Source organism: Cognatishimia maritima (assembly GCF_900129685.1).
In the GTDB taxonomy this organism is placed as follows: domain Bacteria; phylum Pseudomonadota; class Alphaproteobacteria; order Rhodobacterales; family Rhodobacteraceae; genus Cognatishimia; species Cognatishimia maritima.
Genome location: NZ_FQWM01000006.1, coordinates 1 through 57,671, shown reverse-complemented (window position 1 = coordinate 57,671; position 57,671 = coordinate 1). Strand labels below are relative to the sequence as shown.

Sequence of the window (57,671 nt, the reverse complement as noted above, 5' to 3'; positions counted from 1 at the left end):
TTGGCTTCGGTCAGCGCCATGTCCTGCCTTGGCCGGCAATAAGGGGCCACGGTCAGAGAGAACCCTTCCGGTTTTGGCATCGGCAGAGTTTCGATACAGACGGAAAAGGCGGTGGAGTCCGGGTCGATATCAATGATGCCCGGCGTACTTTCGGTCGCCCACATCATGGGGCGGATATAAAGCTCTGCATCATCGGCGTATGTCGCCACGCCTTCGCGCACGATCTCGACAATGTCGTCCCCGGCGATTTTTGGCACCATGCCCATTGCTTCGGCAGAGCGCAGCAAGCGATGACAGTGACCCTCAAGATCAGGCATCACGCCCTGAAACTTGCGCGCGCCGTCAAAAACCTGAGAGCCAAGCCAAGCAACATGGTCCGCCGCGCGGATGACCGGCAGGTTGCCGTCGTGCCATGTGCCGTCAAAATAGGTCCGAATATTGTCACTCAGCGCCATGTTTCCCTCCGAATATGCCCAGTGTCGTTGCAAGCGTTTCCTCATGCTTATCGGCAGGATCAAAGGGGCCGCAAGGCAAGAATTTCTGATGTAACTTTCTTACGGAAAGGTCTGGCAATCTTTGTGAAACTTGCGGTTTTAAGGGCTTGCTCGCAATGAAGTCGGAGATTTGTGGGTGGCCAAAAAATTCTCTGCAGAAGCCCATGGAATTCCGGCGTGACCCGTTTAGGTTGGGACTCAGCAAACACCACCTTTTTGCGAATAGGATTTGGTATGGGGATTCTTGTGGTGATCAAACATGCCGAGATCGGCAGGCTGCACCGGCGCATGTCGGGGCTTTCTACGGTGCTTTCCGTGGCTCTTATATTGTGCGCCATGAGCGCGCGGGCGGAGGCCACGAAGGTTTATGTCTTTGGCAACAGTCTGATCCACCATGAGAGCGCAAGCGAGGGCACTTCGGTGCCGCACTGGCTTGGCTATCTTAGTCAAAGACAAAATACCCCGCTGGAATTGGATGGAGAGTGGGGGTTTCTCAGGAATTTTGCCGAAGATCGTCCACCCGCGCCAAATTGGGCTTTTGAAACGCTGTCCTCTGCGTGGAGCCGCCAATACCGGACGTTTCAGGATGTCGGCTATGACGCGGTGATCATCAATCCTGCGAATTTCATCCAATATCAGGGCCCAGACCGGCCCTATGACGGCGAAAACCCAGACCGTGCGACGCCGCTGTTAGCGGCTGTCAAAACACTCAGCAAGCCGGGCATGCCGCAGCGCGTGATCGTTTATGAAGGTTGGGCAGAGATGGCCCCCTTTGGCCGGTCGTTCCCGCCCAAAGCACGAGAGCTGCGCAAATATCACGCCTTCAACACCGAAGACTACCACGATTGGTACGTTGACTTTGCCGACGCCCTGCAGGCCGAACTGCCAGATCAAGAAATCCACTTGTTACCCGTGGCGCGCATCTTGTCGCGCGGCTTTTTAGAAACCGGACTGAGCGACATCCCGGTCGAGGCACTTTATTCCGATGATGCGCCCCATGGCACCGATACGCTTTACTTCCTAGCGGCAATCCCGGTCTATGCTGCGCTTTTTGACAGGTTACCGACTGCGGCTGACGTGCCTGAGGGACTGCATCCTTCGGTCAGAACGCATTTCGGCGATTTCCTTGATATCGTCCGCAGCGAAATGCCAATCAAAGAAACAGCGGTCCGACCCTCTCCCGATGCCCCCTTTCAGCAGGGGCGGCCCCCAGCCTTGGGCTATGGGCTGAACGGGATTGCAGATTGGTCGACGCAGGTGCCCTTTGTTGACCACATGAAGTCTGCACGCACTTGGATCGGGCACTTACCCGGTCAGTTTGGTGGCTGGGATGAGGCCGACCTGAACGCCGCTGGCGCGCTTGATCCATACGGATGGCCAACCCGCATCCCGGATGCGTTGGATAGGATCGAGACCTTCATGCTCACCGATTTTCCCCCCGAAGCCTCGCAACACGCGGGGCTTTATCGTTTGCGCTATGATGGCACTGGGCAAGTTGATCTGTCAGGGCCGCTGCGGGTGCGTCGCTACGGCGATGGTGAGGTCTGGTTTCATTTCACCCCCGGAGATGGCGGTATTGGGGTCAGTATCTCGGAAACTGATCCCGACCAATCTGGTGACTACATCCGCAACATCTCTGTCGTGCACGAGGATCAGATCCCGCTTTACGAGGCAGGGCTGCAGTTCAACCCGGAATGGACCCGCCTGATTGAACCTGTCCGGCTGGTGCGATTCATGGATTGGATGCAGACCAACGGCTCAGCGATCTCGGACTGGCAGGCTCGACCCGTTGTGACGGACTATAGCTACACCCGCCGTGGCGTGCCGCTTGAGGTCATGGTGGACCTTGCTAATCAGATCGGGGCGGACCCGTGGTTCACCCTCCCGCATCTGGCAAATGACGCCTATGTCGACGCATTCGCGCGCTATGTCCACGCGCAGCTTCGGCCAGACCTGACCGCGCATGTGGAATATTCAAACGAAGTCTGGAACTACCTTTTCCCGCAAGCCCCATGGGCAGGCGAACAGGCCCGTGCCCGGTGGGGCGAAACCGTTGGTGACGACGGTTGGATGCAGTTCTATGGCTATCGCGCCGCACAGGTCGCCGCGCATTGGAAGGCGATTTTTGCGGATCAACCGGACCGCCTGAAAACAATCATCACAACCCATACCGATTGGCCGGGGTTGGAGGGCGCGATTTTCGAAGGTGCAGCAAGGGCAGGGCAGACAGACCTGCACGCGCCTTCCGACCTCTTTGATGCCTACGCCGTGACGGGATATTTCGGTTATGAGTTGATGAATGAGGACACGGCACCAGCCCTTGTTCAGCGGCTTGGGGACATCGGCTGGCCGAATGCCACGGAGGCCGACAAAACTGCACTCATGGACCAATTGGCCGACGATCTTCGACGTGACAGCCTAAAGCCTCTGGTGACAGAGACCTGGCCTTACCACGCCGAGGTCGCCGCGCGGCACAATCTTGATCTGATCATGTACGAAGGTGGCACCCATGTCGTGGCACATGGCGACTGGAACACTACGGCAGAGCTGACCGACTTTCTGATTGCGTTGAATTACTCTGCGCAGATGGCCGAGCTTTACCAAGAGCTTCTAATTGGCTGGCAAAAGGCCGGCGGTACGGTCTTCAACGCTTTCGTCGACGTCGCCAAACCCTCGCAATGGGGGAGTTGGGGCACGCGGCGGCACATTGGAGATGAGACGCATCGGTTTGACATTCTGTCTGCTTACAATCTGGCTGGCTCTCACTGGGACGACCTGCGCGCGGCGGAGGATTTCGCGGCAGGCGTTTGGCACGCTGGAACGGAACAGGCAGAAGTCATCCTTGGGACCCAGTATCCTGATTTACTCCTCGGCGAAGAGGGTGATGATGAATTCCACCCCATGCATGGCAAAGACCACATTCATGGCGGGGAAGGAAACGATCATGTCGTGCTGGAGGGGATGCTCGAACACTACCGGTTTCATGGCAAAGACGGACGATTGATCGCAAAGTCTGCAACCTCTGAGGTGCATCTTTTTGCTGTCGAAACCCTGTCGTTTTCGGCGACACCGGGCTTGATTATTTCGACCTCAGATCTCTTTTGAGATGGTCAGATCAAGCCCTTCACGGGCTATCAATTCTGCACCGCGACGGCAGTCAAACTTCGCCAATACGCGTTGACGCCCTGCTTGACCCAGTCGCACGGCGTCCTCTGGCGACGTGGCCAGCAATTGGATCGCCGCGGCCAGAGCTTTTGGGGTTTGTGGGTCGGTCAATAGCCCGTCCAACCCATGCCGGATCAATTCCGGCACGCCGCCCGCATTGGTGCCAATGGTCGGCACCTCACACGCCATCGCTTCCATATAGGCAACGCCAAGCGGTTCATGCCACGAGGCCAGCACAAACAGATGGGCCTCTAGCAAATGCCGGCGGACCTCTTCAGCGCTGATCGCGCCCAATAGGGTGACCGCGTTTTCCAGTTTCAGTTCCGAAATTTTGTCATTCAGAACATGGTGATATCCGCTGCCACCGTCATCATCTTCGCCCGCAATTGTCAGATGCACATCAAGGCCACGGTCCCGCAGGAGTTTGACCGCATCAATCAGATCTTGATGGCCTTTGACGATATTCAATCGACCGCAGGAAAACAACTTGAGTTGTTGGGCTCCGGTGTAAGGCTGATAGGGTGCGTTTCGCTGCAGATCCTGCAAATCGACGCCCATGGGCTGTACAAACACGCGCTTTGGCATATCTGGCCCAAGCTGGCTGGGCAGTTCCGCCTTTAGCTTCTCGGTAATGACAGTGGCAAACTTTGCGTGCCGCCATTTCAAACGCTGTCCGCTGCCATAATCCGACATTGGCCCGTGCAGCGTCAGGCTGTAGCTTGGCCCGCCCATTTGTTGCGCCAAAACAGCCACCAGCGCGGCACGTCCGCAGGAATGCACATGCACATGCGAAATGCCCTGAACAGCGCAGCTTTCTTTTAGATATTTCGCTGCCGCTGTGATCATCGCGAGGTCGCGCCCCAGCGTCTTGCCCTCGCGCAGAACATCTTTTGCGTAAACCGTCGGGGACACGCTGAAAGCGGTCTGCGCGGCTGCCAAGGGATCGATATTGGCCAGATAGGTTGTCCGCGCCATCGCTTCGTCAGACCACTGATGGGAAATCAACCCCACCGCAGGGCGGCGCGTGCTGAACAGGGCGACCGAGATCCCCATACGTTCCAAGGCGCGGATTTCACGCCAAAAGAAGATATGTGTTTGGCCGGGAAACTCCGGGATCAAATACCCAATTTTAGGCAAAGCTGTCACGGTCGCCGCTCGATTGTCGTTTTTTACTGGTTACGCGATGGACGCATGGTATCGAGTTAGCATATCTGGCAAAATAAGCCGAGCATAAAGACGCCGACAAACGGCAGGGCACCGAATGAAAACGAGCATCATCATTCCGGCAAGCAATGAGGAATCCTGGATCAGCGCATGCCTAGAAGCCGTGCTGGCATCAGAGCGCGTGGACGAAGCGCAGGTCATAGTGGTCGCCAACGGCTGCCAAGATCGAACCGTGGCCATTGCAGAACGCTATGTGCGGCTTGCAGAGGCCAAACAGTGGGAGATGGTGGTTATTGACCTGACTATTGGCAACAAGCTGCATGCGTTGAACGTGGGGGATCATCAGGCGACGGGTGATGTTCGCGTCTATCTGGATGCAGATGTTCAGGTCTCTAAACGCCTCATCCATCAGCTGGAACGCGCATTAGATCGCGAAACGCCTGCTTGGGCCAGCGGCACATTGCAAATGGCCGCCGCTAGTCGGATCAGCCGCGCCTATGGGCGATTTTGGTCGCGTGTGCCTTTCATGGCGAAATCCGTGCCGGGAGCAGGTCTGTTTGCGGTCAATACCGCTGGCCGTGCGCGTTGGGGGGAGTTTCCGGACATCATCTCTGATGACACCTACGTGCGGCTGCACTTCAAGCCGCGTGAACGGTTTGGTGTGCCCGGCACCTATGTCTGGCCCATTGCCGAAGGTTGGCGCAACTTGATCAAAGTGCGCCGACGTCAAAACCGGGGCGTGACCGAAATCGCAGATCGGTTCCCACACTTGATCAAGAATGACGATAAACGGCCCTACGCGCGGTCGCAATTGATGATGACCGCGCTCAGCTATCCGTTCAGCTTTTTGGTCTATGCCTCAGTGGCTTTGATGGTGCGGCTAACGCAAGACAATGACCAAGCCGACTGGAGCCGCGGCCGATGATGATCTTCGGCGGCGTCGGTGCACGTTGGAACAACCTGCTGCGCGGAGAGGGGCTGGCCAGCAAAGCGATGCGCGGTGGCGCGCTGACGCTGATCAGCTTTGGCGGCAGTCAGGTCCTTAGGCTTGCGTCCAACCTGATCCTGACGCGATTGTTGTTCCCGGAAGCCTTTGGTCTGATGGCTTTGGTTTACGTGTTCATGCAGGGTCTGAACAACTTTTCAGATGTTGGGATCACACCCGCGATCATGCAAAGCAAACGCGGCGATGATCCAAAGTTTCTCGACACGGCTTGGACCATCCAGATTGCGCGCGGGTTTATCCTTTGGATGGTGACTTTCGTTCTCGCTGCGCCTGCTGCGCATTTTTTTGATGCGCCGCTGTTGACGCAGCTGCTTCCGGCGATTGGCATCACGCTGTTTATTGCAGCCTTCAATCCAACGCGTCTGGACACAGCGAACCGCCATCTCAATTTCGGGCGGCTAACGATCATCGAACTTGTTACACAGATCGGCGCGCTGATCGTCGCGATCATCGCGGCCTATATCCTACAGAGCGTCTGGGCCCTTGTGATCAGCGGAATTCTCGGCGCGGTTGTGCAACTTATTCTTTTGACACGGTTTTTGCCAGGTCATCGCAATCGCTTGGCATGGGACAAGACGGCCTCTGTTGAATTGATCAACTTTGGGAAATGGGTGTTCCTCAGTACGGCTGTAGGGTTTTTCCTAAGCCAGGGCGACAAGATCATCTTGGGCAAATATCTGCAGCTCGAGACGCTGGGTATTTACAATATCGGCTTCTTTTTGGCGAGTTTCCCTTTGCTGTTGGGCGGGACAGTCACACGCCGAATATTGATCCCGATTTATCGCGAACGCCCGCCAAAGGGATCCCGCAGCAATTTTCTAAAGCTTCGCAAGATGCGCATACTCCTGTCCTTTGTGCTTCTTTCAGCACTTTCCGTGGTGGCGCTGTGGTCAGGCCCGATCATCGAACTGCTCTATGACCCGCGCTATAGGCTCGCAGGCGGAATTCTGGTAATGATTGCCTGTGCCCAACTGCCTCAGGTGATTGTTCTGACCTACGATCAGGCGGCCTTGGCGACAGGCGACACAAGGCGCTTCTTTGTGCTGACGCTGGCGCGGACCGTGCTGTTGATTGCAGGACTTTGGTTGGGGGTAGAGATCGGCGGCCTTGCTGGGGCGCTGGTGGGGCATGGGCTGGCCATGGTGGCAGTCTATCCAGTGGTGGTTTGGCTTGCGCGCCACCAAGGAACCTGGGACCCGTTGCACGATTTTTTATTTGCAGCTTTGGGCTTTGCGTTGATGGGTTTGGCGCTGTGGCTCAACCAAGACCATGTGGCAGCGGTATTCGCCCTTAATTCGCCTTGATCTGACCAATTTGGCGCTCCGATTGCGCGATACTCACAGTCGCAATCACTGGCCCAAATCGAAGGTCAGACGGCACATCGATGATCGAGTGGACTATGATAAACAATCAAGGCTCAGGCGACTGGACAGATAACGACATTGCAATCGTAGGGATGGCAGCGCATTTGCCCGGCTCGGCGACGCTGGACGCCTATTGGCAGAACTTGCGCGACGGGGTGGAGTGCATCACCCCTTTGACCGACGCTGAACTGCTAGAAGCCGGTGAAAGCAAGGCCCGTCTGCAACGCAAAAACTACGTGAAATCAGCCTCGGTTCTGGAGGCTTTTGATCACTTTGATGCAGAATTCTTTGGCCTCAGCCCCAAAGAAGCGGCGATTATGGACCCGCAGCACCGGCAGTTCCTTGAAGTCAGCTGGGAAGCCTTGGAAAACGCGGGCCATATGCCAGAGCATTTTGATGGCCCCATTGGCGTCTTTGGCGGCTGCGGCATGGGCAGCTATTTCTATTTCAACCTTTGCTCCAACCGCGATCTGGTCGACAGCACAGGCATGTTCCTGCTGCGCCACACCGGCAATGACAAAGATTTCCTGTCCACGCGTCTCAGTCATATCCTTGACCTGAAAGGGCCAAGCCTTTCGGTGCAGACCGCCTGTTCCACGTCTTTGGTGGCGGCGCATTATGCCTGCCAGTCGCTGTTGAACGGTGAATGCGACATGGCATTGGCAGGTGGCGTGACCATCGAGATGCCGCACAAACGCGGATACCTTTATGAAGAAGGCGAAATCCTATCACCCGACGGGCATTGCCGCGCCTTTGATCATCGCTCTGAAGGCACAGTTTTTGGCAGCGGGGCCGGTGTGGTTGTCTTGCGCCGCATGGCGGATGCGCTGGCAGATGGGGATCATATCTGGGCCGTTATTCGTGGCTCTGCGGTCAACAACGATGGGTCTGACAAAGCGGGCTATCTCGCCCCCTCGGTTGGGGGGCAGGCAAATGCCGTGGCTGATGCATTGGCCATGGCGGATGTCACAGCGGATACAATCGACTACGTAGAATGCCACGGGACCGGCACCTATATCGGCGACCCGATCGAAATCGCAGCGCTGACCGAAGCCTTTCGAGAGACGACGGATGAAAGCGGTTATTGCCGGGTTGGGTCGGTCAAAACCAATATCGGCCACCTTGATACTGCGGCAGGCGCGGCCAGCCTGATCAAAACCGCACTGTCGCTGCATCATCATCAGATCCCGCCCAGCCTTGGGTTTGAAAAGCCAAACCCGGTTATTGATTTTGAAACCAGCCCCTTTCAGGTCAACGATACGCTCCGCGTCTGGCCCGCCCATCGCGGTCCGCGCCGGGCTGGCGTGAATTCATTAGGCGTTGGCGGGACCAACGCACATGTCGTGCTAGAGGAAGCGCCCGCGCGCGCGGCCTCTGAACCGTCGGACTGGCCATTTCAATTGCTGACGATTTCAGGCCGCACGACCAAAGCCCTGGATGCAAACACCGCAGCCCTTGCGGCCTACCTGCGTGCCAACCCAGAGGTGGATCTGGCGGATGTGGCATACACCTTGCAAAAGGGGCGGCGTGCTTTTGAAAAACGCCGCGTGGTGGTTGCGGAAACGCCACTTGAAGCGGCAGAATTGCTCGAAGCGAACGACCAACGCCGCGTCTTTACGCACAGCGCCGAAGCTGACACGCCTGATGTCGTTTTCATGTTCCCCGGCGGCGGCGCGCAATACGTGCAGATGGCGCAGGACCTTTATGAAACAGAGCCGGTGTTTCAGGATTGGATGGATGCCGGGCTGGCAATTTTGGATGGCCTTGCAGACTATGATGCCAAGGCGCTTTGGCTGGCAAATGACATGAGCCGTGAGGCCGCAGAGGCGGAACTGAAACGCCCCTCTGTTCAGCTGCCGCTGATTATGATTGTGGAATACGCGCTGGCGCAGCTTTGGCAAAGCTGGGGCGTAACGCCAAAGGCGCTGGTCGGGCATTCCATGGGCGAAAACACTGCGGCCTGTCTGGCTGGTGTGCTGTCGTTTGAGGATTGCATTGGTCTTGTGTATCTGCGCGGCCAACTGTTTGAGCGCGTGCCTGCAGGTGGCATGTTGTCTGTGCCATTGTCCCGCGCCGCCCTAGAGCCAATGCTGGGCGATGATTTGGACATTGCAGGGGAAAATGCGCCGGAACTGACTGTCGTGACCGGGCCAGATGCAGCGCTTGAGGTTCTTCAACAATCGCTTGCTGCGCAAGATATCGAAGCGCAGCGCATTCCCATCAACATCGCGGCGCATTCGCGGATGTTGGAGCCGATCCTGAAGGACTTCGGCGACTACCTCAGCAGCATCAAGTTGAGCCCGCCGCAAATCCCGATCATCTCAAACCGCAGCGGTCAGGCACTAAGCACCGAGGAGGCCACAAGCCCAGACTACTGGGTCCGCCATTTGCGGGGTACGGTGCGCTTTTCAGATTGTATCAGCGAACTCGCCCGCGTTCCTGGGCGCATCTTCCTTGAAGTCGGACCGGGCAAGGCGCTTAGTTCGCTGGCTGGAATGCACGCCGATGTCGGGCAGGGGCGTTCAATTTCAACGCTGCGCCACCCCGAGCAAGAGATCGCGGATGATCTATATTTCATGTCGGTCCTCGGGCGGCTTTGGGCCTGTGGTGGGCAGTTTGATTGGTCGCAAATCTGGGGCGACGCGCGCCGCAACAAGGCGTTGCTGCCCAGCTATCAATTCCAGCGCTCTCGCTACTTCATTGAACGGAAGGAGACAGGTGCGGCCGGAACACGCGATATCGCGCGGCAGGATGACATCGCTAACTGGGGCTACCGCCCGGTCTGGACGCCAAGACTGGCGGAATATGATGTTGACGCCCTTGAGAACCTCGCGCTGACGGAGCCGTGTTCTTGGCTGATTTTCGTGGATGAAGCCGGGCAGGGCGCAAAGATTGCCGCGACCCTGCGCGAAGCAGGTCATTCCGTGATCGAAGTCGTGACCGGCGATGCCTTTGGCCGCCTGTCTGATACGCGCTATGTGCTTTCCCCCGAACGGGGGCGCGAAGGCTACGACCAGTTGTTGCAAGAACTGATTGCACGCGGGCAGGCCCCGAACCGGATTCTACACATGTGGCTTTTGACCTCATCTGAAACCTTCCGCCCCGGCAGCAGTTTCTTCCATCGCAATCTGGAACAGGGCTTTCATTCGCTCTTTTTCCTTGGGCAAGCGATCATTGATGAAAACCTGCCGCAGCCCGTGCATGTGACCTGTGTGACCAATGGCGCGGCCTCTTTGGGTCGCGCGCCGCTCTCCTATCCTGAGAAGGCAACCATCCGCGGCCCGCTTGGGGTTTTGCCGCGCGAGGTTCAGGGCATGACCTGCGCCAGCATAGATGTTGCTGAAACCGACGGTTTGGATGACTGCTTGCTCGAAGACCTGATCGCACCGCCTCGGTCCTTCCAAGCGGCCTATCGTGACGGCAAACGGTTTGAATTGTCTCATAAAGCAGTTGCCTTGCCCGAAGGCCGGGAAACACACTGGGAGAAAGGCAAAACCTACCTGATCTCCGGCGGGTTCGGTGGCATCGGCGTCAGCGTGGCGCGTGAAATGCTTAGCGCCGGGGCCAATGTCGCACTTCTTGGGCGGCGTGCATTGCCAGACCGGTCAGACTGGTTGCGGATCACTTCCTTCAGCAATGAAACCGACAAAGACGCGCGTCTGATCCGTACCGTGCAAAGCTTGGAGCAATTGGGCGGCAAGCTGCGCGTGTTGACAGCGGATGTTTGCAACATCTCGGACATGCGCGCGGCGGCTGACACCCTGCGCGACGAATTCGGCGCGATCCATGGTGTGATCCATGCGGCGGGGGCAATTGACGATGCGCCTTTGCTCAGCAAAACGGCTGCACAGGTCGAAGACGTGCTGGCCCCAAAAATCCACGGCACAATGGTGCTTGATCAGGTTTTCGCGGATGGCGATCTGGAGTTTCTGACGCTGTTTTCTTCCACATCAACCGTCCTGACGCCCGCAGGGCAGGTCGATTATGTGGCGGCCAACACCTTCCTCAATGCCTATGCTGACAGCCGCAAGGGCGACAAAACCAAGGTCACGGCGGTGAACTGGGGCATTTGGTCCGATGTCGGCATGGCTGCTGATGCCATCGCGGGCGACGCGACCCAGAACAACAAAGGCACTGCGCGGGATATCACATCGCCGACATTGCAAAGCGTGCGCGTGGATGGCGACGGCACAATCGTCTTCCAAACCGAGGTTTCCACGGCAAATTGCTGGATGCTAGACCAGCACCGCACCCGCGAGGGTGCTGCTATTATGCCCGGCACAGGATATTTGGAACTGATCGCTGAGGCGATGCAGGCGCTGAATGAAAACGCCGCCTATGAGGTGCGCGACCTGACCTTCCTGCGTGCGCTGCACGTCGCTGATAGCGCCTCACGTCAAGTGCAAATCCACCTGCGTCCGGATGACCGTGGCTATGCGGTCGAGGTTTTGTCTGACCACGGCGACGCATTCCTGCGTCACGCCGAGGGCAGGGTTGCTATGGCCGCTTTGAAACCTGCGCAAGCGTTTGACTTTGATCAGATTTCAGCGCGCTGCAATACACAACGAGACCAAGCCGAAACCGGCCACCTCAAGACCCCGCAAGAGGCCCATTTGGCCTTTGGTAAACATTGGCATGTCCTGCGCCAATACGCGCTGGGCGCGGGTGAGGGCATTGCGGTGCTGTCGCTGAATGATGATTTGGCAAAGGCGTCACAGACGCTTCCGCTTCATCCGGGTCTCTTGGACATCGGGACCGGCTGGGCGATGTCGCTGATCGAAGGCTACACAGCCCGCCACCTTTGGGTGCCCGTTTCCTACGGGGCGTTGCGTCATTATGGCACTTTGCCCACAACCGTGCACAGCTGGGTTAAAGCCGTGCGCGGTGCGTCGTCTGATGGCAGCGTCAGCTTTGACATTGTGCTTGCCGACACCCAAGGTCGCGTCTGTGTCGAGGTCGATGGCCTGACCCTCCGACGTTTGGAAAGCGCGTTTTCACCCCAATCGCTGCCTGCACCGCGCGAAGCTGAATTGGTGCGGGATACGCCAGCACAACGTCACGCGCTGTCAGCGAATGAACAAAGGCTGCAAGACACGCTCGCTATGGGCATCACCGCTGATGAGGGGCCAGAGGCCCTGCGCCGTGCCATGGCCCTTGGCCAAAGCAGCGTTGTTGTCAGTTCCGTCGATGTTGATGACCTGCTCTGGCAGGTTAACGATGTGAGTGCCGCAGCCGATCAAGACAGTCAGGGATTTGAACGCCCTGATCTCGACGTTGATTTCGTTGCACCCCGCAATGATGTCGAGCGCACGCTGACCGGTTTTTGGCAGGACCTTCTGGGCATCGAACAGGTCGGAATTCAGGACAACTTCTTTGATCTTGGCGGCCATTCTCTGATTGCGGTGCGGCTGTTTGCGATGGTGAAAAAGGCCTATCGCACAGAGTTCCCGATCTCGGTCCTGTTTGAGGCCCCTACGGTTGAAGCCTGCGCAGCCCTGATCATTGATCGCATCGGCGAAGAGGCCGCAACGGCGACAGATGCCCCGGCCCAAGCCGCCACTGCCATCGCACCAGAACGGCGCTATACGCATATCGTGCCGATGCATCAGGCTGGCGACTCGGACAAAACACCGTTTTTCCTCGTGGCGGGGATGTATGGCAATGTGTTGAACCTGCGCCACCTTGCCCATCTTGTTGGGGCGGACCGGCCGTTTTACGGGCTGCAAGCGCGCGGGTTGTTTGGCGACGCTGCTCCGCATGACGATCTGGTGGAGGCGGCGCGCGATTACCTTGTGGAACTGCGGCAAGTCCAGCCCCATGGCCCCTACATGCTTGGTGGCTTCTCAGGCGGCGGCTTGACCGCCTATGAGTTGGCGCGGCAGCTTAAAGCCGAGGGCGAGGAGGTCTCGCTTTTGGTGATGCTTGATACGCCTTTGCCCGTGCGTCGCGCACTGACCCGAGAGGACCGCCTGCGCATCAAGTGGTTGGAACTTAAGAAAGAAGGCCCGGCGTTTCTGTGGAAATGGGTCAAGAACCGCGTTCTGTGGGAACTGTCCAAACGCCGCGCGCCAGAGGTGACCGCAGAGGACAGCACAGATTTCCACAATGCAGAGATCGAAGCTGCCTTCTACCGCGCCCTGCCGAAGTATGACGTGCAGCCTTGGACAGGCCGCGTTGCGCTTTATCGCCCGCCATTGGTCGGCACCTGGAAGGTCGGTGCAGACCGTTGGGTGAATTCAGAACGGACGTATGTCTTGCATGACAATGATTGGGGGCAGTTCTTGGATGACCTCCACGTGACCGAGGTGCCGGGCGACCACGACAGTATGGTGCTGGAACCCAACGTGCGTGTGCTGGCGGCCCATATTCGCAAAGAGATCGAAAAAGCCGAACGTGGCTCTGCCGTGATCCTGCCTTTCCGCAAGGGGGCGGCGTAGCCATGCCGCAGAAAACCGTTCTGGCCATCATTCTGAACTACCGCACCGCCGACATGACTTTGCAGGCCGCAGTGGCGACGGTGGCTGAAATGGATGGGATCGCGGGCAAGATCCTGATCGTGGACAACGACAGCCGCGATGGCTCTTTTGAAAATCTGTCGGCGGCGGTTGTTGCAAAAGGCTGGGCGTCCGACCGGGTTGAGGTCCTTCAATCCGGGCGCAATGGCGGGTTTGGTGCAGGCAATAATGTCGGGATCACGCATGGACTTGCCACTGGTATCGATGGGCACTTGCCAGACTATATCTATATCCAAAATTCTGACGCTTTCCCGCATGACGGGGCCATTCAGGCGCTAATGCATTATCTAGATCACAATTCAGATGTGGGCTTGGCTGGCAGTTACATCCACGGCCCCGACGGCGACCCGCATCTAACGGCCTTTCGCTTTCCAACCATGGCAGGCGAATTTGAAGGCGCCGCGCGCTTGGGGCCGGTTAGCAAGCTGTTGAAACACGCAATTGTCCCCATGCCGATTCCCGAAACCACCTGCACCGTTGACTGGTGCGCTGGGGCGTCGGTTCTGATCCGGCGCGAGGTGTTGGAACAGATCGGCCTCTTTGACGAAGCGTTCTTTCTGTATTTCGAAGAGACCGACCTTTGCCTACGGGCTGCGCGGGCGGGTTGGAAAACCGCCTATGTGCGTGAAAGCTGCGTTACCCACATCGGGTCTGTGTCGACAGGTATGAAAACATGGGATCGCATCCCCGGTTTCTGGCTGGAGTCCCGTTTGCATTACTTCACCGTCAACCACGGCAGGCTTTATGCGCTGGGCGCGACGCTTGCCCATTTGACCGGCGGCGCCATTGCGTCGGTGCGCGCCAAGCTGCGGGGGAAATCCACAGGTCAGCCCAAATATTTCCTCATTGATATGGCAAAACATGCCTTGAAAACGGGGACTCGTGGACAACTGCGAAAATCCCGCAAGATCGCATTTCCCAAGGCAAAAAAGGCCCTGGCAGGAGCAGAGTAATGAATTTGGACCGCGCAGACGCCTCAAGCAAACGCTCAGCCGTGCTGATCGGGAATGAGTCGTTGCTGGTGCAATGCGCAGAGCTTTGGCTGCAGGCGGGCCATGAAATTGCCATGATTGCCACGCGCAACCCGGACATATTGCGTTGGGCGAAGAATGCAGGGCACTCGGTTCAGGAAACAGCAGACCGTCTGGCTGATTTGGTTTTGCCCAAGGGCTTTGACTGGCTGCTCAGCATCGCAAATCTTGATCTTATCCCGGATGATCTCTTGGCGCGGGCCAATTTGGGCGCTGTGAATTTCCACGACGGACCATTGCCGCGTTATGCTGGTCTGAATGCGCCGGTCTGGGCACGACTGAATGGTGAAACCACGCATGGCGTCACGTGGCATCTGATCGAAAGTAAGGTCGATGCGGGCGATATTCTGGTGCAAAGGTCCTTTCCCGTCACAGAAAAGGACACGGCGCTCAGCCTGAATGCCAAATGCTTTGAAGCCGCGATTGACAGTTTCCCAGAGGTGATCACGGCGCTTTCTGGTGACGTGCTACCGCGTCAGGCGCAAGTATTTGAAGACCGCTCATACTTCGGGCGCACCGCACGTCCTGAAGCCGCAGGATTTCTGGATTTTACCAAGCCAAGCGACGCCTTGGTCGCACTTGTCCGCGCGCTGGATCACGGGGCGTATTTTAACCCGCTTTGTGTGCCGAAAATCAGGTTAAACGGCAAAGTTCTGCAAGTCCGTAAGATTGAGCCGCGCCCAGAAGGTGGCGACGCAGGTACAATCGTCAGCGCAGATGAAAACGCGCTTCAGGTCGCATGTGCAAATGGCTCTGTGACATTGAGTGGACTTTGTGACCTGTCTGGCGACCCGTTTGAAATTGCAGCTAGCGATGCCCTTATTGGTCAAAAACTGTCTTATCCTGTCGATGCCGCTGGCCTCACGAAACGAATGAAATCGGTCGCATCAGACGACGCCGCGTGGCGGAAAGACCTGTCTGGATTTGCGCCTTTGCGTTTGCCGTTGGTTGCCGCGGTTAAGAATCTAGATGGGGACACAACTGACTGGCAAAGCTTGGAAATTCACGGTCTCAAAGATCTGTCCATGGCGGATCGTGTGGCGGCTGTTCACCTCTTTGCGAAACTCAGCGGAGCCGAAGATGGTACGCAAATCGCGTATCGTCATGCTGGTCTCTCGATCGCCGATTGCGTCCTTTCGCCATGGGTGCCAATGCCTTTGCTTGCGACCACAGAAGATGATGTTGCGACGCTCCGACAAAATACTGAGGACGCCCTTTCGACTCTACATGGCAGAGACACCTTCGCGCTTGATCTGATTTCACGCGCACCAGAGTTGTCGGCCCTGCAAACGCCTGATCTGGAAGTTTTACCGTCCGCTGAGAAGGAACCTTCCAAAGGCGTCGCGGTGTCGGTGGTTTTTGATACAGACCGATCCTGTTTGCGCTATGACGCGGCGCGCGTCACCGCCGACCACGCAATTCTGTTGAAAACCCGGCTGGAACACATCCTTGCAGAACTTGCCAAGGGTCAAACATCGGTCCGGAAATTGCTGTCCGTTCCAGAAAGTGAGCGACTGGCCCTGCTGAAGGCCGCACAGGGACCAACAGCAGACATCGACCCACAGGCGACCGTTCACGCGGCCATTGCCATTCAAGCGCAAGCGTCGCCAGACGTCACCGCCTTGGTCTTTGAAGATCAGGCGCTGACCTATGCAGAGCTTGACGCGCGCGCAGGGGCTTGGGCCACGAAGTTGATCCGCGAAGGCGTCGAAAAAGGCGATATCATCGGTGTGCATTGCCGTCGCTCACTCGATCTCGTTGTGGCCTGCCTTGCGATTTGGAAAGCAGGGGCCGCCTATTTACCGTTGGACCCGAGTTTTCCGCAGGACCGCCTGTCGATCTATCTGGAAGACAGCGCCGCGAAACTGGTGGTTTCACAAAGTGAGATTGCGAAAGACCTACCGACGTCCGCAGCGCGCGTGTTGTTGATCGACGCAGAAGCGCCGCCAGATGAGGTCGCGACCCCTGCCGAACAGGTCACCGGCGCAGACTTAGCTTACCTTATGTTCACCTCCGGCTCGACCGGTCGGCCCAAGGGCGTGATGGTGGAGCACAGCAATGTCATCAATTTCTTTGCGGGTATGGATGACCGCGTACAGGCAGACGCCAGCGCGACTTGGATGGCGGTCACCAGCCTTTCGTTTGATATCTCGGTCTTGGAACTGTTCTACACGCTGTCGCGCGGTCATAAGGTCGTGCTGTCTGGCGATGAAAAGGCCACACAACTGTCTGATGGGCCGCTGCGTGGGCGCGCTTCGGGCATGGAGTTCAGCCTTTATTATTGGGGCAACGACGACGGTGCCGGTCGCGACAAATACCGCCTGCTGCTGGAAGGCGCGCAGTTTGCCGACGAAAACGGTTTCTGCGCGGTCTGGACGCCAGAGCGGCATTTCCACGCTTTTGGCGGACCATACCCGAACCCATCGGTGACGGGGGCAGCCGTGGCCGGGACCACGCGCAATATCGGTGTGCGCGCGGGCAGCTGCGTTGCGCCGTTGCACCATACGGCACGTATCGCCGAAGAATGGTCTGTCATTGACAACCTCACAAATGGCCGGGCCGGGCTGGCCATCGCCAGCGGCTGGCAGCCGGATGATTTTGTCCTGCGCCCAGAGAACACTCCGCCTGCCAACAAAGAGGTAATGTTCCAGCAAATCGCAGACCTGCGCAAACTCTGGCGCGGAGAAGCCGTGGAATTCCCGCGTGCCGATGGTCAAATGCACGCCGTTGTGACGCAGCCACGGCCCGTGTCCAAAGAACCCGATATCTGGGTGACCACCGCCGGAAACCCCGAAACATGGAAAGAGGCCGGGCGCAATGGGGCTCATATCCTAACCCACCTCTTGGGGCAGAGCATCTCTGAGGTTGCGGATAAGATTAAACTTTACCACGCAGCGCTGCGCGAGGCGGGGCATCGCCCCGAAGACTTCAAAGTCACGCTGATGCTGCACAGCTTTATTGCAGAAGATCGCGAAACCGCCCGCGACATCGCGCGCGAGCCGATGAAAGATTACCTGCGTTCCGCCGCCGGTTTGATCAAACAATACGCCTGGGCCTTCCCGGCGTTTAAGAAACCCGAAGGCGTCAACAACCCGTTTGAGCTCGACCTAGGGAGCCTGAGCGATGATGAGATGGACGGCATCCTTGATTTCGCCTTCCAGCGGTATTTCGAGGACTCGGGGCTATTTGGCACAGTCGATGATTGTATCGCCCGGGCGGATGAGTTGAAGCGCATTGGCGTGACTGAAATCGCTTGCTTGATCGATTATGGCATCGACACCGATGTGGTGCTTGAGGGGCTGCGCCCCTTGACCGAGGTCGTGGCTGCCTGTCAGGGCGAGGTCACGGTTGATCCGTCTGATATGTCCATCGCCGGTCAAATCATGCGCCATGGCGTAACCCATATGCAATGCACCCCGTCGATGGCGCGCATGTTCTGTATGAATGATGAGGCGTCAATGGCGCTGCGCCAACTCGATCACCTTTTCCTTGGCGGTGAGGCACTGCCCGCGGGACTGGTTGCGCAATTGGCAGAGCGCACGGATGCCAAGATTACAAATATGTACGGGCCAACTGAAACAACCATTTGGTCCACCACCGCGCCTGTCACGGGCGCAGATGCGATTGCCAATATCGGCACGCCTATCACCAATACAACGACCCATGTTGTGGACGATAACCTGCAGCCGGTGCCGTTTGGCGTGGCGGGTGAGTTGCTGATTGGTGGTGATGGCGTCACGCGCGGCTATCTCGGGCGCGAAGACCTGACGCAGGATCGGTTTGTCCCAGATGATTTGTCGGGTCAGCCAGCGGGGCAGGGGCGTCTTTATCGCACCGGCGACCTTGTGCGGCGGCGTTTGGACGGTGTTCTGGACTTTATTGGGCGTGTGGATCACCAGGTGAAGATCCGTGGCTACCGTATCGAACTCGGTGAAATCGAGCGCCGCATCGAAGACCTTGAGGGGATATCGCAAGCGGTTGTTATCGTCCGCGAAGACACCCCCGGCGATGTGCGACTGGTGGCCTATCACAAAGGCCCTGTTGCCGAAGACCTTATGCGGTCGCATCTTGCGGCGCATTTGCCAAGTTACATGGTGCCCAGCCGATTTGTCCGCGTGGCGGAATTCCCGCTGACGCCAAATAAAAAGATCGACCGCAAAGCATTGCCGGCACCAAAAGAGCGCCGCGCAGAATCTGCGCCGCAGCCAAGCGCCGCCCCAGTTGGTGCAGAAGGGGCCGCCGTGATGCCACAGATCGCAGCCCTTTGGTCACGTATCTTGGGGGTCAATAATATCTCTGCGGGCGACAATTTCTTTGACCTTGGCGGGCACAGCCTGCTGGCCGTTCAGGCGCACCGCGATATGCGCGATACGCTTGGTTTCAAACAGGTTTCGATCACCGATATCTTCCGGTTCCCGACACTCGGCGCATTGTCTGCGCGGATCGAGGCGATTTGCGGCCTTGAAGTGGGAACCGCAAAACAAACCAATACTCTGCAGGCAGAAGCTGCAGCCGGGCAAACGCCGACACAAGCGTCCCCCGATCAGGCAAAGTCCCGCCAATCCACCATGGCCAAACGACGGATGATGCGCGCACGCCGTCGGGAGAAAATCTCATGACCACACAACTTCGTCGCCTATCGATGCTTGAAATGAACGTTCGATCTCTAGTGCCAGCCGGTGTGGCCGTTGCTGTGACGTCTCCCCACGCAGCCCCAGAACCCCTTTGGCCGGCAGAGGCGTCTGCAATTTCAAACGCAGTGCCTGCACGCCAAATGGAATTCGCAGCCGGGCGTATGGCAGCGCGACGGGCCTTGCTGGCCTTGGGGCGCGCACCGTCCGCCATTCCGATGGATCGGGATCGTTCTCCGGTTTGGCCAAGTGCCGTGGTTGGCAGCATCACGCATGACGACAAATCCTGCATTGCGATTGTCGCCGAACGGGATCGCTTCCGCGCGCTTGGCGTGGATGTAGAACCGGCTTTGCCGCTTGAGGCAGACGTGTTTTCCGAAATCTGCCGCCCAGAAGAATTGGCCTGGCTGCGCCAACTGCCGTTTCAATCCCGGGGAATCGTGGCGCGGCGTTTCTTTAGCGCCAAAGAAGCCATCTACAAATGCCAATACACGGTCAGCCGGACTTTGATTGATTTCAAAGCCTTGTCCGTGGTTTTTGATAAACAGGGCCGTTTTGACGCGCGCCTGATGCGCGATGTCGAAGGGTTTGCACAGGGCAGTATCTTCCGTGGCCTCACCAGCAATTCAGGTGAACAGATCATCAGCCTGTGTCATATTGCCGAAGGTGTCGAATTTGGCAGCGAGTTTCCAAATTCGGTCATCGGATAAACACATTGCTTGGGCATAGCTGAACCAACGATAAGGGTTGCCCGGCAAGGGACGGCCAAAATGTGAGGCAATTGCGATGAACAGGCTGTCGACGCTTGATGAAATCTTTGGCGCATTTCTGCGCCACATCGTGCTTTTGGCGCTGATCGTTGCGGCGGGTGTTGCTGCGTCATTGTTCTACGCCGTCAGCCTGCCAAGAGAATACGAAGCCGTTGCCGTAATCCAGATTGAGCAAGCGCAGGTGCAGGCGCCCGAGTTTGGTGGGTCCTCTTCGGTCAACGCGCGGACCCTGCAGCAACTGCAAATCATTGAACAACGCGTAATGTCTCGTGACAATCTTTTGGCCATTATCGAAGCCGAAAACCTGTTCGCAGACGTTCCGGACATATCGGATTCCGACAAAGTGTTTGCGTTGCGTCTTGGGGCACGCGTGGTGCGGGTGACAGATCCTGCTTTGGCATGGCGTCCTGACATTATTCCGACAGCACTGAATATCACCGTACGCATGGGCGACCCTGAAGTTGCAGCGCGTGTTGCCAACACTTTGGTCAACAACGTGCTCGCCCAGAACAAAAACCGCCGCGAGGAACGCGCTGCCGAGGCGCTTGCGTTTTTTGAAAGCGAAGAGGCGCGGCTGGGCGCAGATATCGAAAAGCTTGAAACTGAAATTGCCGAATTCAAACAAAAGAACGGCGATAGCCTAAATGCAGGGTTGACGCTGAAACGTGAAGAACTTGCACGCACGCGACAAGAGCGGTTGGAGTTAGAACGGCAGATTATTGAACTGACCGCAGGCAATCGCGGTTCTCGTAATACATTGGTGGCAAACCGGTTGGCGCAGCTGCAGGAGCAAGCCGCACTTTTGGATGTTCAGATCCGTCAGACCACAGCCCTGATACAAGTAGCGCCGAATATTGAACGAGAACTCAGCGCTTTGGAGCGTGAGTTGCAACGGCTGACGGACCAGTATTTGGTCATTACCCGCAATCAGGCAGAGGCCGAAATGTCTTTGATGCTGCAAGCGAGCCAGCAGGGCGAAAGCTTTCAAATACTCGAAACCGCAGTTGCCCCGGAAACACCAATTGCCCCCAATCGAAAACGCATCGCGTTTCTGGGCTGCATCCTTTCAGGTCTCGCAGGCATCGTTGCGGTTGTGATCCTTGAAATGCGAAACCCAATCATTCGCACCGAAGCCCAACTCGAGCGTCAGCTGGGTCTGCGTGCAGTTGCTGTGATCCCGCTTGTTCATGTCGCACGCGAGCGCACGTGGCGTCGGATTTTCTGGACCATAGGATTGCTTGTATTCGCGCTCGCGACTTTGGCGGTTTTGGCCTTCGTTTCAGTCAGATAATCACCGTAGGTTGCGACACAATTTGGCGCCCTCTGGGCGCCATTTTTGTCTCTCAGTTCCAGGGCAATAGAATCAAATTGCAACTTTGAATTGAAAGCCTCGAATGTATTTTCTGTATCTGCGAACAAGTCGGGCAGAGCGCTGAATTTGGTTCCGTTTTGGAAACCGTATTTATTGAAGAAATCGAAACAGACAATCATAAATTGTAGAATTATTGCGATTTCGTTAACAGATAACCCGTCCACTTCCTGAAATGTGTCGCTTTTTTGGCCTCAAAATCAGAGATTTTCCATAAATCACATATAAAACAACATATTATACCTAAAGGAGAGTGGCGGAAATGTGGACGAATTCTGCCAAATTTGATATAAATATATGGCGAGTTGGGTCTAAAGATTATCCAAGCAACAAACTGACACGGATTTGCGTCGGCTGACAGGGTCAGCCATTCGGGGGCAACGAAGCGTAAATTCTCACTGGTCTGAGGCAGATCAGAACGCTGTGGTTTCAGCGCGTGTCTTCTTGTGTTTGGCCGATCTGTATGAGGAAGTGGTATGGCCTATTTAGATAAGCGCGATGTCGCGCTGAAGACACAGTTTGGGAACCTGGCCCCTGGGTTCTACCGCAACGTAGCCAAGCGCTGTTTTGACGTTGGCGTTGTTATGATTTTGGTTTTGCCCGTCGGTTTTGTGGTGATGGTTCTGGCCGTTGCACTGATGCTTGAGGGCGCATCGCCTTTCTACGTCCAAAAACGCATTGGGCAGAATGGTCGCCAGTTCAATATGCTGAAACTGCGCAGCATGGTGCGTGATGCAGACCGTATTCTGGCTAACTTTCTTGCCGATAATCCTGCGGCGAAAGCTGAGTGGGACGAAAAGCAAAAGCTGCGCGATGATCCGCGGATCACACCTTTGGGACGTTTGATCCGCAAAACTTCATTGGATGAACTTCCGCAGCTTTGGAACGTGCTGAAGGGCGATATGTCTCTCGTTGGCCCACGCCCAATGATGCCCTGCCAGAAAGATATCTATCCTGGCAAAGCCTACTACGACATGCGCCCCGGCATCACTGGCCTTTGGCAGGTCTCAGAACGGAATGAAAGCAGCTTTGCAGAGCGCGCATTTTACGACAACCGTTACCACGATGACCTGAGCCTTGCCTCTGATCTTTCCATTCTGGTCAAAACTGTTTCGGTCGTGGCGCGCGCGACGGGTCAATAAACAAGACGCTTAGAAAACACGCCACGAAATGGGCGTGTTTTTTTTGTTTATTTGACGTGATTTCTCGTCAGACTGAGCCACAGCCGCCCAATACGTTGCGTGGGGTGGACAGCAAGGTGCGCAAAAGCAAAATCAGGACAGATGCCCAATAGCATTGCCTATATCGTTTTGGCCGCATGGCCGCTTGTGATGTTTGTTTCCTTCAAACGGATGCCGGTTGGGCGTGCGCTGATCTGGTCGTTTTTGGGCGCCTATTTGCTGCTACCTCCGCTGCCGACGGCTTTTGATTTTCCCTTGATGCCGCCCTTGAACAAGCTGACGCTTCCGAACTTGGCGGCGCTGTTCATGGTCATCTTTGTTGCCCGTGAAAAAGTGGAATTCTTCCCGCAATCCAACTGGGTGAAGGCGGTGATGCTATGCTTTATTTTCAGTCCCGCACTCACGGTTCTGACCAACCCTGAACCTGTGCTCTTTGCCCAAGGTGGCCTGCGTGGACTCTATGCGATGGATATCGTGGCGCTTGTAATTAACCAGGCGATTATTCTGATTGGGTTTGTCTTGGCGCGCCAGTTCCTTTTCAAGCCAGAACATCTACGAGATCTCTTGATGGCCTTGATGATCGCAGGCGTGGTCTACAGCTTCCCGATGCTGCTCGAGGTGCGCCTGAGTCCGCAATTGAACATTTGGATCTATGGCTATTTTCAGCACGTCTTTGAACAGATGATCCGGGCGGGGGGCTATCGGGCAATCGTCTTTTTGTCGCACGGCATCTGGGCTGCGTTTTTTATTATGACGGCCCTCTCGGCAGCCGTGATACTCTGGCGCAACGCCGCAGGGAAACGTCGGTCAGCAAAGTTTATCGCTGGCGTTTTTCTGGCGGGGGTCCTTGTGTTGAACAAAACCCTAAGTCCTGTGCTTTATGCGATGGTGCTGATTGCATTGGTTGTGTTTGCGAACTGGAAAATTCAAGCACGTGTCGCGCTTCTATTGGCTGTTCTGACGCTCGCCTATCCGTTGGCCAAACTGGTCGACATCGTGCCTGAAGAGCAAATTCTTGCCGCAGCCACAAGCGTTAGCGCAGAACGCGCGAATTCATTGCAGTTCCGGTTCGATAATGAAAACCTGCTGTTTGAACGCGCTATGGAAAAGCCGCTCTTTGGCTGGGGGTCCTGGGGGCGCAATCACCTACACGACCCAATTGACGGTACCATTCGCACGGTCACCGACGGTCGGTGGATTATTGCCGTTGGTGTCTTTGGCTGGATCGGTTTCCTTGCAGAGTTTGGTCTTTTGGCAGCTCCCATTTTTGCCTTCTACCGGCTTGCCGGATCGGAACAGGCAACGCGCCGAAGGCTAAATCGTGCGCAGGTGGAAACGTCGATTCCCCTTCGGAAAACCTCGGCAGAACGTCAAGTGGACCAGGTGATCTCTCAGCTTGGTGGTGGATTGTCGTTGCTCTTGGCCCTAAATCTCGTCGACCTATTGCCCAATGCCACTTTGACGCCGATCACCTGGCTTATTGCCGGGGCGCTGCTGGGATATTGTGAGCAGCTCCGCACGCAGTTGAAAGAAATGGCGTCAGGGCGAAGGAAGTCCGCCCTTGAAGCGTCCAATCGCATCACAGTGGAAACAGGGCCAAGGACCATTCTTTAGCAGTTAGGCCTGTTGTTTGACCACTTTTGCAGGGACGCCGACGACGGTAGCGCCTGCAGGAACATCCGAAAGCACAACAGCATTTGCGCCGATTTTGGCGTGGTCTCCGATTGTGAGCGGACCGAGGATCTTTGCCCCGGCGCCAATGTCCACATGCCCACCGACCTGAACCGCGCCAGATACAGTAACCTGATGAAATATCATGCAATTTGGCCCGATTGACGCTTCAGGATGTATGATAATTCCAGTCGGATGCGGTAGCCGCAATCCGCCACCGATTTTTTGGTGGGCGTGGATTTCACTCTGAGTAACCAAAGACCAGAACCAATGCACGACCGCCCAGTATTTGGCAGCGATGCGCGCGAAGACTCCCTTGCGAGCCCGCCAGCTTTGATAGCGCCGAATACTGCGCAAAAGTTTAAGACCGGGCGCCCAGAAATGACCGATTTCTTCGCGCGTCCAATCGGGCTCTGTTGCTGAAATATGGTTGTTCTGTTGTGTCATGCCTGCCTGCACTTTACTGCCGTTGCCCCATCAAAGCGCGTTTGACGTGGCCGGGCAAGATCGCAAAGCACCGTGCATAGCGTCCGGCCATGCGCGAGGGCGATTGCATCAGCCGCCAAAGCCATTCGAGCGCAAGCCGCCGCACCCATTTCGGCGCGCGGTCTTGTGTTCCGGCGAGAAAGTCCAGCCCGGCACCAATGCTGACAAACCCTGTCTGCGGCGCGATTTCGCGACCATAGGCGGCAAGCATTTCCTGTTTTGGCGCACCTAGGGCGATAAAACAAATCCGCGCGCCTGACTCGTGGATCGCTTGCAAAAGCGCCCGTGCGTCATCGCCGTGTGGATCAAAGCCAAAGGGCGGAGAAATCTTCGCTGTCACTACCAGCCCCGGGCAAGCCGCTTTCATTGTGACTTCTGCCTGCGCCAAAGCCTCTGACGTGGACCCCGCCAAAGCGACAGTAGCGCCAAGGTCGGTCACCCACTGACACATCGGCAAGATCAAATCCGACCCCGGCAGCAACTCTATTTCCTGCCCGGCCATGCGCCCCATCCAAACAATCGGGTTGCCATCGGCAACGACGTAGTCCTGCGCCTGATAGGCCGCATAAAACGGCACATCGGTATTCATCTTTACAAGGTGGTCAAGGTTTATGGTTGCAAGGGCAAAGCCTTGATTGCGTTCGATTTTCTCGCAGACTTTGGCTTTAAGGTCTGCAATGGATTTGACGGATACAGCCACAGGACCCTGTCGTGTTTCAAACTGCATCTTGTGCTCCCTGCCTCGGTTGTTTCTGTTTACCATCTGCAAATAGATTTGCCATCGTGTTGTTGAAATCAGCAAAGCCCGTGCAATTGCCAGATGCCCGACGCAATCTTGTCGATTTTTCCAATTAGACAGCAGGTCAAATTCGGCGCAAAACGTGCCATAAGAGGGAATGAGCAGGCTATATCTATGACGTCCTTGGCAATCATTGGCTGCGGATTTGTCGCCGACCTTTATATGAGGTCTTTGGCGACCTTTCCCCATGTGCAGGTCAGCGTGGTCTATGATCGTGATCCGGCGCGGCTAAAGGCATTTTGTGACTTCTGGGCAGTGAAAGCGGCGGGTTCGATGGATGATTTGCTTGCGCAGCTTCCAAACGAAAGCCTCATCCTGAACCTGACGAACCCCAGCAGCCATCTAGAAGTAAACCTGCGCTGCCTTGAGGCCGGGCATCATGTCTATTCCGAAAAGCCATTGGCAGTGACCATGGAAGATGCGCAAAAGGTGCATGACATCGCGGCTGAACGTGGACTGCAAGTTGCCTCGGCCCCGTGCAGCGTCCTGGGTGAAACGGCGCAGACACTGGGCAAGGCCATTCGCGATCAAGTCGCCGGGCAGGCGCGACTGATCTATGCGGAACTTGACGACGGTTTTGTCCCCCAGGCCCCCTTTGCCGATTGGGTCAGCGACAGCGGCGCGTCTTGGCCTGCCGAGGATGAATTTCGCGTCGGCTGCACGCTGGAACATGCTGGCTATTACCTTTCGTGGCTGATCAGCTGGTTTGGGCCCGTGCAGACGGTTGTTGCAGCCTCGGCAGAGGTTCTGCCTGACAAGGCCCCATCAGGGCAGGGCACGCCTGATCTGTCCGTCGCGACCTTGTTTTTCGCAGACGGCCCACCCGTGCGGCTGACCTGCTCCATCGTTGCGCCGCATAACCATGAAATTATGGTGGTCGGGGATGCGGGCGTTCTGAAGGTCAAAAAGGCTTGGGACAACAGCGCGCCGGTCAAGTTTTACAAACGCATGGTCCTGCGGCGCAAGTTGCTGGAAAACCCGCTGGGGCGGCGCATTCACATCAAAAAGGAGACGCACCCCAAGGTCAAACGCTGGGGTGCGGCCGCGATGAATTTCGCGCTGGGTCCGATGGAAATGTTAGCGGCGATTAAGGCGGGGCGTCAAAGTCGGCTGGCTGGAGATTTTGCCCTGCACCTGAACGAAGTCACGCTTGCGATCCAAAACGCGGGGCAGACAACCGGCGCGCAAACCATGACCACCACTTGCCAGCCAATGGAGCCGATGCCATGGGCGCGCTAAGCCGGATTGCCTATCTGACCGGGGAATACCCGCGCGCGACGGATACATTTATCCAGCGCGAAGTCGCCGCCTTGCGGACCCTGGGGCATGAGGTGCTCACCTGTTCCATCCGGCAGACCGGTCCTGAACATCACGTCGGCCCCGAACAGCGCGCCGAAGCCGCCCGTACGTTTCATGTATTGAAAGCTGCGAAAGCGCCGGCGCATCTGTTTCGGTGCCACTGGCGGTTCCTGCGCAACAATCCAGGACGATATGCTGCGGCGTTGAAACTGGCGCTGGCAACCTCGCCTGGTGGCATCAAAAATACGCTCTACCAATTGTTCTACTTTGCTGAAGCCGCTGTTTTGGGCGCGCATTTGCAGGACAATGAAGTCACGCATCTGCACAATCATATCGCGAAATCAAGCTGTTCTGTGGCGATGCTCATGTCAGAAATGACAGGCATTCCCTTCAGTTTCACCCTGCATGGCCCGGATATTTTCTTTGCACCAGAGCATTGGCGGCTCGACAAAAAGATCGAAAAAGCCACCTTTGTCGCCTGCATCAGCCACTTTTGTCGCGCTCAGGCGATGAGTTTTTCAGACCGCGAACATTGGTCCAAACTGCATATTGTGCACTGCGGGATCGACCCGGATCGCTACGCTGATGACGTCACGCCGACGCCGAACACGCTCTTGTTTGTTGGACGCCTTGCGTCGGTCAAAGGTCTGCCCATTCTCTTGCAAGCGATGGTCGATCTGCCAGATTTGCGCCTGACCGTGGTCGGGGATGGACCGGACCGTGAAGCCCTCCAGACAGAAGCGCGTGACCTAGGGCTTGCCACGCGCGTCGACTTTGTGGGCTACAAGTCGCAGGATGACGTTGCCCGTTTCCTGAAGTCACACGCCATCTTTGTGCTGCCAAGTTTTGCCGAAGGCGTGCCGGTCGTGTTGATGGAAGCCATGGCAACCGCGCGGCCTGTCATCACAACGCGCATCGCCGGGATCCCTGAATTGGTCGAAGATGGCGTATCAGGTCTGCTCGTCGCGCCCGGCGATGTCGGGGCGCTGAAAGCAGCGATTGCGGAACTCACATCAGACCCAAATCGCGCGGAAACTATGGGTCAGGCGGGGCGTGCTAAGGTACGCCAGGACTATGTCGCCGAAAAAGAGGCCGCTTGGCTGTCGGACATTCTGACAGGCTATGCCAATGAAGCACCGCCTTTGGACCTCCGCCCGGAGGCAGAGGCATGAACCCACGTGTCGCGATTGTGGCGATTGGCCGAAACGAAGGGGACCGGTTGAAAGCTTGCCTTGCCTCTTTGCCCGACGTGCCGATTGTTTATGTGGATTCAGGCTCGACAGACGGGTCGGTGGAATTGGCCCGCAAATCAGGTGCGATGGTGGTGGAACTCTCACCAGACCGCCCCTTTACCGCTGCGCGCGCCCGACGCGAAGGCTATGAAGCGCTGTGTGAACAAGGTTGCCCTGACTTTATTCAGTTTATCGATGGCGATTGCGCGTTGCAGCCGGGTTGGTTGGATCAAGCGCTGTCCGCAATGGAAGATCACCTTGATTGGGGCATCGTAACCGGCTGGCGGCGCGAAGTTTATCCGGATGCCAGTGTTTACAACGCGCTCTGTCATCACGAGTGGGATCGTCCTGCGGGTGACATCTCAACCTGTGGCGGCGATATGTTGGTTCGAGCGGCCGCCATCAAAGAGGCTGGTCCGTTTGATGATCATGTGATCGCGGCGGAGGACGATGAGTTCTGTGTCCGTATCCGCATAGCAGGTTGGACTATCCACCGCCTTCCATTGGAAATGACGCGGCACGATGCTGCGATGTATCACTTTGAACAATGGTGGAAACGTGCGGTCCGCTCTGGCCACGGCTTCGCGCAGGTAGGCCAGATGCACCCGCCATATTTCGCGCGAGAGCGCCAGCGCGTGGTGGTCTATGGCATGGTGCTACCCGCGCTTGCTGGATTGGGGCTGCTATTTTTTTGGCCCCTGACCATCCTTAGCCTTCTTGTCTATGGCGTAAACTTTCTGCGGATCGCCCAAGGTTTGCGCGGAGAGGGGCTTGAGACAGCCCGCGCGCGGCGACTTGCGGCGCTGATCACGCTTTCAAAGATCCCGAATGCCATTGGCATGCTTGAATTTTATCGTCGTCGCCTATTGGGGCGGCGCATGCACATCATCGAGTATAAGTAATGACACAGACGCCCATCAGAACCGCCATTATCGGCGCAGGTTACATTGCCGATTGGCATGCCGAGGCTCTCAAATTGACGGCTGGGGCGGAGCTGGTCGCTGTCTGCGACCGATCAAAGGGCGCAGCGGATGGGTTTGCAGAACGCTATGGGCTTGTCGCGTTTCACGATCTGGATGAGTTGATCGCGGCGAAAGTCTGTGATGCTGTTCACATTCTGACGCCGCCGGACAGCCACGCGGCACTTGCGACCAAATGCCTGTCTGCCGGGATGCATTGCTTTGTGGAAAAACCGGTTGCGCTGTCCTTGGCGGATACAAAGAAAATCGTAGAAGCCTCTGAAAAGCATGAAAAAACCTTCGCCGCCGGGCATAACTTCTTGGGTTTGCCTTCTTACGAGCGGCTCCAAACATTGGTCACGACAGGTGACCTTGGTCGCATCACCTCTGCTGAGGTCAATTGGCATTTCCCACTCGCGCCTTTGCGTTCTGGCCCCTTTGGCCTGTGGTTGCTGAAAGAACCGAAAAACCTGCTTTTGGAACTCGGCCCGCACCTCTTTGCCTTTGCGCAGGACTTGTTTGGACCGGTAGAGGTTGAGGCGCTGAGCCTTGGCAAACCCATTGCCTTGCCCGCCGACACAGACCGCCCGCAAAGCTGGCGCATTCTGGCGCGGGCTGGAGATGTGGATGTGACCTTCAACCTATCCCTTGTCGAAACCGTCGATGACCGGTCTGTTGTCGTGCGTGGCAGTTCGGCACTGGCGCGGCTGAATTACGCAAACGACACTTTGGTTCTGCAGCGCGAAAACGCATCGGACCTTGTGCTAAACCCGTTGCGGCGAGAGCTTGATCTGGCCGCGCAACACCTGCGCGAAGGCGTTGTGAATGCCGCGCGGCAGCTGAGTTCTTTGAACCGTAAATCGGCCTATGGTCTGGGCTTTCAGGGTGCGTTCAAAGCGTTCTATTCAGCGCTGCAATCAGGGAACGCCTTGGATACCCGGTTCGACGGCGCTGCCGCGATCGAGGTCATGCGCGCGATTGATGATGTGATCGCCATGATGCCCAAGGCGGCGGCCAAGCCAAAGCCTGCCACCAAAAAGAAACCCAAGCCAAGCGTCTTGGTTGTTGGCGGTACCGGCTTTATCGGGCGCGCATTGACCCGAAAATTGGTGGCGCAGGGGCACGACGTGCGCGTCTTAAGTCGCGGTAAAACCGGTCCATTTGACGATATCGCCGATCAGGTGGAACTGTATTCCGCGTCGCTTTCAGACCCAGAGGCGCTCGCCGGTGCGATGGAAGGCATTGAGGCGGTCTACCACCTTGGCAAATCGCTTGATATCACTTGGGAAGGGTGCCTTAAGAACGATGTCGGCGTTACGCTGGCCTTGGCCGAAGCAGCCCAAAAAGCAGACGTCATGCGGTTCATCTATACAGGCACAATCGCCTCATATGACATGAGCCGCCCGGATGACACAATCACGGAACACACCGGTTTTGCCGAGGATATGACGGATCGCAATCTATACGCGCGGTCCAAGGCAAAATGCGAGGAAGAACTCCTAAAGCTACATGATACCAAAGGCTTGCCTCTGGTGATTGCCCGCCCAGGTATCGTCGTTGGGGAAGGGGGGCCGCTGCAGCACTGGGGCATCGGGCGCTGGCATGGCGCAGGCGCAGTGCGTATTTGGGGCGATGGCAGCAATATTCTGCCCTTTGTCCTGATCGACGATGTCGCTGACGCGCTCGTGTTGATGAAAGACACACCAGAGGCGGTCGGGAAGTCCTTCAACCTGGTCGCGGACCCGATGATGTCTGCCCGCGACTATTTTGCCGCCATTCATCAATCCCTTGGCGCCAATATTCGCGTGTCCTCTGGCAATTTGACTGCCTTTTGGGCGGCAGATGCAGTGAAATATGCGCTGAAGAAACACGTCCTGCGCCGCCATGGGGCCATTCGACCCAGCCTTGCCGATTGGAAATCACGCGCCCATTTGTCGCCGTTTGACAATCGTCTGCCCAAAGAGATCCTAGGGTGGGCCCCCGAAAGCCGCCGTGAGGTATTTGTTCAAAAGGCCATAGTGGAGGCAAATCTGCTAGGCTTCTGAAAATCGCCATATTTTGCCCCAGTTTATTGCCTAAAACGGCTCGACCAGAAACAGGACCAGTCAGATGACCAAAGACCATCTTCCCAGTGCCTCAAACGCCAAGCTTCTCATCGATCTTGGCGACGAAGCACAATTGCTTTGGAATGAGATGCATGAGATCGACCTGGATGAGGCGCATCTGCGGGCGAACCGGATCGTGACCGCGCAAAAAAACGATCCTGTGCACAAGCGGTTTGACATGCTGCGCACGCGGCTCTTGATCGCGATGCGAGAGCACGGCTGGACGCGGATTGCAGTTACCGGCGTGACCGAAGGCTGCGGGGCGAGCTTTGTTTCAGCCAACCTCGCACTGTCCGTTGCGCGTATGGAAAGTGTGCGGACCGTTCTGTTTGATATGCATTTCACCAAGCCAAGTTTGGCAGCGCTTTTGGGCGTTAAGAACCCCGGACGGCTGAGTGACTATCTGGCCGGTCATATCGCGCCCGAGGAATATTTGATTCGCGTCGGGCAGTCGCTTGCCTTGGGCCTGAATGACACCAAGGTCTATCATTCGTCAGAGCTTATTCAGCAAATGATGACCACAGATGTGCTGTCCGAAATGCAAGATTTGCTCTGCCCGGACATGGTGATATTTGATCTGCCGTCCGTTCTGGACAGCGACGATGTGCTTGGATTTCTGCCGAATGTGGACGGTGTTCTGCTTGTCGTCGGCGGTGGTCAAAGCCTGCCCGAAGAAGTGCAGCGTGCCGAGCAAGCGCTGGGGGATAAGACCCAGCTGCTTGGTGTTGTGTTGAATAAGGCAGAAAGCCTGTTCTCCTAAAAATCGCTTAATATCAGCATTTTGCGGCTGATACTTCATCCATATTTCAGGTGTTCGGGCGAATGCGCGCTGCGGATTTGTCGGCAAAGGCCGCAAGACGTTCGCGGGCGGCGGGCTGCGTGTTCACAACACCTGCAACGACGGCCTCGGCATAGGCGGCATCCATCGCGGACATGTTCTGCATGTGGCTGACAGCAGAACAAATCGCAAAGTTTGTCAGGGGCAAATTGGCAGCGGTGCGTTGCGCCAGCGCGATGGCTTTATCAAATGTTGACCCTTCTTCAAGATATTGAGCCAAGCCCAGATCAACTGCCTCTTGTCCCTGATAGACCCGCCCGGTCAGCATCATATCGATCATGCGGGACTTGCCGACCAAATCCGCGACCCGAATGGTCGCGCCACCGCCTGTAAACAATCCGCGTTGCCCTTCGGGCAGGGCGAAATAGGTGCCAGCATCAGCCACCCGGATATGGGCCGCGCTGGCGAGTTCCAAACCACCGCCAACAACCGCGCCCTTAAGGGCTGCGATCACCGGCACGCCGCCATATTCCATCTTGTTGAAGGCCTCATGCCAGCGCAGGCAAACATGCATGAAATCCGCTGGGCTGCGATCTGCGTCATGGTGTTCAATCAGGTCCAGGCCCGCGCAGAAATGATCCCCTTTGGCCGCCAAGACGATGGCCTGCGCCCCGGCACGTGGTGCGTTTGAAAAGAGCGTGATCAACTCTTCGATGGTCGCCAAGTTCAGCGCATTGCGCTTTTCGGGGCGGTTCAGGGTCACAACCCAGACGCCATCGTCGTGTTTCTCAAGCGTGAGGTTTTCAAATTGGTCGTCGTTGAGTGTGACAGTCATGGGTGCACCGAAGTTTTCTATGTAGTGAATTGCGTTAAGTGACATCTAATGACTGTTGGTATTTGAGATAATGACGCTAGATGACAAATTATTTGCATAAAGTGACAAAGAATGTTCGACTTAATTCATGGAGATGCATAATCCAATCCACGCACCGGCTACGGTCTCATTTGCGCTAGTTGAGGACCTTTTATTGGCCCTTGAAGTGCGTTGCGGCGCAGAGGGACTGCAGAAAATCCTGAAACGCGCGGAGTTTTCAGCGCGAGATAACCACACAAAGACGCGCCTATCGCGGGATCAGATCGTGCGGCTTTATCAGGTTGCCGCGCAGCAAAGCGGCGATGAAATGATGGGGCTTTGGTCCCGCCCGATCCGTCCGGGAGCACTCAAGCAGATCTGCACGACGATATTAGGGGCGTCGTCCATTGGGGCGGGTATCTACCGGATGGCCACGTTTTGGAACCTCGTTCTGGATGATTATTTTCTGGAGATTTCAAATGCAAATCAATGTGTTGTGGTGCAGTTGAAACCTCGCGGCAGGGGCGACGTAAACCGGTTCGGTCATATGTTGATGCTCAAGTTGGCGCATGGGCTGGCCTCTTGGCTTGCGGGGCGCGAACTGCCTGTGGCGCAGGTGGATTTTGCGTTTGCAAAGCCCCCCTTTGCCGCAGATTACCCGGTGCTTTTCCCGTGCGAGGCGCGCTTTGATCAACCGTTCACTGCAATTTCTTTTGACCGCGCACTTTGGTCCCTTCCGATTCAACGCACAGCATCTGATCTGCAGCGGTTTCTAACCCACGCGCCTCGGGACTGGATATTCACCGAGTCTAATGAACATGCGTTGACGTTGAAGCTACGCGAGATGGTCTATACGGCGCGGTTTGATCTTACGCTCAATGATGCGGCCGCCGCCCTGCATGTGACACCGCGCACCTTGATCCGGCGCCTGAATGCGCAGGGGAGTTCCTTTCAAGCCATCAAAGACAGTCTGCGCCGCGACATGGCGATTGCGGGTCTAACAGAAGGCCAACCTATTGAGGCGCTGGCGCAAACGCTTGGCTTTGCCTCCGCAGCGACATTCCATCGGGCGTTCAAACACTGGACAGGGGATACACCCGCCGCCTATCGCGACAGGATTTAGCGCGCAAAAGGGCTAAGCGTCATCGACTCGAAAAGATCTATATTGGGGGAGATAATGGTGCGGTCGAGAACCGGCATCTAGGTGTCGCATGCTGTTTCATTCTGTCCATAAAACAAAATAATATCAATATGTTGGTATGATTTTTCGTTTCATGTTGTCGCGCGCTTTTGCTACGCAGCGCGCGTTCAATTGTGGGGCTGTAGATGGGGCTGGAACTGAATAAAATGCTACTGCTGTAGACAATTGAGTGCTTGGATTTGCTAGCTTCGAAGTGTGAATGCTGCGAAGCGGTAGCGAGTTTGCAGCTTGAATTTCTTCGAAGCAGTTTCATCAAAGTCGAACACTAAGCTATCAAGCGTGTAGCTCGCACGTCTTAACCATTCATCTTCGATATTTATTCGACCCGTCTCTGTTATTTGCAATGGAAACTCTATTCCAGAGATCCGTGTATTAAACAAATCGTTCACCACACAATCGTTGTGAGCGATTAGATTGCGAACTTCAGATGCGATCAAGGTCATCTCAAACGCCTCATCGGTGGGAAAAAGTTCGATCCCTGTTCTAGACTTTATGAACTTACTCAGCTCGCGTAGTGGCTTGTATGATAGTTCATGAACTTTTCGTTCAACAATTTGCCAAATAAGATCTTCGTAGTTGCCGGTTTCGATGATCGTCGAAACTTCAACCGTACCTTCAGATTTGAGCATTTCAGGGCGAGAAAGAATTATATCTCGCAGGATAGTTGTTAGATAGAGATCGAAGGATTCAATGGCCCTCGAAAGCAAAATTTGGTTTACCAAGGAACGTTGTTTTGAAAAGTTGTATTCAAGGGCATTCAACCCTTCCATTCCAATGCTTTCTTTGAGTTGATCACTCAGAACCTCACGTAGCTCATGAGACGTTTTTACAAAGTTAAAATCGAATCCCACAAATTCTCGCAACTCCATAATCCGCGCCATGTAAGTAAGGCACGGGTCAGTAGTATGGTCAGGTGGTTGCCGAAAACCTTCTGCGAGCGGGTCGACTTTGGTTTCCTCATTGGATTTTGTCTTTTTTCCCAAAATTTGCCCCTCTCTCAATACCTTCAAAATTTAATGCCAAAATCATGTATCGCTAAGTCGGTTTGGCGGAATGCCGTAGCCGGAAAATATATTCTGTCGTTTGGAATAAGACATTTGGCAGAGCATCGAAAGCTAACGCGGTCCAATCGTGACCGAAATCCGGATTCCGAATTCTATAATGGTCATCTATCGTTTCGAGGAAGTTTTTGCTAATTGCGCACCATTTTCGCGCACTTGTTGCGTACAATTGTGGGGCTGGCCGTGGGGTAAGGTAACATAAAAATCGAAAAAGCCAATAATTACTGTGGCTTAAGTGTTTTAGGTGGTGCGGTCGAGAAGACTCGAACTTCCACTCCGGTTAAGGAACAGCGACCTCAACGCTGCGCGTCTACCAATTCCGCCACGACCGCACATGACTTGGTGACGGGGTCTATATCGAGTCGCCATTTGGATGTGAAGCGCAAAAAACACCTTGCGGTGAAAAAGATAACCCACCCAACAGGCAGTGACTGGCGGTGGTCAGTGGCGCGCGTCCAACGGATTGAACCGCCGCCTGTTGACCTGTGATCAGAGACGTGAAATGCCTGCGCTCCACACCTATATGCCAGTTGAAACAAGGGCCGCAGGGCTTAGGAGTTGCCATGGTGGAATGGAAAATCTCATCCGGTCTGACCGACTATCAAGAGGCGGTGGATTTCATGGAGGCCCGTGCCGAGGCGATCCGCGCGGGTGACGCAGATGAGTGCATCTGGTTGGTCGAACATCCGCCGCTTTACACAGCAGGCACGTCGGCTAAGGTCGAGGACCTGACGGACCCGGATCGCTTTACGGTCTACACCAGCAAACGCGGTGGGCAGTATACCTATCATGGTCCCGGCCAGCGGGTCATCTATGTGATGCTTGATGTCGCGAAGCGCGGCAAGGACGTGCGGGGATTTGTTGAGCAACTTGAGAAATGGGTTATTGCGACGCTGGATCAGTTCAATGTCAAAGGCGAAATCCGCTGTGGCCGGGTGGGCGTCTGGGTCGAGCGGGACGACAAGCCGTTGACCGTGACCGGTCAAAAGGCCGAGGACAAAATCGCGGCCATCGGTATTCGGCTGCGCAAATGGGTCAGTTTTCATGGTATTTCGATCAATGTGGAGCCGGATTTGGATCACTTCACCGGGATTGTGCCCTGCGGGATCACTGAATTTGGCGTGACGTCTTTGGTTGATCTGGGGCTGCCGGTGACGATGGATGATCTGGACGTCGCCCTACGCAGCACTTTTGAAGAGATGTTTCAGGCCGGCTAACAAGTTTCTGCCTACCCGCCGGGCCGCGCTGATTTGTCCATTGCAGATCAGACTGCAAACATTAGGTTGTGCAACGAACGCGCTAGCTAAAGTGAGGGATACGATGAAACGTATCATGTTGACGACCGCCGCCTTGATGCTGGCAACTGCCGCGCAGGCGGAAGGCGATGTTGCCGCAGGCGAAAAGGCCTTTGGTAAATGCAAATCCTGCCACACGATCACCACGCCTGAAGGCGAAGTTCTGGCGAAAGGTGGCCGCACAGGGCCAAACCTATATGGCGTGGTTGGCCGCGCTGCCGGGGCTGGCGATTTCAAGTATTCCAAGGCGATGACTGAAGCAGGCGAAGCAGGTCTTGTCTGGGACGAGGCGCTATTGGCGGCCTTTGTTGCTGATCCCAAGGGGTTCCTGAAAGAGCAGGGGACCGATGGGAAAACCAAGATGACATTTAAGCTCAAAAAGGGCGGCGAAGATGTCGCGGCTTATTTGGCAAGCGTGTCACCGATGGTTGAGGTTGAAGAAACCGAAGAAGAAGCTGTCACGCAATAATCGGCGCTGATTTACGGATTTGAATAAAATTACCCCGCTGCGGACTACCAAGCGGGGTTTTCTTTTGCCGCGTTCGCTTAACGCGGCGTTGAAAACTAACAATTGGTTAAAGAAGTTTGCCCCGTGCCCGCATTCGCTGCGGAATGGGGCGCTCATTGGTTGCCGGGCAGGGTGCGTGGCGTAAGGTGAGGCAACCGATGATTTCCGCCTTGAGGACCAGATGGCTGCATCTCTTTCCGTTGAAAAGTCGCTGACGCAGGCGCGGCAGGCCGCCAAGAAGCAGGATTGGCTGACGGCGGTCACATTGAATCAGGCCGTGCTGGAACGCTTCCCGAAGAATAAGAAGGCGGCAAAGGCCCTTGCTGAAATGCGTGTCGTCGCGACCGAAGGGTTGTTTCAACGGGCACAGGTCGCAGAACAGCAAGACGATTGGCCAGCCGCGATCACCCACTTGCGGGCAGCCTTTTATTTGGCCCCGACGCATCCGCAGGTCGCTTGTGCTTTGGCCAAGTGTTTGCTGGAAGATGACCAAGCAGTTGAGGCGCTTAAGGTGTGTGATGACATCCTTGCGATTTCCGCTGATTTGCCACGCGCGCTGATCTTGCGTGGGCAGGCGCTGCACGAATTGAACCGCCCTGATGAAGCCGTGCAGGTCTTGGAGAAGGCGCGCGTGTTGACGCCGGATGATACAATTATCTACCGGCTGCTTGGCGCGGTTGCGCAATCGCAAGGCGAGCTTGAGACGGCAGAACAACATTTTGAGGCAGGGTTGCAGGTCGACCCCATGGATGTCGGTCTGTTGCGGCATATCTCGGTTGTTAAGCGCAAGGTCGACGCGTCGGACCCGCTGATTGCCCAAATGCGCCAAGCCATTGCCAAGCTAGGTAAGGACAATCCCCGCAGTGCCTATGTGCAGTTTGCGCTGTTTGACTTGCTGCACAAATGCAAGGACCACGCTGCGGCGTTTTCCCATTTGCAGCAGGGGAACGCTTTGCTGGCCAAGACCACGCCTTATGATTTCAGATCCGAAGCGATTGCAGGCGCTTATGCCAAAAGCCTGTTCCCAGAGCCAATACCTGAATCCGGCACCGAGCCTGATACGCGTTTCATTTTCGTGACGGGGCTGCCACGGACAGGCACCACCCTGACCGAACGCATTTTGGCGCGGGATGCAAATGTTCAGGCTTGCGGAGAACTGAATATCCTGCGGGCGGCTGTCATTCAGCAGATGCAGACCCTGCAAGCAAAGGGTCAGGCGCAGTTGAGTGCTCAGGACATCCAAGCGCTACGGGACCTTCTTCTAAGTGAGTTTGACAGTCTTTCGGATGGTCGACCGGTGATGGTGGACAAGATGCCGCTGAATTTCCGTTGGATTGGCTTTATTGCCGCCGCGCTGCCTGAGGCGCGCATTGTGCATATGAGTCGTGACCCGCGTGCGGTTGCATGGTCGCTCTATCGGCAGGTGTTCAAGGGCAGGGCGCAGGGGTTTGTGAACAGCTTTGACGATATCGCGCGCTTTATGATCTACCACCGCGACCTGATGCAGCATTGGAACAAAGTCTGCGGGGATCGGGTGTTTGATCTGGGCTATGGCGCTTTGGTGAATGAACCCATAGCGTCCACCAAAGCCTTAGCAGAGGCAACCAGGCTGACATGGTCCGAGGATTGGCTGACCCCAGAGAAAGCCACAAACCATGTGCGCACGGCCAGTGCCGTGCAGGTGACGCAGCCGGTCTACAAGGACAGCGACCAAGGCTGGAGGGTCTATGAGGCGGAACTGGCACCGATGCTCAAGGCGCTGACGACCGCAGGGTTGATTTAGGCCAAAAAAATGGGTACCCGAAGGTGCCCAGTGATGTCTTGTTTGATCAGCTGCTGAAGCTATTCAACAACAGGAACAGAAGTCCCGAAATTGTTGCCGTCGCTGGCACGGTGATGACCCATGCCGCAGCAATGGTCAGGAAGTGGGACCGGCGCACCAATTTGCGGCGGCGGCGCTCCTCGCGCGAGTATTGCTTGCGGGTCGGCATGGCCATGCGCGCCTGTTTGATGCGGCGCTCTGTATACCATTCGCGGAAGAAGCCGACACCAAAGACCCCGCCGACTGCAATGTGCGTTGAACTGACCGGCAGCCCCAGCCAGCTTGCAATGATCACGGTGATGGCGGCTGACAGCGCCACACAATAGGCGCGCATTGGGTTCAGCTTGGTGATCTGGTCGCCGACCATCTTGATCAGTTTTGGTCCGAACAGGAATAGACCAAAGGAAATCCCAAAGGCCCCGATAATCATCACCCAAAAAGGAATGCTGACGGCCGCCAAGAAATCGCCGCTGCCCGATGCCTGCACAATGGCCGCTAGAGGACCCACCGCATTGGCGACATCATTCGCCCCATGGGCAAAGCTGAGTAGCGCGGCAGAGACAACCAGCGGAATGCCAAACAGCACTTTCAGCGATTTGTTGCGGTTCTCCAGCCCTTCGGACTGTTTCTTGATTAGCGGGATGGTCGCAGCCCAGATGATCAGCCCTGCCGCGACTCCAATCATCAGCGCGGTTTGCAGGTCGATCTTGATGATCTTCTTCAGGCCTTTGATGGCCAGATAGGATGCAAAAGCGCCGGCCATAATGCCGACAAGCACCGGAACCCATTTGCGTGCGGCGGCGATTTTGTCGTCCTGATAAACAATCTTAACCTTGATGAACCAAAGAAACCCTGCAGCGATCAGACCGCCCAGAACTGGTGAAATCACCCAGCTTGCTGCGATTGTGCTCATCGTGCCCCAGCTGACAGCGCCAAATCCTGCGGCGGCGATGCCCGCGCCCATGACGCCCCCCACAACAGAGTGTGTGGTGGACACAGGTGCGCCAACCCAAGTGGCGAGGTTGACCCACAGGGCCGAGGCGAGAAGCGCCGCCATCATGGCCCAGATGAAAACCTCGGTTGTGCCAAGGCTTTGTGGATCAATGATGCCTTTGGCGATAGTTTTCACAACGTCGCCACCTGCCAAAAGCGCCCCCGCGCTTTCAAAGATCGCCGCGATGAGGATTGCGCCGCCCATAGAAAGCGCCTTGGCGCCCACGGCAGGACCCATGTTGTTGGCAACATCGTTTGCCCCGATGTTTAGCGCCATATAGGCCCCAAAAGCTGCCGCCACAGTCACAAGCAAGGTGTTGCTGGATTGGCCAAAGAACAGAGCAGCGGCCAGACCAGCCAGCGCGATGAATACCAACGCGATGCCGCCGCCAACGATAGGGCGCGCCGCGAAGGATGTTGCTTGTTCAAGATTGGAAAGCCGTCCCAGATCACGGTCCAGTGTCTCTAGGTGCCGAGGATCTGCGTTGTTGTTGCCAGCCATTGGTTGCTCCGTCCCTGTCCCAATTGGATTTCAGACGGATTAGGCGGGCCTCAGGTCAAACGCAACAGTTTTGTAACAGTTTTATGACGGTTCCGAGGTGGCCGCGTCTTAGAATTCTTGCAGCAATTTCTTAAGTTCGGGCTCGGCCACCAGATTTGCGGCCTCATCCGGGCTGACCCATTTGCGTTTGCGCTCTGTCACCTCAGGAAATTTATCGGCGAGCTCTTTGACCTCGACCGGATAGACCAAAGCCTTAACGGGCTGCGACCATCCACCGGACTCACGTTTATCATAATGGAAGTGACCAAGGGCTTTCGTTGGCGCACGACCAGTGCGAACGCCTGCTTCTTCCCAGGCCTCTTGCAGGGCCGCCTCATTGCTTTCTTTGCCGCGCATGGGCCAGCCTTTGGGGATGATCCAGCGACCGGTGTCGCGGCTGGTTATGACAAGCACCTCGCGTCCACGCTTGCCATTGCGATAGCATAGCGCAGCGACCTGTAGCCGACCGGGACGCCTTAGGAGGGGGGACAGAAATTCTCCCCAAACGAGTTTCAATGGATTTTGCATTTGGTGCCTGCGCTTCGTTCTTTTTGCGACCTGTGTCGTCTCGCTTTTTGCGACCTGTGTCGTCTCGCTTTGAACCGAAACTACTACATACACGTCAGGATTGCAAATTAGTCTCATTATTGGAGCAATTTGTGCATTCTGAGACCCGAGACGCCGCCGCTGCGTTGAAATGATTGGTCTACATCAAGCACCCGCGACGTTTTTTCTTGATCTGCGTCAAAGACGGTCATTGCCGCGCGGGGCGTTGCACACTAAAACGTGCGAGGAATCCGGGCGTGAGAGGTGACTCTTGCGCCAAACATGCACTTCAATAGGAGGCGAGGCATGGCAGACGCAGCCATTCAGGGCCACGAACACGAGGACGACCGTAGCTTCTTTACGCGCTGGTTCATGTCCACGAACCACAAAGACATCGGTATCCTTTACCTCATCGTATCCGCAGTTGTCGGCTTTATTGCCGTGGCACTGACTGTCGGCATGCGTCTGGAGCTTATGGAGCCGGGCGTTCAATACATGTGTCAGGAAGGCAGCCGCTTCCTGAGCTTCGGTGCAACCACCGAAGGCTGTACGCCAAACGGCCACCTTTGGAACGTTTTCATCACCTACCACGGTGTATTGATGATGTTCTTCGTTGTTATCCCAGCGCTTTTCGGTGGCTTTGGTAACTACTTCATGCCGCTGCAGATCGGCGCGCCGGACATGGCCTTCCCACGTATGAACAACCTAAGCTTCTGGCTTTATGTTGCGGGTACGTCTTTGGGTGTGGCTTCTATGTTCTCTCCGGGTGGCAACGGCCAGCTTGGTTCTGGTGTGGGCTGGGTTCTGTACCCACCGCTTTCAACCACAGAAGCGGGTCTGTCCATGGACCTTGCGATCTTTGCGGTACACGTTTCTGGTGCCTCTTCGATCCTTGGCGCGATCAACATGATCACCACCTTCCTGAACATGCGTGCCCCCGGCATGACCCTGTTCAAGGTGCCGCTGTTCTCTTGGTCGATCTTTGTGACCGCATGGCTCATCCTTCTGGCGCTGCCAGTTCTGGCCGGTGCAATCACCATGCTGTTGACCGACCGTAACTTTGGCACGACCTTCTTTGATCCTGCTGGCGGCGGTGACCCGATCCTGTATCAGCACATCCTGTGGTTCTTCGGACACCCGGAAGTGTACATCGTGATCCTGCCGGGCTTTGGTATCATCAGCCACGTCATCGCGACCTTTGCGCGTAAGCCAGTCTTTGGCTACCTGCCAATGGTCTGGGCGATCATCGCGATTGGTGCACTGGGCTTTGTTGTGTGGGCACACCACATGTACACGGTTGGGATGTCGCTGACACAGCAGTCCTACTTTATGATGGCCACGATGGTTATTGCGGTTCCGACCGGGGTTAAGATCTTCTCTTGGATCGCGACCATGTGGGGCGGCTCGATCGAATTCAAAGCGCCTATGCTCTTTGCCTTCGGTTTCCTGTTCCTCTTCACTGCAGGTGGCGTGACCGGCATCGTTCTGTCCCAAGCGGGCGTGGACCGCGCGTATCACGACACCTACTATGTTGTGGCACACTTCCACTACGTGATGAGCTTGGGTGCGGTCTTTGCGATCTTTGCGGGCATCTATTTCTACTTCGGTAAGATGTCTGGCCGTCACTACCCAGAGACAGCAGCAAAAGTGCACTTCTGGCTGTTCTTTATCGGCGCAAATCTGACCTTCTTCCCACAGCACTTCTTGGGTCGTCAGGGCATGCCACGTCGTTACATCGACTACCCAGAAGCCTTCGCATATTGGAACAAGATCAGCTCCTACGGTGCGTTCATTTCCTTTGCGTCTTTCATCTTGTTCTTCGGCATCATGATCTACGCGGTACGCAAGGGCCCGCGCGTGACAGAGAACAACTACTGGAACGAATACGCGGATACTCTGGAATGGACACTGCCGTGCCCACCACCAGAGCACACCTTCGAAATCCTGCCAAAGCAGGAAGACTGGGACAAAGGCCACGCGCACTAATCCCTCTCTAGGAAGTCAAAGCGAGGCCCCGGTTGATCCGGGGCCTTTTTTGTTGAAGCGGATAGAAGATCGCCTGATGCCCTATCACTGGACAGACACGCCACAGGGACCAGAGGTGCTGCGTCTAAGAGCGTACAACTCTCTGTCACCCAAGGGGTTTGCCTTGATGATTGGGATCACGTCGCTGATGTTGGCGCTGCCTTTGATGTCTGTGCTTGGCACGGCGCTTTTGTGGTGGATGTTGCCCTTTTTGATAGCTGCGGTTGCCGCGCTATGGATTGCGCTGCGCCGCTCGTATCGGGACCGGCAAGTGTTTGAGTTGCTCACGCGAAAGGGAGACACCCTGACCCTGATTCACCAGCCAGCGCGCGCGGCTGCGATCGAATGGTCGTGCAATATCTATTGGGTGCGGGTGGAACTGCATAAATCCGGTGGGCCGGTCGACTATTATGTGACGCTCACAGGCAATGGGCGTACCGTGGAGATCGGACGTTTCCTGGCTGAGGAAGAGCGACAAATGCTCTTTGAAGAACTGACAGAATACCTACAATCAGAGATCGCTGCCCCCCCGCGGGGGTAGGGCGTGTATGACGCGCCGCAGGACAAAGGCGAAAAAGGTTGACGGATTACATGTTCAGGTAGAACTTGAAGGTGTGACGGATATCAACACCACAAACCACATGTCGTGCACAGTGATGAAGCAGTGCCGCAAAGGGATAGCAGGCGCAGGATTGTTAGGTGCGCCTTTGGTCGGCATGGCAATTTGCAGCCCGACGTTTGCGCAAGCAGACCCGCTGGCGCATTCGATACCATTTCGCTTTATGGACATTTTTGGCACTGACTTGCCTCTGTTGGTGCGCATCCTCAGTTTGTTGACACTGGCCGTTCTCGTCTTCAGCACCTTGGTTGGGTTGTATTACCTATCCAAAATCCTGCTTGGTCTGATCCGGCGTCGGCGCGTGTGTATGATCCCGGTGCAGGTGACAACGCAGGGTGCGTCGATTTCGGGTTTCATCACGGTGCTGGGGCGCAATTGCAGTCGCTTTGTGCCGGACGGCATGGCGCGGTGTGAAGCGCTGCAGGCGCTGGTCGATGCGCCCGAGATGCATTTCTTTACGTTGGAAGCGGGTGATCTAAAGCTGCCGGTCTTTATTGACGGGATGAACGGGCATTTCACACCATGTGCCTTTGATCAATGGCTGACCCTGAAGGAACATGAGGCGTTGTTGAAACAGTCCACGATCCCGCCACGGATCGGACAGTTGATTGCGGTGCCGCATGATATCATGCGCCACCGAGTTTATATTCAAGCCCGTGCCGAAGCTGGGCAAGTGGAACCGCCAGCACCTGCGTGAAGGCCTGCTTTAAGCCAAGCCGCCTTTGATCAGACCCTCGGCAATTCGGCCATAGGCCTCTGCCATTGGGCCGGTGCCAGCCGCGATCGGTGTCCCTGCGTCGCCTGCAAGGCGGGTCTCAAGGTCAATGGGCAGCGCTCCGAGCAAGGGGACGCCGAGTTTCTCGGCCTCTGCCGCAACGCCGCCGTGGCCAAAGATGTGTTCCTCGTGCCCGCAGTTGGAACAGATGTGCGTGGACATGTTTTCAATCATGCCAAGCACCGGGGTTTTCAGGGAACCAAACATATCCAGCGCCTTGCGCGCATCCAAAAGGGCTACGTCTTGTGGCGTGGACACCAGAATCGCGCCGCTGAGTTCGGTTTTTTGACAAAGGGTCAGCTGCACATCGCCTGTGCCGGGTGGCAAATCGACGAGCAGAATATCAAGTTCGCCCCATTGCACCTGTCCAAGCATCTGCTGCAGAGCACCCATCAGCATTGGCCCGCGCCAGACCACCGCTTTGTCAGGGTCGAGCATAAAGCCAATCGACATCAGCGTAACGCCATGAGATTGCAGTGGAATGATCGTTTTCCCGTCGGGCGACGAGGGGCGTTTTTGGATGCCCATCATGCGCGGCTGCGACGGGCCATAGATGTCGGCATCTAATAGCCCAACCTTGCGGCCTTGTTTTGCCAGAGCCACCGCCAAATTGCTGGAAACTGTGGATTTCCCGACGCCTCCTTTGCCCGAGCCAATCGCGATAATGCGTTTTACACCTGCAATTTTCATCGGCCCATTTTGCGGCTTTGGATGGCCGCCCACCTTAAGGCTCGGTGGTGCTTTTTGTTCTGCAGGGCCATGGGCCGTCAACGCGGCTTGAACTGTCGTGACGCCCGGTACTTGCCCAACCACTTGTTCGGCCGCTTGACGCAATCCTTCCATGCGGCGCGCCAGTTCGGGGGAGGGGGCCTCGATCACGAAACGCACCGTGCCGGCGTCAACCGAAAGTGCACGAATCATGTCCCGGCTGATCAGGTTTCCACCATCGGGCAAACCAAGGGATTCCAATGCTGATTTGATTTCTTGTTCGGTCACGGCCATTTCGGGTCTCCTTTGCGCGCCACTCTGCCGGTCAGTCGGGCGGGTGCAACCCATAATTTGTTATATTGTGACTGTGGATTACACATTTTGCCACCCGCGCTGCCGAAATAATCATCATCTGTTAGCGCTATTCGGTTTCTGCATAGCAGCATTGCGCGGCTAGGCGTTGTGCACCTGCAGCAAATTTTTATATGAATGACACAACACAAGACGACGTACGGAAAAAGACGATGGCAAACGCGGCACAACTCACTGGCTTTCATGTTTCGGCACAACGCTCGGAAGCATCCTTTCTTGCAAAGGCTTGGGCACAGTTCAAACAGTACCGCCTGTACCGCCAAACCGTTGATGAACTGAGTCAACTGTCTCGCCACGACCTGGCGGATTTGGGAATTCACCCATCGTCCAGCCGGTCCATCGCACATGAAGCGGTGTACGGCGCATAGAAATTTGAATTCGACGGGCCTCTCCTCCTCCCTGGCCCTTCGAAGATAGCGGCGACTTCCTCCTCCTCCCTGAAGTCGCCGCAGTTATACCGGGCCACATGGCCCAGACATACAAGAGCCGTCCTCCTCCCTAGGCTCTTGTTGCAAGACCGGTGGCGCTCCTCCTCCTCCCTGAGCCCACCGGACCTAATATCGGGTCAAGCGACCCAACGGATGCGAAAGGCCTCTCCTCCTCCCTGGCCGGACGCTTACTAGAACGGCGGTGCCCCTCCTCCTCCCTGGCGCCGCCGTTTCTGTTTTCTGGGGCAGGGCAATCTGAAAAACGCACGTATTTCGGCACACCGCAGTCCTGAAAAGGTCGCGATCCTTTGGCATGCTGGGCGGCAGAGGCTGTAATATTCGTCACACGAAGTTGCGTCTTGTTGTCGTGAACCGGGCGTAAACGATGCTTATGTTATAGTGAGAGAAACACGCGCATTGAGAGGAAAGGATGAGACTGCCACGTTGGACATTGAAGCTGCGAACGCTGTTCCGCCGCAAGGTGTCAGAACCGCAGCAAGGGCTTGCCATCAGGCGAGAGCCGCAGATCCACGTGGTGATCCTCGACGGGACGATGTCTTCTTTGGCTGCTGGCATGCAGACCAATGCCGGGCAGACGTTTCAATTGCTCAAAGAGGCGGTACCACCGATTTCGCTTTATTACGAGGCAGGTGTGCAATTCAAAAAGTGGAAACATGCGCCCGACGTGATGATGGGGCGGGGGATCAACCGTCAAATCAGGCGCGCCTATGGGTTCTTGGCCTCGCGCTATCGGCCCGGCGATAAGATTTTCCTCTTTGGCTATTCTCGCGGGGCCTTTGCAGTCCGGTCGCTGGCGGGGGTGATTGACCGGGTCGGGCTGTTGCAGGCCAAACATGCGACGGAACGCAATGTGCAAATGGCATATCGTCATTATGAATGCGCACCTGACAGCGACGCAGCGCGCGAATTTTCCAAACTCTTTTGCCATGACGCCGCAGAGATCGAGATGATCGGCGTTTGGGACACGGTCAAGGCACTTGGCCTGCGCTTGCCGTTGTTGTGGCGTTTGACGGAAGAGAAACACGCCTTTCACAACCACCAACTGGGAAACTCGGTGCGGCACGGCTATCATGCCCTGGCGATTGATGAAAATCGGTTGGTTTATGAGCCTGTGCTTTGGGATGAGCCAGAGGGTTTCACGGGCCGGGTCGAGCAAATGTGGTTCCACGGGTCACATGCCGATGTCGGCGGGCAGCTGCTTGGCGAGGAAGAAAGCCGACCATTGGCAAATATCCCGCTGGTCTGGATGTTGGAAAAATCCGAAGCACTTGGATTGCCTTTGCCGCAGGGGTGGCAGGCGCGGTTCCCGCAGGATGCAACTGCGCCCTCGGTGGGGACCTGGACCGGGTGGGGTAAGATGTTTCTGCTGCGCAAGAAGCGTGAGATTGGACGAGACCCTTCAGAGGCCATTCACGAAACCGCGCAGCGTTTCATGGAAAAAAAGGAGCCACGGGTGGCTCCTTTGTTGAGGCGATTGAAAGGGCACTAGCCCGACTTTTATAGTCCGCAGCGCTGATCACGCGACCTTTTCAAGTTTTGCATTTTGCACCACACCCAGCGCATGGCAGACATCGCGTGTCAGCTCTGGGCGGTTCAGCGTGTAGAAGTGGAATCTGTCAACGCCTTCAGAGCGCAGCTTGTCACAAAGTTCGGTGCACAGCGCGGTTGCCAGCAGTTCTTCGCGACCGTCACGTTCGGCCTTTTCAAAAGCATCCTGCAGCCAAGTTGGGAACGTCGCACCACAGCGGGTTGCGAAGTTGCGAATTCCCTTCCAGTTTTCAATTGGCTGGATGCCCGGAATGATCGGTTTGTCGATGCCAGCTTTGACGCAAGCATCGCGGAATCGCAGGAAGGTCTCTGGTTCAAAGAAGAACTGGGTTAGCGCCTCGGATGCGCCGGCCTCGAACTTGGCTTTGAGCCAATTGATATTGGCGGCCTGATCGGCGGCATCGGGGTGCGCTTCGGGATAGGCGCCCACACGGATGTTGAATTTTCCAGTGTCTGCCAGCGCTTCGATCAATTCGATGGAATTCGCAAACCCCTCTGGGTGGGCTTCAAAGCGGCCACTGCCTTTCGGTGGATCGCCGCGCAGGGCGACAATGTCGCTGACGCCTGCCGCAGCGAAGTCATCCGCGATTTTCAGCGTTTCGGCCTTGGTGGCGTTCACGCAGGTCAGGTGCGCCGCAACATTCAGGCCGCTGGATTTGTGCAGTGTGGCCACCGCGTCGCGTGTCAATTCGCGGGTGGTGCCACCGGCACCATAGGTCACAGAGACAAACCGCGGTTGCATCGGAGCGAGGACCTGCACAGTGTCCCAGAGGCGGAAAGAGGCCTCTAGGTTCTTTGGTGGGAAGAACTCAAAAGAGATATTCGGTGCGGTCATTTTTCTCGTCCGTATTTTGTGATGTCCCCTTGTGGCACGGGTTTAGGTGTGAGAAAACTTCATAATACTCAATAACAATATGAGTTTGATATGAAGATGCACATCGAGTTCCGCCACCTGCGGACAGTCAAGGCCATCTATGAATGCGGCGGCCTGGCGCGTGCGGCAGATCAGTTGAATATTACGCAGTCTGCTTTGTCTCATCAAATCAAAGGGTTGGAGGATCAGGCAGGCGTAGAACTGTTTGTGCGCCGCTCTAAGCCAATGAAATTGTCTGCCGCAGGGATGCGCCTGCTGCGCCTTGCGGAACGCATCCTGCCCGAGGTTGAAGCGCTGGAAGATGAATTTTCCGGGCTTCGGTCAGGAAATTCGGGCCGCTTGCATATCGCGATCGAATGCCATGCGTGTTTTGAATGGCTGTTCCCAGTTCTGGAACAATTCCGCAAGAAATGGCCCGACGTGGATGTTGATATTCGCCCAGGTCTGGCCTTTGACGCGATGCCCGCCTTGCAAAAGGAAGAGGTCGATCTGGTTGTGTCCTCTGACCCAGAGGATATGCCGGGCGTGGAATTTACGCACCTCTTTGATTATAAACCGGTCTTTGTTGCCTCAAGCAGCCACCCTTTGGCACAGAAAGACTGGGTCGATGCCGAGGATTTTCGGGGTGAGACTCTGATCACCTATCCGGTTGAACGGTCACGTCTTGATATTTTCAGCCAGCTATTGACGCCTGCCAAGGTGGAACCGGAACGGGTGCGGCAAGCGGAATTGACGGCGGTTATCTTGTTGCTTGTTGCCTCAAACCGGGGCGTTGCGGTGCTGCCCGATTGGGTGGTGCGCGAGGTGAAATATAGTTCTGATTACGTGACGCGCCCCTTGACCAAGGACGGTCTCTCTCGCGGGCTGTTTGCCGCGACGCGCAGCGACGATCTGGCCAAACCCTTTATGCAGGATTTGATCCGCCTCGCAGGAACCGAGGCGCGGCGCTTACAAAGCGTTTGACGCAGTCGCATCGCCCCAAAAAACACCGACGCGATGCCCATATGCCCTTGGCAAATGGGGCGTCTGGGTGTATCCGCCCACTCTGACGTCAAAGGAGCCGGATGATGCAGGGCAGCGCCAATCTGAACATTATGATGAAAGCCGCGCGCAAAGCGGGGCGGTCTCTGGTGAAAGACTTCCGCGAGGTGGAAAACCTGCAGGTGTCTACTAAGGGCGCGGGCGACTTTGTGAGCAAGGCGGATATTGCCGCAGAAGCGATCCTGAAAGAAGAATTGATGGGTGCGCGCCCGACCTATGGCTGGCTGGCCGAAGAAGGTGGCGAAGAAGAGGGCAAAGACCCAACCCGCCGCTGGATTGTTGACCCGCTGGATGGCACCACCAACTTCCTACACGGCCTGCCACACTGGGCCGTTTCCATCGCGCTTGAGCACAAGGGCGAGATCGTTTCTGGTGTGGTCTATGACCCTGCAAAGGACGAAATGTTCTATGCTGAAAAAGGCGCGGGCGCATGGTTGAACGATAGTCAACGTTTGCGTGTTTCTGCCCGCAACCGGATGATTGAATCGATCTTTGCAACGGGTGTGCCTTTTGGCGGTCGTCGTGATCTTCCAGAGACTTTGCAGGACCTTGCACGCATCATGCCAACTTGTGCAGGCGTGCGTCGCTGGGGCTCTGCTGCGCTTGATTTGGCCTATGTGGCGGCGGGCCGCTACGAAGGCTATTGGGAGCGCAACTTGAAAGCTTGGGATGTGGCTGCGGGCATCATTATCGTGAAAGAAGCCGGCGGTTTTGTAAGCGGGATGGCCGATGGTGACAATGTGATTGAAACGGGCAATGTGATCGCTGCGAACGAACCGATCTGGGATCAGTTTGCCAAGGTGATCCGCGGCGCATAAGGCGCTGTGAAAGGCTTCGAAACGAGGGCGCTTTCCAGCGCCCTTTTTTATTCTCGATCGCTGGGGTGATTGACGCCGTCCACCCAAGGGATGTCGCCTAAATCGCGCGGATTGATGCCCTCTAGGCAGGCGACATTGACGCCATATTGGTTCGGATTGCTGCGCCTTTGGTGGTGCGTGTAAATTCCACAGGTCTTACAGAAGTAATGCTTCGCGGTTTTTGTGCCCCATTGATAAAGGCTCAGGTTCTCTGCGCCTTTTAGAATCTTGATGCCATCCAATGGCGCGCTGACGGCCACTGCTCCCCTTCGGCGACAATATGAACAATCGCATCGACGGGCGGTCTCCAATCCTTCTGAAAGCGTCACTTCGATTTCCACAGCGCCACAATGACAGGTCAAAAGATGGGTCATTTTCTGCGCCTCACTTTGGGGACATTGGAACGGGCAAACCCATACTTCGCATCTGGATGGGGCGGGTGGCCATCTGTCACACGCCAGAACCGTGCCCCACCGCGTTTGGCCCACAGGGGCAGCGTCAGCACGACGCCGGCGATGAAGCCGCCTGCATGCGCCCAATAGGCGACGCCACCTGCGGATGTATCGACGGTGATGCCGTTAAAGAACTGAAGGCCGAACCAAATCCCCAGAACCAGCCAGGCTGGCACGGTGATGGCTTTGAAAATAATGATAAAAATCAGCAAGATGTCGACGCGCGCCTTTGGGTAAAGCAAAAGGTAGCCGCCCATCACAGCCGCCACCGCACCAGAGGCTCCGATGGTTGGAACCATGCTGGCAGGTTCCGAGAAAACCTGCGTCAGACCTGCTGCAATCCCGCCGACCAGATAGAACAGCAGGAAACGGATGTGGCCCATTTCGTCTTCGAGGTTGTCGCCAAAAATCCAGAGAAACAGCATATTGCCGATCAGGTGCATGAAGCCGCCATGCAGGAACATCGAGGTGAACAGCCCCTCGTAATGGAACCCGTTGGCAATGCGGGCCGGGAATAGCGCGTAGTCGGAATAAAAGGCCGCGAGTTGGCGCGGGGTGTCTTCGAGCGGCCAGCTGTAGAGGTAGATCACCACGTTCAACGCGATCAGCGCATATGTGACAAAAGGCGTGCGGCCCGAGGGGTTGTGATCGCGGATTGGAAACATGCGCGCACGCTGCCGGGGAATGTTCGGGGCGTCAAGACGCCCCGAGGTTTTTCAAGGATTTAGGCGGCTCCGCCCAGCAGGGCCGCGTTGCCGCCAGAGGCGGTTGTGTCCACGCAGACGTGGTGTTCGGCGCGCGCACGGGTGACATCGGGCTGGCCAGTGATGAGCGGAATGATTGGCCCGTTGCGTTCTGACAGCGCCTGTTCATAGGCGCGCCCGGTTTCTACGTCGCCCCACCAGAGGACACCTGAAAAACCTTGCAGTTTTTGCACGTCATCTGGGGTGACAAACCCACCAACTGCGACTGCCCGCCCACCAAGCTTCTTGATAGCTGCGGCCTGTTCCTCTGCCGCTGCGTTACCAGGGCCAAGGCAAAGAACTGGCGCGCGCGAAGATGTCGACAGGCGGTTGGATTCCCCGGTTGGGCCGGGCAGGGTAACGGTCTGGGTAGGCGCACCTGCCGGGGCGTTGTCAATGGCGCGCTGCACGGTTTTGGCATCCTCGTTTTGGGTAAACACCTGATCGCTCAGGATGTTTTCGACTTTGCGGAAGCGTGACAGATAGTGCGGGCCGCCCGCTTTTGGGCCTGTGCCAGAAAGACCTTCGCCGCCAAAGGGTTGGCTGCCAACGATGGCCCCAATCTGGTTGCGGTTCACATAGATATTGCCCGCCTGAATGCGGTCTGACACATGCTGCACCCGGTCATCAATCCGGGTCTGCAGGCCGAATGTCAGCCCATAGCCCGTCGCGTTGATGGCATCGATTACCTGATCAAGTTCGCTGGATTTAAAGGTCGCCACGTGTAGAACCGGGCCGAAGATTTCTTTGGTCAGGTCTTTGATGCTGTCGACTTTGATGATCGTTGGTGCAATGAACGTACCGGTTTGCGGCGTATTCATTTGGAACAGGACACGCCCGTCTTTCTGGGCCGCCGCGATATGGTCCGCGATGTCGGCTTGCGCTTTTGCATCAATGACGGGGCCAGAATCCGTGCTGTAGTTCCATGGATCACCCAACCGCAATTCTTTCACTGCGCCTTTCAGCATCGCCAACAGGCTGTCGGCAATGTCTTCTTGCACATAAAGGCAACGCAGCGCAGAACATCGTTGGCCCGCTGATTGGAAGGCGCTTTCAACGATGGCAGTCACGGCCTGTTCGGGCAGGGCGGTGGAATCCACGATCATGGCGTTCAACCCGCCGGTTTCCGCAATCAGCGGCGCGCCTGGCTGAAGGTTTTCGGCCATGGCTTTGCGGATGCGCATGGCGGTCGCGGTCGACCCAGTGAAACATACGCCATTCACGCGCGGATCAGAGGTAATGGCCGCACCAACAGTGGCCCCGGACCCGGGCAGCAATTGCAGCGCGGTGCGAGGAACACCCGCTTGGTGCAGCAATTTCACCGCCTCAAAAGCGATCAAGGGCGTTTGGTCCGCAGGTTTCGCAAGGACGGCATTGCCAGCCGCCAAGGCAGCTGCGATTTGGCCCGTGAAAATCGCCAGCGGGAAGTTCCAAGGGCTGATACAAGAAAAGACCCCTGCAGGCGGATCGGTAGGGGCATTGGCCCCGTAGTACCGCAGAAAGTCTACCGCTTCGCGCAGTTCTGCAACCTGATCCATTGGCGTTTTGCCAGCTTCGCGGGCGAGGATGGCAAAGAACAGGCCAAAGTTTTCCTCATATAGCTCTGCCGCATTCGACAGCACAGCGCCGCGTTCTTGGGGCGTCGCGTCCCATGGGCGTGCTTGGGCCAGGGCAGTTTCAACCGACTCTGGGCTGGCGTGGGCAACGGTGCCCAGGTCATCTGACTGCAGGAACGGGTTGGTGACCGGATGCGGTTTCAGGCTCGGGGCCTCTGCAGCGATCAGCGGGGTCGCATGCCATTGCACAGACCGATAAGGCGCTCGGGCGGCGTCAATTTTTTCGAGTGTTGGCACATCGTGCAGGTCAAACCCGGCAGAGTTCACACGCTCTGGCGCGAAAAGCATGGAAGCCTTTGGGATAGAGGGTGTAAATTCTGCATGGGTTTCAAACGGATCACGTGCGACTACTTCAGGGGCGACATCTTCGTCGACAATCTGGTTCACAAAGGAGCTGTTCGCACCGTTTTCCAGCAGACGGCGGACAAGATAGGCCAGCAGGTCGCGATGCGCACCCACAGGTGCATAGATCCGACAGCGCGTGTTGTTTTGCGTTTTGACGATATTGTGCAGGCTTTCCCCCATGCCGTGCAGGCGCTGGAACTCGTAGCTTTCGTGGTCGTCAGCCATATCCAAGATCGCAGCAACGGTATGAGCGTTATGCGTGGCGAACTGCGGATAGATACGGTCGGTCATGCCCAGCAGTTTGCGGGCATTGGCCATATAGCTGATGTCTGTGGCCGCTTTGCTGGTGAAGACCGGGAAGTCATCCACCCCTTGGACCTGTGCCAGTTTGATTTCCGTGTCCCAATAAGCCCCCTTCACAAGGCGCACCATGATCTTGCGGTCAAGGCGTGTCGCGAGGTCGTAGAGGTAGTCCAATGTCGCCCCGGCGCGTTTGCCGTAGGCCTGCACCACGACGCCAAAACCATCCCAGCCTTCCAGCGCCGGTTCAGACAGCACCGTCTCGATCACATCCATAGAGATGCTCAGGCGGTCTGCCTCCTCGGCATCGATGTTCAGCCCCATGCGTGCGGATTTTGCAAGCAGTGCAAGTGAGCGCAGGCGGGGCACCAGTTCGTCCATGACGCGGGCGCGTTGGGTGACCTCATACCGCGGATGCAGGGCAGAGAGTTTGACCGAGATACCGGGATTTTTGCGAATGTCGTCATGCGTACAGGCGGCAGCGATAGCGGTGATCGCACGCGAATAGCTGAGGTGATAGCGCATCGCGTCCGCATCGGTTTTCGCGGCTTCGCCCAGCATGTCGTAGGAATAGGTGTAGCCCTTTTTTTCCATCCCCGCTGCGCGATCCATCGCGGATGTGATGGATTCTCCCAGAACGAATTGACGCCCCATTTCTTTCATGGCGCGGCCTACCGCCGTGCGGATAACCGGTTCACCAAGCCGCTTCACCGCCCCGCGCAGGGCGCCGATCACGCCTTTCTGATCCTCGTCCAGAACCTTACCTGTCAGCATCAGCGCCCAAGTCGAAGCGTTGACCAAGGACGACGTAGAATGCCCGAGGTGTTTACCCCAATCAGATGGCGCGATCTTGTCTTCGATCAGCGCGTCGATTGTGTCGGCATCCGGCACGCGCAGCAGCGCTTCGGCCAAACACATCAAGGCAATGCCTTCGTCGGTAGATAGGCCATACTCCGCGAGGAAAACCTCCATCAGGCCCGGTTGGGTCTGTGATCGGATCTGACGCACTAGGTCTGCCGCCGCTGCTGAAATGCGCGCGCGATCTTCCATCGATAGCTGCGAGTCTGATTTTAGGCGTGCAACAAGGGTGGCTTCGTCAGTGTAGGTGGTTGTGTCGATCAAACGGCGCGGCGCGGTCATTTGTGGCTCCGAACAAAAGGGTGGCGGGGTATCTGGTTAGTATAGCGCGAACATTCAGGTCGATTTTCCCGATGATCAGGATTATGCTTGCCTAATCGACTTATTATTTGGGTGTTTCCGATGCAAAGTGACCAAATTGAACTTGATCGACATGATCGACGGATTCTCGACGCTTTGGCCAAGGACGGGCGCATGTCGATTACCGATTTGGCCAAAGAGATTGGCCTTTCCAAAAGCCCGACCCAAGCGCGGTTGAGGCGACTAGAGGCCGAGGGCGTGATTGCGGGGTATCGCGCGATGCTGGACCCTGTGCGGCTTGGGCTGGACCATGTGGCCTTTGTCGAGGTGAAACTTGACGACACGCGCGAGGCGGCTTTGAAAGCTTTCAATAAAGCGGTTGTGCAGATGCCCGAGGTCGAGCAGGCGCATATGATGGCGTCTAATTTTGACTACCTGCTGAAGGTGCGCACGACAAATATGTCCGCCTATCGCACGGTTTTGGGAGAGAAAATTTCGGCTTTGCCTCATGTGTCTAGCACCTCGACCTTTGTGGTGATGGAAGCTGTCAAGGAATTCGGTCTCGGGGATGTGACTTGAAATAATCACGATCTATGGCAGGCTAGGGCATGCGCGCCCTTGTTTTCATAGCTTGTTTCGCGTCGCCGGTTTGGGCGGACTGCCCCGCGGTGGCAGACCGTAGCGCGGCTTTGGATGCGCTTTATCTTGATATTCAGAATGCTGATGATCAGACCACGGGGCTGACGCTTGGCCAAAAGCTTTGGGAGTTTTGGACAGACGCCCCAGATGTTACCGCGCAAGAAATTCTCGACCGGGGGATGCAGCGCCGAAGCCAATACAATTTCCTTGGCGCGATGAAGGATTTTGACAGGCTGGTGGCGTATTGCCCGCATTATGCCGAGGGCTACAACCAGCGCGCTTTCGTGAATTTTCTAAGGTATGAGTTTGAAGCCGCTTTGCCAGACCTTGATCGCGCATTGGAATTGTCGCCGCGTCATCTGGGCGCGCTTTCGGGGCGGGCCATGACCTTTATGGCTTTGGGCCGCGATTTTGAGGCGCAGCGCGACCTGCGTGCCGCATTGGCATTGAATCCCTGGCTGCCCGAACGGGCCTATTTGCTCAATCTCGAAGAAGAGCTTTGAACCGCTCCGACTGGGTCTTTACACCCCGCCATTCCACGCTATTGTCGCGCGCACTCGTTGTGGCCGATTGGCCCGTGCGATGGGCCCTCGTGGTGGAATGGTAGACACAGGAGACTTAAAATCTCTAGGCCGTATAGGCCGTACCGGTTCGAGTCCGGTCGAGGGTACCAACGCTGAGATAGTTTTTGCGTTTTAAAGCATGCGCTTACGACGTTTAACTAGTGAACAGTGCGCATCCATCCAAAAACACTGAGACAAGAACCGACTTTCAGGCCCGAATTAGGCCCGAAACGGACAAACCTGCGCGTTCGAATACCGCGCGTCAGAATAACCGAGATATCCTATAGTTAACTCAAGCACCAATAGCCGTAGGGATTCCCATTAGGATCCTGCACTTTTTTGTTGCCAGTCAATCGGGTTGAGTATCTGCAATATCAAGCCCATTGGGGGTTGTGTTTTCTTCATATCGGTCCGAAGGTCATTACGTTTCGGATGATTATTAAATTACTTTCTGACCGTAATAGGTCCAATTGGTGGATTGATGAATAAAGCAGGCCAAAAACTTGAGTTGCCACATGTACTCGTTGAAGCTGTAAAAGATCAAAGGGCGGTAGTCGTTTTCGGTGCTGGTGCATCTATGGAATGCACCGACAAAAAAGGAAATAGGCCTCCCAACGGACACCATATGCGAGATCATCTTGCATTGAAGTTTTTGGGAACAAGAGATGAAGAACGCGACTTAGCCACAGTTGCTGAAATGGCGATTGCCAATGGAGCTGGCCAACCGGCAGTCTTTGAAGAGATTTCCAATCTTCTATCAGGCTTCCCGCCTTCTAACGCTCACAAAAAACTTGCAGACTTTAGATGGCGAGGGTTTGCGACAACGAACTACGACACGATAGTCGAGCACGGCTATGCGGAAAACCAAGAGAGAAAGCAGACCTGCTTGCCTTTTGTAAAAGACACTGAACCTTTTGAGGACCGGTTAAGGGCTCAGACTAATCCACTGGCATTACTAAAGCTCCACGGGTGCTTGAATCATAGACTTGATCCAGACATTCCGCTGGTGTTGTCCAATGAGCATTATCATCGGTTCATCGCAAACAGGAAACTTCTTTTCGGGCGTTTGCGTGATTGGGCGCAATCATCGCCCTTAATTTTTGTCGGATATGGACTAGCCGATCCACACTTGCGTTCTTTGGTCTATGAGATCAACGCTGGGCACCGCCCAAGGTGGTATATTGTGTCGCCTGACAGTGATGAGCATGACGTGAAACTTTGGTCCTCTATGAGCGTCGATGTAATCGATGCAACCTTCGGGGAATTTCTAGATGCTTTGGATCATCAAATACCTTCTTTGTTTCGAAGTTTGAGCCCACCTGAAGGCGTGGCGGATGAGCCTTATCGAAAGCATTTCCGAACTCATGACGCTGGCTCTGACATCTTGCGACAAAGTTTTAAAATGGACCTGTCGCGTTTTTGTGCCGCCCCATGTGCTCGTTTAGGCTACTTTCCGTTCGAAAGCGACCGGGCTTTTCCAGCCCAATGCTGAGTGCCGCCGGCGCGAGTTATAGAACCCGTTAATGTATTCGAAAATTGCCATTTCGGCCTGCCGCCTCGTTTCCCATGAACGCCGCCAGATCAGTTCAGCTTTGATGGTCTTGAAGAAAGTCTCGACTGCCGCATTGTCGTAACAATTTCCCTTGCCTGACATCGACACTTTGAACCCATTTTGGCGCAAGATCTTCTGATAATCGTGAGAACAATATTGCGATCCGCGATCCGTATGATGGATGCAGCCCTTCGGC

Annotated in this window: 43 protein-coding genes and 2 tRNA genes (1 of these 45 running past the window's edge); 30 read left to right on the top strand and 15 right to left on the bottom strand. The window is 56.1% G+C overall.

Features of this window, described 5'->3' with window-relative positions; translation table 11 throughout:
• A protein-coding gene (locus tag BUA39_RS12600) for a branched-chain amino acid aminotransferase (protein WP_072793571.1) crosses the window boundary here: on the bottom strand, positions 1 to 455 show its 5' portion. 403 nt of this gene lie to the left of the window's left edge; only the first 455 of its 858 coding nucleotides appear in the window; it begins with the start codon at positions 453 to 455; its stop codon lies off the left edge, out of view.
• 273 nt (positions 456 to 728) lie between these two features.
• Between BUA39_RS12600 and BUA39_RS12595 the strand changes: the two genes are divergently transcribed.
• Positions 729 to 3,599: a calcium-binding protein gene (locus BUA39_RS12595; RefSeq protein WP_110721854.1), complete on the top strand. Its 2,871-nt coding sequence runs from the start codon at positions 729 to 731 to the stop codon at positions 3,597 to 3,599.
• On the opposite strand, the gene epsE is transcribed toward BUA39_RS12595, so the two are convergent.
• Entirely contained in the window at positions 3,585 to 4,805 is a 1,221-nt protein-coding gene (epsE, locus tag BUA39_RS12590; RefSeq protein ID WP_242648599.1) for an exopolysaccharide biosynthesis GT4 family glycosyltransferase EpsE, read from the bottom strand. The two genes, BUA39_RS12595 and epsE, sit on opposite strands and share 15 nt — an antisense overlap.
• Positions 4,806 to 4,920: 115 nt before the next feature.
• Here epsE and BUA39_RS12585 point away from each other — a divergent pair, with 115 nt between their 5' ends.
• From BUA39_RS12585 to BUA39_RS12545, 9 genes are all read left to right on the top strand, one after another.
• The gene (locus BUA39_RS12585) at positions 4,921 to 5,748 is read left to right on the top strand and encodes a glycosyltransferase (protein WP_072793569.1); all 828 of its coding nucleotides are present in this window, start codon (positions 4,921 to 4,923) and stop codon (positions 5,746 to 5,748) included.
• Complete coding sequence (locus BUA39_RS12580) at positions 5,745 to 7,133, top strand: oligosaccharide flippase family protein (RefSeq protein WP_242648598.1); 1,389 nt, start codon at positions 5,745 to 5,747, stop codon at positions 7,131 to 7,133. Before BUA39_RS12585 ends, BUA39_RS12580 begins: the two co-directional genes overlap by 4 nt.
• A gap of 95 nt (positions 7,134 to 7,228) precedes the next feature.
• Entirely contained in the window at positions 7,229 to 13,630 is a 6,402-nt protein-coding gene (locus BUA39_RS12575; RefSeq protein WP_084604980.1) for a type I polyketide synthase, read from the top strand.
• Positions 13,631 to 13,632: 2 nt separating this feature from the next.
• Positions 13,633 to 14,661, top strand: a complete 1,029-nt coding sequence (locus BUA39_RS12570) for a glycosyltransferase family 2 protein (RefSeq protein WP_072793567.1) — start codon at positions 13,633 to 13,635, stop codon at positions 14,659 to 14,661.
• Entirely contained in the window at positions 14,661 to 19,358 is a 4,698-nt protein-coding gene (locus BUA39_RS12565) for a MupA/Atu3671 family FMN-dependent luciferase-like monooxygenase (RefSeq protein WP_072793566.1), read from the top strand. Before BUA39_RS12570 ends, BUA39_RS12565 begins: the two co-directional genes overlap by 1 nt.
• Complete coding sequence (locus tag BUA39_RS12560) at positions 19,355 to 20,080, top strand: 4'-phosphopantetheinyl transferase family protein (protein ID WP_084604968.1); 726 nt, start codon at positions 19,355 to 19,357, stop codon at positions 20,078 to 20,080. The genes BUA39_RS12565 and BUA39_RS12560 overlap by 4 nt, the downstream gene beginning before the upstream one ends.
• 76 nt (positions 20,081 to 20,156) lie before the next feature.
• Positions 20,157 to 21,431: a GumC family protein gene (locus BUA39_RS12555; protein ID WP_072793565.1), complete on the top strand. Its 1,275-nt coding sequence runs from the start codon at positions 20,157 to 20,159 to the stop codon at positions 21,429 to 21,431.
• 554 nt (positions 21,432 to 21,985) lie between these two features.
• Positions 21,986 to 22,651: a sugar transferase gene (locus BUA39_RS12550; protein ID WP_072793564.1), complete on the top strand. Its 666-nt coding sequence runs from the start codon at positions 21,986 to 21,988 to the stop codon at positions 22,649 to 22,651.
• A gap of 141 nt (positions 22,652 to 22,792) precedes the next feature.
• Complete coding sequence (locus tag BUA39_RS12545) at positions 22,793 to 24,304, top strand: hypothetical protein (protein WP_072793563.1); 1,512 nt, start codon at positions 22,793 to 22,795, stop codon at positions 24,302 to 24,304.
• 3 nt (positions 24,305 to 24,307) lie between these two features.
• On the opposite strand, the gene BUA39_RS12540 is transcribed toward BUA39_RS12545, so the two are convergent.
• Positions 24,308 to 24,808, bottom strand: coding sequence for a serine O-acetyltransferase (locus BUA39_RS12540; RefSeq protein WP_072793562.1), 501 nt, complete (start codon positions 24,806 to 24,808; stop codon positions 24,308 to 24,310).
• A gap of 13 nt (positions 24,809 to 24,821) precedes the next feature.
• Positions 24,822 to 25,574, bottom strand: coding sequence for a WecB/TagA/CpsF family glycosyltransferase (locus BUA39_RS12535; protein ID WP_072793561.1), 753 nt, complete (start codon positions 25,572 to 25,574; stop codon positions 24,822 to 24,824).
• Positions 25,575 to 25,760: 186 nt separating this feature from the next.
• On the opposite strand from BUA39_RS12535, the gene BUA39_RS12530 reads away from it, so the two are divergent.
• The 5 genes from BUA39_RS12530 to BUA39_RS12510 all read left to right on the top strand — a co-directional run bounded on the left by BUA39_RS12530 (position 25,761) and on the right by BUA39_RS12510 (position 32,001).
• Positions 25,761 to 26,885, top strand: coding sequence for a Gfo/Idh/MocA family protein (locus tag BUA39_RS12530; RefSeq protein WP_072793560.1), 1,125 nt, complete (start codon positions 25,761 to 25,763; stop codon positions 26,883 to 26,885).
• Complete coding sequence (locus BUA39_RS12525) at positions 26,873 to 28,117, top strand: glycosyltransferase family 4 protein (RefSeq protein WP_072793559.1); 1,245 nt, start codon at positions 26,873 to 26,875, stop codon at positions 28,115 to 28,117. Before BUA39_RS12530 ends, BUA39_RS12525 begins: the two co-directional genes overlap by 13 nt.
• Positions 28,114 to 29,079 carry a glycosyltransferase family 2 protein gene (locus BUA39_RS12520; protein ID WP_072793558.1) on the top strand — a complete coding sequence of 322 codons (966 nt, stop codon included), beginning with the start codon at positions 28,114 to 28,116 and terminating at the stop codon, positions 29,077 to 29,079. The genes BUA39_RS12525 and BUA39_RS12520 overlap by 4 nt, the downstream gene beginning before the upstream one ends.
• On the top strand, positions 29,079 to 31,181 hold the full coding sequence (locus BUA39_RS12515; RefSeq protein WP_072793557.1) for an NAD-dependent epimerase/dehydratase family protein: 2,103 nt from the start codon (positions 29,079 to 29,081) through the stop codon (positions 31,179 to 31,181). Before BUA39_RS12520 ends, BUA39_RS12515 begins: the two co-directional genes overlap by 1 nt.
• Positions 31,182 to 31,245: 64 nt before the next feature.
• On the top strand, positions 31,246 to 32,001 hold the full coding sequence (locus BUA39_RS12510; protein WP_072793556.1) for a CpsD/CapB family tyrosine-protein kinase: 756 nt from the start codon (positions 31,246 to 31,248) through the stop codon (positions 31,999 to 32,001).
• 46 nt (positions 32,002 to 32,047) lie between these two features.
• On the opposite strand, the gene BUA39_RS12505 is transcribed toward BUA39_RS12510, so the two are convergent.
• The gene (locus tag BUA39_RS12505) at positions 32,048 to 32,854 is read right to left on the bottom strand and encodes a crotonase/enoyl-CoA hydratase family protein (RefSeq protein ID WP_072793555.1); all 807 of its coding nucleotides are present in this window, start codon (positions 32,852 to 32,854) and stop codon (positions 32,048 to 32,050) included.
• Between the two features lie 193 nt (positions 32,855 to 33,047).
• Here BUA39_RS12505 and BUA39_RS12500 point away from each other — a divergent pair, with 193 nt between their 5' ends.
• A complete protein-coding gene (locus BUA39_RS12500) occupies positions 33,048 to 33,995 on the top strand; it encodes an AraC family transcriptional regulator (protein WP_242648597.1) in 948 nt (315 codons plus the stop codon).
• A 260-nt stretch (positions 33,996 to 34,255) separates the two neighbouring features.
• On the opposite strand, the gene BUA39_RS12495 is transcribed toward BUA39_RS12500, so the two are convergent.
• Entirely contained in the window at positions 34,256 to 35,056 is an 801-nt protein-coding gene (locus BUA39_RS12495; RefSeq protein ID WP_131814601.1) for a hypothetical protein, read from the bottom strand.
• A 323-nt stretch (positions 35,057 to 35,379) separates the two neighbouring features.
• A tRNA-Leu gene (locus BUA39_RS12490) sits at positions 35,380 to 35,466 on the bottom strand.
• Between the two features lie 231 nt (positions 35,467 to 35,697).
• Between BUA39_RS12490 and lipB the strand changes: the two genes are divergently transcribed.
• From lipB to BUA39_RS12475, 3 genes are all read left to right on the top strand, one after another.
• Positions 35,698 to 36,351: a lipoyl(octanoyl) transferase LipB gene (gene lipB / locus BUA39_RS12485; RefSeq protein ID WP_072793552.1), complete on the top strand. Its 654-nt coding sequence runs from the start codon at positions 35,698 to 35,700 to the stop codon at positions 36,349 to 36,351.
• Between the two features lie 103 nt (positions 36,352 to 36,454).
• Entirely contained in the window at positions 36,455 to 36,898 is a 444-nt protein-coding gene (locus BUA39_RS12480; protein WP_072793551.1) for a c-type cytochrome, read from the top strand.
• A 220-nt stretch (positions 36,899 to 37,118) separates the two neighbouring features.
• The gene (locus tag BUA39_RS12475; RefSeq protein WP_072793550.1) at positions 37,119 to 38,720 is read left to right on the top strand and encodes a tetratricopeptide repeat-containing sulfotransferase family protein; all 1,602 of its coding nucleotides are present in this window, start codon (positions 37,119 to 37,121) and stop codon (positions 38,718 to 38,720) included.
• A gap of 46 nt (positions 38,721 to 38,766) precedes the next feature.
• On the opposite strand, the gene BUA39_RS12470 is transcribed toward BUA39_RS12475, so the two are convergent.
• Both BUA39_RS12470 and BUA39_RS12465 read right to left on the bottom strand, forming a co-directional pair.
• Positions 38,767 to 40,254 carry an inorganic phosphate transporter gene (locus tag BUA39_RS12470; protein WP_072793549.1) on the bottom strand — a complete coding sequence of 496 codons (1,488 nt, stop codon included), beginning with the start codon at positions 40,252 to 40,254 and terminating at the stop codon, positions 38,767 to 38,769.
• A 108-nt stretch (positions 40,255 to 40,362) separates the two neighbouring features.
• Positions 40,363 to 40,821, bottom strand: coding sequence for an NUDIX hydrolase (locus BUA39_RS12465; RefSeq protein WP_072793548.1), 459 nt, complete (start codon positions 40,819 to 40,821; stop codon positions 40,363 to 40,365).
• Between the two features lie 324 nt (positions 40,822 to 41,145).
• On the opposite strand from BUA39_RS12465, the gene ctaD reads away from it, so the two are divergent.
• The 3 genes from ctaD to BUA39_RS12450 are packed head-to-tail and all read left to right on the top strand — an operon-like array spanning position 41,146 to position 44,180.
• Positions 41,146 to 42,825 (top strand): cytochrome c oxidase subunit I, encoded by a 1,680-nt coding sequence (gene ctaD, locus BUA39_RS12460; protein ID WP_072793547.1) that lies wholly within the window; start codon positions 41,146 to 41,148, stop codon positions 42,823 to 42,825.
• A gap of 49 nt (positions 42,826 to 42,874) precedes the next feature.
• A complete protein-coding gene (locus tag BUA39_RS12455) occupies positions 42,875 to 43,405 on the top strand; it encodes a DUF2244 domain-containing protein (RefSeq protein WP_242648596.1) in 531 nt (176 codons plus the stop codon).
• Between the two features lie 7 nt (positions 43,406 to 43,412).
• A complete protein-coding gene (locus tag BUA39_RS12450) occupies positions 43,413 to 44,180 on the top strand; it encodes a hypothetical protein (protein ID WP_072793546.1) in 768 nt (255 codons plus the stop codon).
• A 9-nt stretch (positions 44,181 to 44,189) separates the two neighbouring features.
• On the opposite strand, the gene BUA39_RS12445 is transcribed toward BUA39_RS12450, so the two are convergent.
• The gene (locus tag BUA39_RS12445; RefSeq protein WP_072793545.1) at positions 44,190 to 45,260 is read right to left on the bottom strand and encodes an Mrp/NBP35 family ATP-binding protein; all 1,071 of its coding nucleotides are present in this window, start codon (positions 45,258 to 45,260) and stop codon (positions 44,190 to 44,192) included.
• A gap of 191 nt (positions 45,261 to 45,451) precedes the next feature.
• On the opposite strand from BUA39_RS12445, the gene BUA39_RS12440 reads away from it, so the two are divergent.
• On the top strand, positions 45,452 to 45,706 hold the full coding sequence (locus BUA39_RS12440) for a DUF1127 domain-containing protein (protein ID WP_242648595.1): 255 nt from the start codon (positions 45,452 to 45,454) through the stop codon (positions 45,704 to 45,706).
• A gap of 490 nt (positions 45,707 to 46,196) precedes the next feature.
• Positions 46,197 to 47,276 carry a DUF2235 domain-containing protein gene (locus tag BUA39_RS12435; RefSeq protein ID WP_072793543.1) on the top strand — a complete coding sequence of 360 codons (1,080 nt, stop codon included), beginning with the start codon at positions 46,197 to 46,199 and terminating at the stop codon, positions 47,274 to 47,276.
• A gap of 27 nt (positions 47,277 to 47,303) precedes the next feature.
• Here the strand turns inward: BUA39_RS12435 and metF are convergent, their stop codons facing one another.
• Positions 47,304 to 48,170, bottom strand: a complete 867-nt coding sequence (gene metF, locus BUA39_RS12430; protein WP_072793542.1) for a methylenetetrahydrofolate reductase [NAD(P)H] — start codon at positions 48,168 to 48,170, stop codon at positions 47,304 to 47,306.
• Between the two features lie 96 nt (positions 48,171 to 48,266).
• Between metF and BUA39_RS12425 the strand changes: the two genes are divergently transcribed.
• Positions 48,267 to 49,172 carry a LysR family transcriptional regulator gene (locus BUA39_RS12425; RefSeq protein WP_072793729.1) on the top strand — a complete coding sequence of 302 codons (906 nt, stop codon included), beginning with the start codon at positions 48,267 to 48,269 and terminating at the stop codon, positions 49,170 to 49,172.
• 104 nt (positions 49,173 to 49,276) lie between these two features.
• Positions 49,277 to 50,068, top strand: coding sequence for an inositol monophosphatase family protein (locus tag BUA39_RS12420; RefSeq protein WP_072793728.1), 792 nt, complete (start codon positions 49,277 to 49,279; stop codon positions 50,066 to 50,068).
• A gap of 47 nt (positions 50,069 to 50,115) precedes the next feature.
• Here the strand turns inward: BUA39_RS12420 and BUA39_RS12415 are convergent, their stop codons facing one another.
• From BUA39_RS12415 to putA, 3 genes are read right to left on the bottom strand one after another with little or no spacing between them, the layout of a single operon-like run.
• Positions 50,116 to 50,481 (bottom strand): GFA family protein, encoded by a 366-nt coding sequence (locus tag BUA39_RS12415; protein WP_072793541.1) that lies wholly within the window; start codon positions 50,479 to 50,481, stop codon positions 50,116 to 50,118.
• Positions 50,478 to 51,224, bottom strand: a complete 747-nt coding sequence (locus tag BUA39_RS12410; protein WP_072793540.1) for a rhomboid family intramembrane serine protease — start codon at positions 51,222 to 51,224, stop codon at positions 50,478 to 50,480. The genes BUA39_RS12415 and BUA39_RS12410 overlap by 4 nt, the downstream gene beginning before the upstream one ends.
• A gap of 59 nt (positions 51,225 to 51,283) precedes the next feature.
• Positions 51,284 to 54,703: a bifunctional proline dehydrogenase/L-glutamate gamma-semialdehyde dehydrogenase PutA gene (gene putA, locus BUA39_RS12405; RefSeq protein ID WP_072793539.1), complete on the bottom strand. Its 3,420-nt coding sequence runs from the start codon at positions 54,701 to 54,703 to the stop codon at positions 51,284 to 51,286.
• A 120-nt stretch (positions 54,704 to 54,823) separates the two neighbouring features.
• Between putA and BUA39_RS12400 the strand changes: the two genes are divergently transcribed.
• From BUA39_RS12400 to BUA39_RS12380, 4 genes are all read left to right on the top strand, one after another.
• Positions 54,824 to 55,300 carry an Lrp/AsnC family transcriptional regulator gene (locus BUA39_RS12400; RefSeq protein ID WP_072793727.1) on the top strand — a complete coding sequence of 159 codons (477 nt, stop codon included), beginning with the start codon at positions 54,824 to 54,826 and terminating at the stop codon, positions 55,298 to 55,300.
• An 89-nt stretch (positions 55,301 to 55,389) separates the two neighbouring features.
• On the top strand, positions 55,390 to 55,863 hold the full coding sequence (locus BUA39_RS12395) for a tetratricopeptide repeat protein (protein WP_242648594.1): 474 nt from the start codon (positions 55,390 to 55,392) through the stop codon (positions 55,861 to 55,863).
• An 83-nt stretch (positions 55,864 to 55,946) separates the two neighbouring features.
• Positions 55,947 to 56,033, top strand: a tRNA-Leu gene (locus BUA39_RS12390).
• A gap of 371 nt (positions 56,034 to 56,404) precedes the next feature.
• Positions 56,405 to 57,415 (top strand): SIR2 family NAD-dependent protein deacylase, encoded by a 1,011-nt coding sequence (locus BUA39_RS12380; protein WP_084604966.1) that lies wholly within the window; start codon positions 56,405 to 56,407, stop codon positions 57,413 to 57,415.
• Here the strand turns inward: BUA39_RS12380 and BUA39_RS12375 are convergent.
• Positions 57,365 to 57,671 (bottom strand): integrase core domain-containing protein (locus tag BUA39_RS12375; protein ID WP_165610524.1); only part of this gene is annotated, 307 nt, incomplete at its 5' end. The two genes, BUA39_RS12380 and BUA39_RS12375, sit on opposite strands and share 51 nt — an antisense overlap.

What these genes read in the sequence shown, in the direction of transcription:
- BUA39_RS12565 (WP_072793566.1), top strand. Translation starts at nt 14,661, where the DNA reads ATGAATTTGGACCGCGCAGACGCCTCAAGCAAACGCTCAGCCGTGCTG.
- BUA39_RS12450 (WP_072793546.1), top strand. Translation starts at nt 43,413, where the DNA reads ATGACGCGCCGCAGGACAAAGGCGAAAAAGGTTGACGGATTACATGTT.
- BUA39_RS12520 (WP_072793558.1), top strand. Translation starts at nt 28,114, where the DNA reads ATGAACCCACGTGTCGCGATTGTGGCGATTGGCCGAAACGAAGGGGAC.
- BUA39_RS12545 (WP_072793563.1), top strand. Translation starts at nt 22,793, where the DNA reads ATGCCCAATAGCATTGCCTATATCGTTTTGGCCGCATGGCCGCTTGTG.
- BUA39_RS12550 (WP_072793564.1), top strand. Translation starts at nt 21,986, where the DNA reads ATGGCCTATTTAGATAAGCGCGATGTCGCGCTGAAGACACAGTTTGGG.
- BUA39_RS12505 (WP_072793555.1), bottom strand. Translation starts at nt 32,854, where the DNA reads ATGACTGTCACACTCAACGACGACCAATTTGAAAACCTCACGCTTGAG.
- BUA39_RS12480 (WP_072793551.1), top strand. Translation starts at nt 36,455, where the DNA reads ATGAAACGTATCATGTTGACGACCGCCGCCTTGATGCTGGCAACTGCC.
- BUA39_RS12475 (WP_072793550.1), top strand. Translation starts at nt 37,119, where the DNA reads ATGGCTGCATCTCTTTCCGTTGAAAAGTCGCTGACGCAGGCGCGGCAG.
- metF (WP_072793542.1), bottom strand. Translation starts at nt 48,170, where the DNA reads ATGACCGCACCGAATATCTCTTTTGAGTTCTTCCCACCAAAGAACCTA.
- BUA39_RS12530 (WP_072793560.1), top strand. Translation starts at nt 25,761, where the DNA reads ATGACGTCCTTGGCAATCATTGGCTGCGGATTTGTCGCCGACCTTTAT.
- BUA39_RS12435 (WP_072793543.1), top strand. Translation starts at nt 46,197, where the DNA reads ATGAGACTGCCACGTTGGACATTGAAGCTGCGAACGCTGTTCCGCCGC.
- BUA39_RS12465 (WP_072793548.1), bottom strand. Translation starts at nt 40,821, where the DNA reads ATGCAAAATCCATTGAAACTCGTTTGGGGAGAATTTCTGTCCCCCCTC.
- BUA39_RS12420 (WP_072793728.1), top strand. Translation starts at nt 49,277, where the DNA reads ATGCAGGGCAGCGCCAATCTGAACATTATGATGAAAGCCGCGCGCAAA.
- BUA39_RS12445 (WP_072793545.1), bottom strand. Translation starts at nt 45,260, where the DNA reads ATGGCCGTGACCGAACAAGAAATCAAATCAGCATTGGAATCCCTTGGT.
- BUA39_RS12560 (WP_084604968.1), top strand. Translation starts at nt 19,355, where the DNA reads ATGACCACACAACTTCGTCGCCTATCGATGCTTGAAATGAACGTTCGA.
- BUA39_RS12525 (WP_072793559.1), top strand. Translation starts at nt 26,873, where the DNA reads ATGGGCGCGCTAAGCCGGATTGCCTATCTGACCGGGGAATACCCGCGC.
- BUA39_RS12575 (WP_084604980.1), top strand. Translation starts at nt 7,229, where the DNA reads ATGATAAACAATCAAGGCTCAGGCGACTGGACAGATAACGACATTGCA.
- BUA39_RS12585 (WP_072793569.1), top strand. Translation starts at nt 4,921, where the DNA reads ATGAAAACGAGCATCATCATTCCGGCAAGCAATGAGGAATCCTGGATC.
- BUA39_RS12570 (WP_072793567.1), top strand. Translation starts at nt 13,633, where the DNA reads ATGCCGCAGAAAACCGTTCTGGCCATCATTCTGAACTACCGCACCGCC.
- BUA39_RS12580 (WP_242648598.1), top strand. Translation starts at nt 5,745, where the DNA reads ATGATGATCTTCGGCGGCGTCGGTGCACGTTGGAACAACCTGCTGCGC.
- BUA39_RS12515 (WP_072793557.1), top strand. Translation starts at nt 29,079, where the DNA reads ATGACACAGACGCCCATCAGAACCGCCATTATCGGCGCAGGTTACATT.
- BUA39_RS12415 (WP_072793541.1), bottom strand. Translation starts at nt 50,481, where the DNA reads ATGACCCATCTTTTGACCTGTCATTGTGGCGCTGTGGAAATCGAAGTG.
- BUA39_RS12595 (WP_110721854.1), top strand. Translation starts at nt 729, where the DNA reads ATGGGGATTCTTGTGGTGATCAAACATGCCGAGATCGGCAGGCTGCAC.
- BUA39_RS12555 (WP_072793565.1), top strand. Translation starts at nt 20,157, where the DNA reads ATGAACAGGCTGTCGACGCTTGATGAAATCTTTGGCGCATTTCTGCGC.
- BUA39_RS12380 (WP_084604966.1), top strand. Translation starts at nt 56,405, where the DNA reads ATGAATAAAGCAGGCCAAAAACTTGAGTTGCCACATGTACTCGTTGAA.
- BUA39_RS12400 (WP_072793727.1), top strand. Translation starts at nt 54,824, where the DNA reads ATGCAAAGTGACCAAATTGAACTTGATCGACATGATCGACGGATTCTC.
- BUA39_RS12410 (WP_072793540.1), bottom strand. Translation starts at nt 51,224, where the DNA reads ATGTTTCCAATCCGCGATCACAACCCCTCGGGCCGCACGCCTTTTGTC.
- BUA39_RS12470 (WP_072793549.1), bottom strand. Translation starts at nt 40,254, where the DNA reads ATGGCTGGCAACAACAACGCAGATCCTCGGCACCTAGAGACACTGGAC.
- ctaD (WP_072793547.1), top strand. Translation starts at nt 41,146, where the DNA reads ATGGCAGACGCAGCCATTCAGGGCCACGAACACGAGGACGACCGTAGC.
- BUA39_RS12535 (WP_072793561.1), bottom strand. Translation starts at nt 25,574, where the DNA reads ATGCAGTTTGAAACACGACAGGGTCCTGTGGCTGTATCCGTCAAATCC.
- lipB (WP_072793552.1), top strand. Translation starts at nt 35,698, where the DNA reads ATGGTGGAATGGAAAATCTCATCCGGTCTGACCGACTATCAAGAGGCG.
- BUA39_RS12510 (WP_072793556.1), top strand. Translation starts at nt 31,246, where the DNA reads ATGACCAAAGACCATCTTCCCAGTGCCTCAAACGCCAAGCTTCTCATC.
- BUA39_RS12425 (WP_072793729.1), top strand. Translation starts at nt 48,267, where the DNA reads ATGCACATCGAGTTCCGCCACCTGCGGACAGTCAAGGCCATCTATGAA.
- putA (WP_072793539.1), bottom strand. Translation starts at nt 54,703, where the DNA reads ATGACCGCGCCGCGCCGTTTGATCGACACAACCACCTACACTGACGAA.
- BUA39_RS12540 (WP_072793562.1), bottom strand. Translation starts at nt 24,808, where the DNA reads ATGACACAACAGAACAACCATATTTCAGCAACAGAGCCCGATTGGACG.
- BUA39_RS12440 (WP_242648595.1), top strand. Translation starts at nt 45,452, where the DNA reads ATGAATGACACAACACAAGACGACGTACGGAAAAAGACGATGGCAAAC.